58 protein-coding genes, 1 tRNA gene and 1 pseudogene are annotated in these 52,504 nt (G+C 64.5%); 17 read left to right on the top strand and 43 right to left on the bottom strand.

Going from position 1 to position 52,504, the window contains the following annotated elements; all coding sequences use genetic code 11:
• Positions 1 to 87 precede the first annotated feature (87 nt).
• Positions 88 to 366 (bottom strand): annotated as a pseudogene (locus tag RXV88_RS23725) (tyrosine-type recombinase/integrase); the annotation flags it as partial.
• 165 nt (positions 367 to 531) lie between these two features.
• On the opposite strand from RXV88_RS23725, the gene RXV88_RS16925 reads away from it, so the two are divergent.
• A complete protein-coding gene (locus RXV88_RS16925) occupies positions 532 to 1,134 on the top strand; it encodes a glutathione S-transferase family protein (RefSeq protein WP_316294676.1) in 603 nt (200 codons plus the stop codon).
• Between the two features lie 567 nt (positions 1,135 to 1,701).
• The gene (locus RXV88_RS16930) at positions 1,702 to 3,219 is read left to right on the top strand and encodes a Hint domain-containing protein (RefSeq protein WP_316294677.1); all 1,518 of its coding nucleotides are present in this window, start codon (positions 1,702 to 1,704) and stop codon (positions 3,217 to 3,219) included.
• Between the two features lie 341 nt (positions 3,220 to 3,560).
• Here the strand turns inward: RXV88_RS16930 and RXV88_RS16935 are convergent, their stop codons facing one another.
• The 3 genes from RXV88_RS16935 to RXV88_RS16945 form a co-directional block, all read right to left on the bottom strand.
• Positions 3,561 to 4,619: a site-specific integrase gene (locus RXV88_RS16935; protein ID WP_316294678.1), complete on the bottom strand. Its 1,059-nt coding sequence runs from the start codon at positions 4,617 to 4,619 to the stop codon at positions 3,561 to 3,563.
• A gap of 17 nt (positions 4,620 to 4,636) precedes the next feature.
• Entirely contained in the window at positions 4,637 to 6,334 is a 1,698-nt protein-coding gene (locus tag RXV88_RS16940; protein WP_316294679.1) for a site-specific integrase, read from the bottom strand.
• Between the two features lie 166 nt (positions 6,335 to 6,500).
• On the bottom strand, positions 6,501 to 6,740 hold the full coding sequence (locus RXV88_RS16945; protein ID WP_316294680.1) for a hypothetical protein: 240 nt from the start codon (positions 6,738 to 6,740) through the stop codon (positions 6,501 to 6,503).
• Between RXV88_RS16945 and RXV88_RS23730 the strand changes: the two genes are divergently transcribed.
• Positions 6,639 to 7,034, top strand: coding sequence for a GNAT family N-acetyltransferase (locus tag RXV88_RS23730; protein ID WP_410468834.1), 396 nt, complete (start codon positions 6,639 to 6,641; stop codon positions 7,032 to 7,034). The two genes, RXV88_RS16945 and RXV88_RS23730, sit on opposite strands and share 102 nt — an antisense overlap.
• Before the next feature lie 121 nt (positions 7,035 to 7,155).
• Here the strand turns inward: RXV88_RS23730 and RXV88_RS16950 are convergent, their stop codons facing one another.
• Complete coding sequence (locus RXV88_RS16950; protein ID WP_316294681.1) at positions 7,156 to 7,788, bottom strand: tyrosine-type recombinase/integrase; 633 nt, start codon at positions 7,786 to 7,788, stop codon at positions 7,156 to 7,158.
• A gap of 217 nt (positions 7,789 to 8,005) precedes the next feature.
• On the opposite strand from RXV88_RS16950, the gene RXV88_RS16955 reads away from it, so the two are divergent.
• A complete protein-coding gene (locus RXV88_RS16955; RefSeq protein WP_316294682.1) occupies positions 8,006 to 8,425 on the top strand; it encodes an ester cyclase in 420 nt (139 codons plus the stop codon).
• A gap of 156 nt (positions 8,426 to 8,581) precedes the next feature.
• On the opposite strand, the gene RXV88_RS16960 is transcribed toward RXV88_RS16955, so the two are convergent.
• Positions 8,582 to 10,102, bottom strand: coding sequence for a serine hydrolase domain-containing protein (locus tag RXV88_RS16960; protein WP_316294683.1), 1,521 nt, complete (start codon positions 10,100 to 10,102; stop codon positions 8,582 to 8,584).
• 10 nt (positions 10,103 to 10,112) lie between these two features.
• Positions 10,113 to 10,883: a CPBP family intramembrane glutamic endopeptidase gene (locus RXV88_RS16965; protein WP_316294684.1), complete on the bottom strand. Its 771-nt coding sequence runs from the start codon at positions 10,881 to 10,883 to the stop codon at positions 10,113 to 10,115.
• 115 nt (positions 10,884 to 10,998) lie between these two features.
• Here RXV88_RS16965 and RXV88_RS16970 point away from each other — a divergent pair, with 115 nt between their 5' ends.
• Both RXV88_RS16970 and RXV88_RS16975 read left to right on the top strand, forming a co-directional pair.
• Positions 10,999 to 11,598 (top strand): TetR/AcrR family transcriptional regulator, encoded by a 600-nt coding sequence (locus RXV88_RS16970; RefSeq protein ID WP_316294685.1) that lies wholly within the window; start codon positions 10,999 to 11,001, stop codon positions 11,596 to 11,598.
• A gap of 429 nt (positions 11,599 to 12,027) precedes the next feature.
• A complete protein-coding gene (locus RXV88_RS16975; protein WP_316294686.1) occupies positions 12,028 to 12,669 on the top strand; it encodes a glutathione S-transferase family protein in 642 nt (213 codons plus the stop codon).
• A 489-nt stretch (positions 12,670 to 13,158) separates the two neighbouring features.
• Here the strand turns inward: RXV88_RS16975 and RXV88_RS16980 are convergent, their stop codons facing one another.
• From RXV88_RS16980 to RXV88_RS17010, 7 genes are all read right to left on the bottom strand, one after another.
• On the bottom strand, positions 13,159 to 14,025 hold the full coding sequence (locus RXV88_RS16980) for a transglutaminase family protein (protein ID WP_316294687.1): 867 nt from the start codon (positions 14,023 to 14,025) through the stop codon (positions 13,159 to 13,161).
• A 221-nt stretch (positions 14,026 to 14,246) separates the two neighbouring features.
• Positions 14,247 to 14,555 carry a hypothetical protein gene (locus RXV88_RS16985; RefSeq protein ID WP_316294688.1) on the bottom strand — a complete coding sequence of 103 codons (309 nt, stop codon included), beginning with the start codon at positions 14,553 to 14,555 and terminating at the stop codon, positions 14,247 to 14,249.
• A 70-nt stretch (positions 14,556 to 14,625) separates the two neighbouring features.
• On the bottom strand, positions 14,626 to 15,117 hold the full coding sequence (locus tag RXV88_RS16990; RefSeq protein WP_316294689.1) for a hypothetical protein: 492 nt from the start codon (positions 15,115 to 15,117) through the stop codon (positions 14,626 to 14,628).
• Positions 15,118 to 15,221: 104 nt separating this feature from the next.
• A complete protein-coding gene (locus RXV88_RS16995; RefSeq protein WP_410468835.1) occupies positions 15,222 to 16,076 on the bottom strand; it encodes a transglutaminase-like domain-containing protein in 855 nt (284 codons plus the stop codon).
• 34 nt (positions 16,077 to 16,110) lie between these two features.
• Positions 16,111 to 16,923, bottom strand: a complete 813-nt coding sequence (locus tag RXV88_RS17000; RefSeq protein WP_316294691.1) for a hypothetical protein — start codon at positions 16,921 to 16,923, stop codon at positions 16,111 to 16,113.
• On the bottom strand, positions 16,920 to 17,306 hold the full coding sequence (locus RXV88_RS17005) for a hypothetical protein (protein WP_316294692.1): 387 nt from the start codon (positions 17,304 to 17,306) through the stop codon (positions 16,920 to 16,922). The genes RXV88_RS17000 and RXV88_RS17005 overlap by 4 nt, the downstream gene beginning before the upstream one ends.
• Positions 17,307 to 17,423: 117 nt before the next feature.
• Positions 17,424 to 18,629 (bottom strand): DEAD/DEAH box helicase, encoded by a 1,206-nt coding sequence (locus RXV88_RS17010; RefSeq protein WP_316294693.1) that lies wholly within the window; start codon positions 18,627 to 18,629, stop codon positions 17,424 to 17,426.
• 456 nt (positions 18,630 to 19,085) lie between these two features.
• Between RXV88_RS17010 and RXV88_RS17015 the strand changes: the two genes are divergently transcribed.
• The 3 genes from RXV88_RS17015 to RXV88_RS17025 are packed head-to-tail and all read left to right on the top strand — an operon-like array spanning position 19,086 to position 21,088.
• The gene (locus RXV88_RS17015; protein WP_043919421.1) at positions 19,086 to 19,292 is read left to right on the top strand and encodes a cold-shock protein; all 207 of its coding nucleotides are present in this window, start codon (positions 19,086 to 19,088) and stop codon (positions 19,290 to 19,292) included.
• Between the two features lie 40 nt (positions 19,293 to 19,332).
• The gene (locus RXV88_RS17020; protein WP_316294694.1) at positions 19,333 to 20,361 is read left to right on the top strand and encodes a fatty acid desaturase; all 1,029 of its coding nucleotides are present in this window, start codon (positions 19,333 to 19,335) and stop codon (positions 20,359 to 20,361) included.
• Between the two features lie 49 nt (positions 20,362 to 20,410).
• Positions 20,411 to 21,088, top strand: a complete 678-nt coding sequence (locus RXV88_RS17025; protein WP_316294695.1) for a hypothetical protein — start codon at positions 20,411 to 20,413, stop codon at positions 21,086 to 21,088.
• A 523-nt stretch (positions 21,089 to 21,611) separates the two neighbouring features.
• Here the strand turns inward: RXV88_RS17025 and RXV88_RS17030 are convergent.
• Positions 21,612 to 21,839, bottom strand: a complete 228-nt coding sequence (locus RXV88_RS17030; RefSeq protein ID WP_316294696.1) for a hypothetical protein — start codon at positions 21,837 to 21,839, stop codon at positions 21,612 to 21,614.
• A gap of 21 nt (positions 21,840 to 21,860) precedes the next feature.
• Positions 21,861 to 22,553, bottom strand: a complete 693-nt coding sequence (locus RXV88_RS17035; RefSeq protein WP_316294729.1) for an IS6 family transposase — start codon at positions 22,551 to 22,553, stop codon at positions 21,861 to 21,863.
• A 43-nt stretch (positions 22,554 to 22,596) separates the two neighbouring features.
• Between RXV88_RS17035 and RXV88_RS17040 the strand changes: the two genes are divergently transcribed.
• Positions 22,597 to 23,121 (top strand): hypothetical protein, encoded by a 525-nt coding sequence (locus RXV88_RS17040; RefSeq protein ID WP_316294697.1) that lies wholly within the window; start codon positions 22,597 to 22,599, stop codon positions 23,119 to 23,121.
• A 42-nt stretch (positions 23,122 to 23,163) separates the two neighbouring features.
• Here RXV88_RS17040 and RXV88_RS17045 read toward each other — a convergent pair whose 3' ends face one another.
• The 3 genes from RXV88_RS17045 to RXV88_RS17055 are packed head-to-tail and all read right to left on the bottom strand — an operon-like array spanning position 23,164 to position 25,186.
• Positions 23,164 to 23,955: a metal ABC transporter permease gene (locus RXV88_RS17045; RefSeq protein WP_316294698.1), complete on the bottom strand. Its 792-nt coding sequence runs from the start codon at positions 23,953 to 23,955 to the stop codon at positions 23,164 to 23,166.
• Positions 23,955 to 24,710 (bottom strand): metal ABC transporter ATP-binding protein, encoded by a 756-nt coding sequence (locus tag RXV88_RS17050; RefSeq protein ID WP_316294699.1) that lies wholly within the window; start codon positions 24,708 to 24,710, stop codon positions 23,955 to 23,957. Before RXV88_RS17050 ends, RXV88_RS17045 begins: the two co-directional genes overlap by 1 nt.
• Positions 24,707 to 25,186, bottom strand: a complete 480-nt coding sequence (locus tag RXV88_RS17055; protein WP_316294700.1) for a transcriptional repressor — start codon at positions 25,184 to 25,186, stop codon at positions 24,707 to 24,709. The genes RXV88_RS17050 and RXV88_RS17055 overlap by 4 nt, the downstream gene beginning before the upstream one ends.
• A 93-nt stretch (positions 25,187 to 25,279) precedes the next feature.
• On the opposite strand from RXV88_RS17055, the gene RXV88_RS17060 reads away from it, so the two are divergent.
• Together RXV88_RS17060 and RXV88_RS17065 are read left to right on the top strand one after the other, a co-directional pair.
• On the top strand, positions 25,280 to 26,242 hold the full coding sequence (locus tag RXV88_RS17060; protein ID WP_316294701.1) for a zinc ABC transporter substrate-binding protein: 963 nt from the start codon (positions 25,280 to 25,282) through the stop codon (positions 26,240 to 26,242).
• 60 nt (positions 26,243 to 26,302) lie between these two features.
• Entirely contained in the window at positions 26,303 to 27,547 is a 1,245-nt protein-coding gene (locus tag RXV88_RS17065) for a glycerate kinase (protein WP_316294702.1), read from the top strand.
• 6 nt (positions 27,548 to 27,553) lie between these two features.
• On the opposite strand, the gene RXV88_RS17070 is transcribed toward RXV88_RS17065, so the two are convergent.
• The 8 genes from RXV88_RS17070 to RXV88_RS17105 are packed head-to-tail and all read right to left on the bottom strand — an operon-like array spanning position 27,554 to position 35,148.
• Positions 27,554 to 28,339, bottom strand: a complete 786-nt coding sequence (locus RXV88_RS17070; protein WP_316294703.1) for a 5-oxoprolinase subunit PxpA — start codon at positions 28,337 to 28,339, stop codon at positions 27,554 to 27,556.
• Positions 28,336 to 29,361 (bottom strand): urea amidolyase, encoded by a 1,026-nt coding sequence (locus tag RXV88_RS17075; RefSeq protein ID WP_316294704.1) that lies wholly within the window; start codon positions 29,359 to 29,361, stop codon positions 28,336 to 28,338. Before RXV88_RS17075 ends, RXV88_RS17070 begins: the two co-directional genes overlap by 4 nt.
• Positions 29,358 to 30,101: a 5-oxoprolinase subunit B family protein gene (locus tag RXV88_RS17080; protein WP_316294705.1), complete on the bottom strand. Its 744-nt coding sequence runs from the start codon at positions 30,099 to 30,101 to the stop codon at positions 29,358 to 29,360. Before RXV88_RS17080 ends, RXV88_RS17075 begins: the two co-directional genes overlap by 4 nt.
• Entirely contained in the window at positions 30,082 to 30,990 is a 909-nt protein-coding gene (locus RXV88_RS17085) for a hypothetical protein (protein WP_316294706.1), read from the bottom strand. The genes RXV88_RS17080 and RXV88_RS17085 overlap by 20 nt, the downstream gene beginning before the upstream one ends.
• Positions 30,991 to 32,298 carry a TRAP transporter large permease subunit gene (locus RXV88_RS17090; protein WP_316294707.1) on the bottom strand — a complete coding sequence of 436 codons (1,308 nt, stop codon included), beginning with the start codon at positions 32,296 to 32,298 and terminating at the stop codon, positions 30,991 to 30,993.
• 1 nt (position 32,299) lies between these two features.
• Positions 32,300 to 32,833: a TRAP transporter small permease gene (locus RXV88_RS17095; RefSeq protein WP_410468833.1), complete on the bottom strand. Its 534-nt coding sequence runs from the start codon at positions 32,831 to 32,833 to the stop codon at positions 32,300 to 32,302.
• Positions 32,834 to 32,887: 54 nt separating this feature from the next.
• On the bottom strand, positions 32,888 to 33,862 hold the full coding sequence (locus RXV88_RS17100; RefSeq protein ID WP_316294708.1) for a TRAP transporter substrate-binding protein: 975 nt from the start codon (positions 33,860 to 33,862) through the stop codon (positions 32,888 to 32,890).
• Between the two features lie 29 nt (positions 33,863 to 33,891).
• Complete coding sequence (locus RXV88_RS17105; RefSeq protein ID WP_316294709.1) at positions 33,892 to 35,148, bottom strand: FAD-binding oxidoreductase; 1,257 nt, start codon at positions 35,146 to 35,148, stop codon at positions 33,892 to 33,894.
• A gap of 101 nt (positions 35,149 to 35,249) precedes the next feature.
• On the opposite strand from RXV88_RS17105, the gene RXV88_RS17110 reads away from it, so the two are divergent.
• Both RXV88_RS17110 and RXV88_RS17115 read left to right on the top strand, forming a co-directional pair.
• Positions 35,250 to 35,762 (top strand): winged helix DNA-binding protein, encoded by a 513-nt coding sequence (locus RXV88_RS17110; RefSeq protein WP_316294710.1) that lies wholly within the window; start codon positions 35,250 to 35,252, stop codon positions 35,760 to 35,762.
• Between the two features lie 11 nt (positions 35,763 to 35,773).
• Positions 35,774 to 36,463 carry an aspartate/glutamate racemase family protein gene (locus RXV88_RS17115; RefSeq protein ID WP_316294711.1) on the top strand — a complete coding sequence of 230 codons (690 nt, stop codon included), beginning with the start codon at positions 35,774 to 35,776 and terminating at the stop codon, positions 36,461 to 36,463.
• 48 nt (positions 36,464 to 36,511) lie between these two features.
• Here the strand turns inward: RXV88_RS17115 and RXV88_RS17120 are convergent, their stop codons facing one another.
• The 10 genes from RXV88_RS17120 to RXV88_RS17165 all read right to left on the bottom strand — a co-directional run bounded on the left by RXV88_RS17120 (position 36,512) and on the right by RXV88_RS17165 (position 42,800).
• Positions 36,512 to 37,759, bottom strand: a complete 1,248-nt coding sequence (locus tag RXV88_RS17120) for an aminotransferase class V-fold PLP-dependent enzyme (protein ID WP_316294712.1) — start codon at positions 37,757 to 37,759, stop codon at positions 36,512 to 36,514.
• Between the two features lie 24 nt (positions 37,760 to 37,783).
• Positions 37,784 to 37,975, bottom strand: a complete 192-nt coding sequence (locus RXV88_RS17125) for a DNA gyrase inhibitor YacG (protein ID WP_316294713.1) — start codon at positions 37,973 to 37,975, stop codon at positions 37,784 to 37,786.
• Positions 37,972 to 38,991 carry a ribonuclease E/G gene (locus tag RXV88_RS17130; RefSeq protein WP_316294714.1) on the bottom strand — a complete coding sequence of 340 codons (1,020 nt, stop codon included), beginning with the start codon at positions 38,989 to 38,991 and terminating at the stop codon, positions 37,972 to 37,974. Before RXV88_RS17130 ends, RXV88_RS17125 begins: the two co-directional genes overlap by 4 nt.
• Positions 38,988 to 39,584, bottom strand: a complete 597-nt coding sequence (locus tag RXV88_RS17135; protein ID WP_316294715.1) for a Maf family protein — start codon at positions 39,582 to 39,584, stop codon at positions 38,988 to 38,990. The genes RXV88_RS17130 and RXV88_RS17135 overlap by 4 nt, the downstream gene beginning before the upstream one ends.
• A gap of 1 nt (position 39,585) precedes the next feature.
• Positions 39,586 to 39,804: a translation initiation factor IF-1 gene (gene infA / locus RXV88_RS17140; RefSeq protein ID WP_005978431.1), complete on the bottom strand. Its 219-nt coding sequence runs from the start codon at positions 39,802 to 39,804 to the stop codon at positions 39,586 to 39,588.
• An 83-nt stretch (positions 39,805 to 39,887) separates the two neighbouring features.
• Positions 39,888 to 40,772, bottom strand: coding sequence for a carbon-nitrogen hydrolase family protein (locus RXV88_RS17145; RefSeq protein ID WP_316294716.1), 885 nt, complete (start codon positions 40,770 to 40,772; stop codon positions 39,888 to 39,890).
• 120 nt (positions 40,773 to 40,892) lie between these two features.
• Entirely contained in the window at positions 40,893 to 41,474 is a 582-nt protein-coding gene (locus RXV88_RS17150; RefSeq protein WP_316294717.1) for a GNAT family N-acetyltransferase, read from the bottom strand.
• On the bottom strand, positions 41,474 to 41,872 hold the full coding sequence (locus RXV88_RS17155) for a ketosteroid isomerase-related protein (RefSeq protein ID WP_316294718.1): 399 nt from the start codon (positions 41,870 to 41,872) through the stop codon (positions 41,474 to 41,476). Before RXV88_RS17155 ends, RXV88_RS17150 begins: the two co-directional genes overlap by 1 nt.
• Positions 41,869 to 42,318, bottom strand: coding sequence for a low molecular weight phosphatase family protein (locus tag RXV88_RS17160; RefSeq protein ID WP_316294719.1), 450 nt, complete (start codon positions 42,316 to 42,318; stop codon positions 41,869 to 41,871). Before RXV88_RS17160 ends, RXV88_RS17155 begins: the two co-directional genes overlap by 4 nt.
• Positions 42,319 to 42,320: 2 nt before the next feature.
• Complete coding sequence (locus RXV88_RS17165; RefSeq protein ID WP_316294720.1) at positions 42,321 to 42,800, bottom strand: UPF0262 family protein; 480 nt, start codon at positions 42,798 to 42,800, stop codon at positions 42,321 to 42,323.
• 161 nt (positions 42,801 to 42,961) lie between these two features.
• Here RXV88_RS17165 and RXV88_RS17170 point away from each other — a divergent pair, with 161 nt between their 5' ends.
• Positions 42,962 to 44,140, top strand: a complete 1,179-nt coding sequence (locus RXV88_RS17170) for an alpha/beta hydrolase (RefSeq protein ID WP_316294721.1) — start codon at positions 42,962 to 42,964, stop codon at positions 44,138 to 44,140.
• Between the two features lie 61 nt (positions 44,141 to 44,201).
• On the opposite strand, the gene hisD is transcribed toward RXV88_RS17170, so the two are convergent.
• On the bottom strand, positions 44,202 to 45,503 hold the full coding sequence (gene hisD / locus RXV88_RS17175) for a histidinol dehydrogenase (protein ID WP_316294722.1): 1,302 nt from the start codon (positions 45,501 to 45,503) through the stop codon (positions 44,202 to 44,204).
• Between the two features lie 117 nt (positions 45,504 to 45,620).
• Here hisD and RXV88_RS17180 point away from each other — a divergent pair, with 117 nt between their 5' ends.
• On the top strand, positions 45,621 to 48,827 hold the full coding sequence (locus RXV88_RS17180; RefSeq protein WP_316294723.1) for a 4Fe-4S double cluster binding domain-containing protein: 3,207 nt from the start codon (positions 45,621 to 45,623) through the stop codon (positions 48,825 to 48,827).
• Positions 48,828 to 48,906: 79 nt separating this feature from the next.
• Here the strand turns inward: RXV88_RS17180 and RXV88_RS17185 are convergent, their stop codons facing one another.
• From RXV88_RS17185 to RXV88_RS17205, 5 genes are all read right to left on the bottom strand, one after another.
• Positions 48,907 to 49,389: a hypothetical protein gene (locus tag RXV88_RS17185; protein ID WP_316294724.1), complete on the bottom strand. Its 483-nt coding sequence runs from the start codon at positions 49,387 to 49,389 to the stop codon at positions 48,907 to 48,909.
• On the bottom strand, positions 49,290 to 49,841 hold the full coding sequence (locus RXV88_RS17190; protein ID WP_316294725.1) for a hypothetical protein: 552 nt from the start codon (positions 49,839 to 49,841) through the stop codon (positions 49,290 to 49,292). Before RXV88_RS17190 ends, RXV88_RS17185 begins: the two co-directional genes overlap by 100 nt.
• 160 nt (positions 49,842 to 50,001) lie before the next feature.
• Positions 50,002 to 50,481, bottom strand: coding sequence for a DUF2948 family protein (locus tag RXV88_RS17195; RefSeq protein ID WP_316294726.1), 480 nt, complete (start codon positions 50,479 to 50,481; stop codon positions 50,002 to 50,004).
• The gene (gene murA / locus RXV88_RS17200) at positions 50,478 to 51,749 is read right to left on the bottom strand and encodes a UDP-N-acetylglucosamine 1-carboxyvinyltransferase (protein ID WP_316294727.1); all 1,272 of its coding nucleotides are present in this window, start codon (positions 51,747 to 51,749) and stop codon (positions 50,478 to 50,480) included. Before murA ends, RXV88_RS17195 begins: the two co-directional genes overlap by 4 nt.
• A complete protein-coding gene (locus RXV88_RS17205) occupies positions 51,750 to 51,914 on the bottom strand; it encodes a hypothetical protein (RefSeq protein ID WP_316294728.1) in 165 nt (54 codons plus the stop codon).
• A 99-nt stretch (positions 51,915 to 52,013) separates the two neighbouring features.
• Between RXV88_RS17205 and RXV88_RS17210 the strand changes: the two genes are divergently transcribed.
• Positions 52,014 to 52,088 (top strand) — tRNA-Thr (locus tag RXV88_RS17210).
• Positions 52,089 to 52,504: the final 416 nt, after the last annotated feature.

Consider the following 52,504-nt stretch of genomic DNA (forward strand, 5'->3'; position numbering starts at 1 on the left):
ATGTTCCGACGCTACGAGGCCGCCCTGCCCGTCTCAACCGGAATCCTTCTGACAAAACCATAACGACACAAGCCGCCCGACAATTCCTCAGATTTCGATCTTCTCGGCGATGCTCAGCGCGTCGTCGAGTTCGACGCCGAGGTACCTGACCGTGCTGTCCACCTTGGTATGACCGAGCAGGAGCTGGACCGCGCGCAGGTTGCCGGTCTTCCGGTAGATCAACGCGGCTTTTGTCCTCCGGAGGGAATGCGTCCCATAGGCATTTGGATCGAGACCGATCGCTGACACCCAGTCCCTCACGAGACGGGCGTGCTGTCGCGTCGAGAGATGGGGCGAAGCGTGGAACCTGCTCGGGAACCTGGCGCGACCGTCTTCGAGCTTGTCATCGGCGAACCCCGCCATCAGCGCGGCCAGTTCCGCCTCGATCGCTTGTTCAATCAGCTTGCGCGCGCCTTCCCGGATGACACCGGTCAAAGGGTCCGAGAAAAATCCGGATGGATCAGGCAGCGTGGCAATGGTAGTCTCTGGCATGTGGCATATCCCTTTCTCTGCAGAGAATTGACGGCGTCTGAACACCGCCATGATATGCCGCCCCTCAGGGCATCACCAACTTTCGCCCATTTCTCCGCCATGAACCCAAACGGTACCATCCCTGTGCTGAGGGACCCGAACCTCGGGCCGCTTTGGGAAACCGGCGCAATCTGTAGATATCTTGCAACAAGGTATGGCAGTGATAGCTTTTGGCCCGGTGATGTGGTCGCTCGGGCTGACGTTGATCGATGGGCAGAGTGGGCCAAGCTCAACGTTGCTATGGCCTTCACGGTACCGATCTTTTGGCGTGTCGTGAGAACTCCAAAGGCGCAACGCGATCAAAAGACTATTCAGACGGCAGTCGATGCTCTGGAACAAAAGCTGGCAATTGCCGATACTGCTCTTGCTACGCGTTCCTTTATCGTAGGCGACGAACTCACACTTGCTGACATACAGTTTGGTCACATTCTTTTTCGGTATTACGATATCGGGATACGCCGTGCCGACTTGCCGAATGTGCAAGCCTATTACAAACGTCTCGCCGAACGGCCCGCCTTCCGAGAACACGTAATGCTCTCCTACAACGAGTTGAAAGTCGATTAACTTCAAGCTTTGTGTGCTGTGCCTTCCAGTCGACGTCCGCTTCGAGCGGCGGTTTCAACGGGTCGACGCACCAATGACCGCAGTGCGGAAAACCGGTCGATCGCTGCGCACGCCTCGGATGTCTCAGATGCGGACTTTCCAGACCTTCACGCCAATCAGTCCAACTGGCGCTTTCGGCCCCAACCGGACGTTCGGCCGTTTCATCTGCTGCTGCGGCGCCACCGTCAAACCGGCCGTTCGCTGCAGGCGCAAGATCGGGCGGTAGGCTAACTAGCGGTCTGCGGTCGGAGCGGCCTTTCAAGACCTTTACCGTCGCAAGTCGTCGGGGCCCACGCAAACCTGAGTGGCAGCAGCGCAGACTGCCCTACCGGTAGCGCCGCCTGACCAAATGCCGCAAGCAGCGATGGTGACGATGTGGTCTTCGCGCGCAACTTAGCCAAAGTCATGTTTACGGCGCAATTTAGCAAAAACTTGCCATGAATTGCTCACGCTTCAGTCAGAAACACTGCGTATCGATTCCTGAAACAATGACCCTCACCGAGGTGTCGCAGGCATCGGGGAAACACAATGTGGACCTTCTGGGCCAGGATAGACAGTAACAGTGCAAACAATCCCGCGCTTAATCTTACGGGAGACCCGGCGGTCCAATTTTCATTAGTGGAGTCGGGCCCGAACGGCGACCTGACCCTCGACACCAATGGCGGCGCGCCCGATCCCGATACACAGGTCGATATCGGCGGCACGCTCTACGATTTTTCTTTCGAGCTGTCGGCCGAGCTTCCGACCCTGAATCGGGACGGCGCCGGTCAGGTTCCCGATCAGTTCGAAGGCTCGTCAATCTTCATCATCACGGTCCAGGATTACCCGTCAGCCGGTGATACGACCCGGCTGGCCTTCATGCCGGACGAGGCCGCAACCCAGACCGAAATGGATGCGTTTGGAAACGGGGCCATCGATTTGCAGGCCACCGGGACCGAACCCGCGCCTGACTACATCGTCGAAGGCACCAGCGGTGCCGACGTCATCGACGCAAGCTATGGCGGCGATCTCGAAGGTGACCTGATCGATAACAACGACGGAAACCCGTTGCAGCCGGGGACCGCCGGCGGCGACAACGACTCGGTTACTGCCGGCGCTGGCAACGACTATGTCGCCTCAGGGGCTGGCGACGACACCGTGTTGGGTGAGGATGGCGACGACACGTTGGACGGTGGTGTCGGCGCGGACTCTCTTGTCGGAGGTGCTGGCAACGACAGCATTCTGGTCGGGCAGAACGACACCGCCATCGGTGGCGCAGGCGACGATACGTTTACCCTGGTCGATCTGATGGAGGCAGACAGTGGGTCGATCACCATCGATGGTCTCGCGACCGGTGAAACCGGCGGCGATACGCTCGATCTCGGCGGTGTTGCCGACCGGACCACGCTTAATGTCACTTCGAACGTTGACGGCGAACAGAGTGGCACGATCCAGATGTTCGATGGAACGCTGGTGTCGTTCTCGAACATCGACAACATCATCTGCTTCACACCTGGAACGGCAATTCTGACCGAACAGGGCTACCGGCCAATCGAGACGCTGAAAGCTGGTGAGCGTGTGATCACGCGCGACAATGGTCCCCGGCCGATCCGCTGGATCGGGACCAGCACGGTCAATGGGCGGGGGAGATTCGCCCCGATCGCTGTAAATACCAAGGTGATGGACGGCGCACGGCGGCCGCTACTGGTTTCACCGCAACATCGGATTCTATTCACCGGCTACAAGGCTCAGTTGCTGTTCGGGGAAAGTGAAGTTGTGGTCGCAGCCAAATATCTGGTTGACGGTCGCGACGTCCGTGTCGTTGAGCAGGATCGCGTCACCTATGTGCACCTGATGCTAGACCAGCACGAAGTGATCTTTGCCGAAGAAGCTGCGACCGAAAGTTTTTTTGCAGGTGAAACCGGCATTGCTGCGATCACCGATGAATCCCGCGAGGAGATGTTTTCCATCTTCCCTGAACTGCGTTGGAATGCCGGTGCCTACGGAATGACCGCCCGTACGTGCCTGCGCAAACATGAAGCCCGTATGTTGCTCGCTCAGAACTGAGCCTTTTATTTCGCTCTTTTGGGCCCAATCCAAATGGGGCGATCAAACGATTTGACCGCTTTGTGCAGGAGAGCCGACTTGCGGCTTTGCAGCATCGGGCCGGGGATTCTCGACGTTTGAATGGCGGCTTCCGACTCAACAATCGAGCTGTCTCTCGGCAGCAGAGAAGGTCAGCTCTCCGCCCATCCCTAAGGATGCTGCGCGGGAGACCAAGGTCCGAGAAGGGCTCAAGACAGACATCTGAGTCTTTTCGTCGGATGACCGGTTCATTGCGAAGAGCGGACCTCCATAGGAAGAAATATGCGCCCGGGCTCTGCGCACAATCTGCTTCGCGCAGTGCCTCAGTTTTCGCCTCTGGTGTCCAGCGTTCCCTTCCGATCCTCGGGTCCATCCCTTATGCTCCGCAACGCCGCAGCAACGCTCTGCGACGCCTTAAGCTGACTGGCCTTGATGTAGAAGTTCTCGGTGGTGGCCGGTGAGCGGTGCCCAAGAAGCAGCCTTGCGTGGAGCGCGTCCTCTGGCGATGTCTCTGCCAAGAAGGTCGCGGCGATAGTTCGGAAGGCATGCGGGGACAAGGCTTCGCCGAACAGATGCTCTGACTGGCGACGCACCCGATCGTAGATCGAGTGCTGTGCCATCGGCTTTCCTTTGCTGGCAAGCCAGAGTCGGTCGGTCTCGCTGGCGTTTGGGAATACCGGGCGGACATGATGGATGTAACGCGCGATGTGTTGGCCCAGGTCGTCGTGAAGAACCAGGTGGATTGGCTGATCGGTCTTTGTCTCTGAAGCCAAGAAGCGCAGATGCCATTCGTGGCCGCAGAGCTGTAGATGCTGCCCGATACGGATCATCGCCAGGTTGCTAGACCTGACAGGCGCAGAGATCAGCAGGGCGACCAAAAGGGTATCGCGGTAGGCAATCCGATGCTTGCCCACGCTGAAGTCGCGGTCTGTCAGTCGATCGAGCTCGTAAAAGCAACGACCGAACATCTCCGCAGCCGAGAGAGCAGGCAGCGTCAGCGTGCGGCTGGGCTTGGCCCATTGCTTGAGGCGGTTCGACAGGTCCATGAGCCACCGCCAGTCTCGATCGGGTGACAGGGCTTTTGCCATCACCTTGAGGTCGCGCACGTAGCTCTCCACCGTCTTGGGCGCGACGCACGCCATCAACTCACGGGCATAGGCGGTAACCGCCTCAGGCGTGATACGGTCGGCCGGCGCTGCGTGGCGGTCGAGCATCCCAAGCGCGTCCAGCCACCCCAACCAGCCCGCATAATGCTTTTGGAGCGTGTGGCGTGTGGCTTCGCTCCAATGGGCACCTGGGCCGCGCCCTTCAAGAACATCTCCGTCACGGAGCAGCTCCTGCCACGCGGCACGGTCCTGCTTAGGCCAGGCCTCGAACGGCACGTTGGGCCAACCGCGTCTCAAGACTCATCCCCGCAGGAATCGTCTCGCAGCGCCTTGAGCAGCGTGTTGATACGGCGGCTGGCCGCAGGCCCTTCCGTGCCCAGGTAGGACTGGTACGTGGTGTTGAGCGACTTGTGGCCGAGGCGCCGACTGAGATCGAGCGCCAGCTCAGGTTGCCGCTCGACGACGATCTTGGCGATGGCGTGACGATAGAGATGCGGGGACATGCGGATACCCGCTTGCTTCCAGAGCGTCCGGCTCAGAGTGTCCCGCATGGCGGAGTATGATCGTGCGCCGCCGCCTTGACCGGGAAAGAGATATGGCCCCTGTGAGCCTGGCAGAAGCGGGCGATGATCTGCAACGAAGTGATCGAGCAGTTCGATGGTCTCCGGCGGCAACTCCAGGTCCAGCGCGCGGTGGCTCTTGGTCTCATCGTCAGACAAGTGCACGAAGACCCGCTTGCCGCGCCGTCGGAGCTGGGTGTCCAGGTTGAGCTCCCGCAGGTTCTTGACCCGTAATCCGGTGAAGATCGCCAGCGAGATTGCAAGGGCGCGTTCCACGCCTTTCGCACGTCGAAGCTTGCTGCGCTGTTTGAGCGCCCGCTCGAGCTCCTCTTCCGGGAAGCGCAACAGGCGCTGGACCACCTCTTCGTCGTCGAATTGCTTAAGGCGCGTCCGATTGCGCTCTCCCATCCCGCCTGGGGATTTCGGCTTGAGGCGCTGGACGATCGCATGGAACGGCGCCAGCTGAGCCTCATCGTAGCCAAGGTGATGTCGACCGACCGCGATCATCTGTGTGGCCATCTTGTGAGCGTAGCCTTCGGTCTTGACCGTTTCGCCTTTCAGGAAGGGACGCAGGGCCGCCTTGAAGTGATCCTCCACGAAGAACACTTCGAAGCCGGTGATCTGGTCGATGGACACGGTGCCGGATTTGACAAGGGCCGTGGCCAACCGCCGAAAGGTGTAGCGATATCCCTCGATCGTGGCAGGGCGGAACGCCCGGACAGGCGCACTCGGGTCCAGGGGATCGGGATTGCGCAGGCGCTCTTCCCAAGACGCGACGGCCTGCTGGAAGCCCGCTGGAAATGCCTCGAGGGGCAACATGTAGGGATCGGTCTTGAAGGGAGAACCGAGCCGCTCGCCGGGCCACCTCGGCACATCCCGCAACGAGCGGTTCCAGGCGTGGATCGTCCGCTTGAAGATCGCCTTCGGCGACTTGGACATTACCTCGTGGCTCAACGCTTGCCAGAAGCCGCCCAGCATCGCGGTCTGGACCGCGTCGGGCGGGATCTGCATCACGGTGCAGTAACAAGCGAGCCGGCTGAGCGCCCACTGGTCTTCCTGGCGCGCCACGCGATCAAGAAGCGCGCGCCACTCAGGAGAGCGTTCGATCTCCTGCGTGATCCATGTCCGACGTGGGCCATGAGACTTGATGGCCCGAGTGACGATTGAGCGGATGTTGGCCAGCCGCTTCTCGGAAGCGCCGAGCTCAACCGCGCGCTTGTCCTCAAAGAGATCGCGGACAGCCGCCGCGGTCGCGGGCGTTTCCGCCAGATCGAGTCCCGTCCGATCTTCCAGGAACCGGAATGCGGAGCGAAGGTCTCGAAGACGCGTGCCGGAGGCTTTCCCCATGGCCGCGTCGCGGACGTCGGCCAGCGTGATCCTCGGGATCGACGCAAAGACATCTTTCGGTTCAATCGGCGTGTGATCAGTCATGTCGGGACCTCCGGTTTGAGACACGCGTGGCCTCGGGAAGACTTGGGGGGACATTCCCCCGGATTCGGGAAACCGTAGCAGACAATCCTCCGCTCAGACTGAGCGTCACGGTTTCCCGAGACGCTTGGAAAGCTTTACTTATCAGGACTTTAAGGGACACCATCGGTCACATCCCCCGCCGTTGCTTGATGTACCGATCGAGGTCCATTGGATGCACACGGATCATCCGGCCATCACGGATCACAGGCAGTTCGCCTGGGAGGTGTTTCGCGATTACTCGCTCAGCGAGCGCGCCAAGCTGTCGATGGGGACGGACAATGTCGGCGATGCCTGGAGGAACTTCGCTTATTTTATCGGACATCAACAGCTCAGAGGCTTTGCCCCGCAGGCGATAGTCCTTCGACATGGGGAGGGCCGAGCGATAGGCGTAGCAGGGCCGCACTTTCCACCAGACTGGCCGGAACCAGAACTTGGCTGGCAGATTTGGGACGTCTCGTGTGAAGGGAAGGGCTATGCCTCCGAAGCAGTTCTCGCAGCCCGCAGATGGACAGCAGAGACTTTCGGCTGGCGGCGCATGCCCTCATACATCAAAGAAGAGAACGTGCGGTCCATTCGTCTTGCTGAACGGCTCGGATGTACGCTCGATGAAACCGCTAGGCGCCGATCGGATGGATCGCCTGTCTGGCGTCACCCAGAATGAAAATTTCTCGCCTCGTTTGCGCTTGAAAAACGTCGGCTTCGGGCTCTGAGCCGCCGCTCCGGCCAGAGGTGAACGCCGTCCGGTTTGAGATGGCGGGCGACCGCTGCCGCCCGACAATTCCTCAGATTTCGATCTTCTCGGCGATGCTCAGCGCGTCGTCGAGTTCGACGCCGAGGTACCTGACCGTGCTGTCCACCTTGGTATGACCGAGCAGGAGCTGGACCGCGCGCAGGTTGCCGGTCTTCCGGTAGATCAACGCGGCTTTTGTCCTCCGGAGGGAATGCGTCCCATAGGCATTTGGATCGAGACCGATCGCTGACACCCAGTCCCTCAGGATACGGGCGTACTGTCGCGTCGAGAGATGGGGCGAAGCGTGGAACCTGCTCGGGAACAGGAACCCGCAACCGATCATCGGGGGCGACTTGACCCATTCAAGAACCGAGCTTCGCGTATTCTCGGAGACTTCGAACTGAACGGGCCTGCCCGTCTTGCTCTGGATGACCGACACGCGGTCGCGGACTGAGCCGCCAACGACGAGGTCACTGACGCGCAGACGAACGAGGTCACACCCGCGGAGTTTGCTGTCGATCGCAAGGTGGAACAGCGCCAGGTCCCGAAGGTTATTGGCAAGTTCGAGCCTTGCTCGAATGGCCCAAACCTGTTTGGGCAGGAGTGGTCGCTTCTGGCCGATCAGTCGGCCCTTGTTCCATGCGGGACGTACCGGTCGCGTTGCTGGGAGCTGGATTCTGGACATGATGGGGTCTCCATCCAGCCCTCCCGCTCCTGGCGTCAGCACCGCGCCGACGCACACATCCTACTGTCTCCCTGCCAACGACCGCTTTGGGAACCAAGGGCGCGACCTACATTGCTGCGGCGCAGTAGTCCGCTCCGAGCCCGAAGCGGACTTTTCAATGGACGGATCGAGGCGGGTCGGTATTCTCAATACATGTCCTCGCGAAAGTGAATCGGTCATGCATCCCACAGAGAAGATTGTGCGGCAATTCCACGAATCCTGGGACTTGCGCGATCCCGAGCGCGGCGTCGCTGTGATTGCGGACGACTGTCAGTTTGAGGATGTCGCGAGAGGTGAGAGCCAGGTCGGTCCCAAGGGATACAGAATGGACTACGAGCGGTGGCGGCGAGCCTTTCCCGATGGAGAGGTGAAAGTCACAAACGTCGTAGTCGACGGCGATCGGGCAGTCGTAGAGTTCATCAACCGAGGCACTCACACCGGTCCTCTGGAATCATCGCTCGGAACTTTTGAACCGAGTGGTCGGTGGCAGGAGACACGCTACTGCAGTGTGATGCGGGTAAAGGATGGGAAGGTCGTCGAGGGTCGAGACTACTATGACGCTGCAACGGTTGCCCGTCAGCTAGGGCTGGTGCCGTAGGCCCTTTACTCGAGGCTCGCGCGCTATTCCCTCTTGGACGCGGCTCAATGTCCCCGACATGGAGCCGGGAAATCAACACGTCGACCACGAACCAACAGGGTCCGGCAGAGGGCGGGATGTCTACTCTGATCCCAAGGCGGCCATTTGGACGGATGATTACGAAGGGCCCGTTGGCCCCTGCGTCCTCGATTTGGGCGGTCGTGGTGTAGTTGGGAGAATGGCAACAAGAACGAGCGACATTCCCAAGACGGTCGCCCCCAGACTCACCCATACAAATGCAGTTGGCCAAAGCGTCGCCCTGACTGTGTAGAACGTGGGCGGAAACCCTTGCAGGCGAAGCGGAATGTCGGAGTACCAGTATGCCCACCAGGCGGCGACCATGAGGATTGGTAGGATTGCTGCCGTTCTGCGCCAAACCGAATATTTTCGAGGCGGGGCGCGGCGGCCTCTTCGCCAGCCCAATAGAACAGGCCCCACAACCGCCACGCCGACCATCGTTAACATTAGACCCAACGCCAAGTGCGCCTTGTGCAAAAGCCCGAGTTGAGAACACACATCCTGTAGAGGGTCATCCGGCAACGCACGGCTCCACGGGCAGGCTATGTCGGTGAAGAGGCCAGGGGCCGCACGGTCGCTGTTGGCCAGGATCACGAGACCGGAACCGGTATGGGGCATCAGGAAGACGACGGCCTTGTAACCGCGATGATCGCCGCTCTTGCGGGCGACTAGCGTCTCGCCGTCGAGGTGCAGGTTGTAGCCGAGGCCGATGTGGCTGGTGTCCTGGGTAAAGGGAAAAGGCTCAAAGGTGTCCCTGACGGAATCGGGCGTGATCACTCCACGGCCCGGTTCGGCTCCCTGGGCGTCCGCCATCGACGCCGCCAGGAACCGTGCGACATCGCTTGCAGTTGCCACGAGGCCACCCTGCGCCTTGGTCGCGTGTTCGTAGTGCGGCAAGGGATTTCCGTACCAGTCGTGCCCCCAGGCTGCGCGTGCCTCTAGCTCCGGCGTCCAGCCGAAGGCGCTGCTGTTCATGCCCAGAGGGCGAAGGATTTCCTTCGTGACATAGTCGCTGAACGGCTCGCCCGTGACCGCTTCGACCGCCAACTCAAGAAGGATGAAACCCTTCGACGAGTAGTGATAGGCCTCTCCGGGGGGCTGAGAGACACGAACGGGGCCAAACTCCATCGTCGCACCATCGGCTGCTTCCAGAAGCGACGGCGGTTCCTGTCCCGGATCGACGCCTGAATCGCCCCCTTTTGAAAGACCGGCACCGTGGGCGAGGATGGCACGCGCGGTTACTTGGGAATGCTCAAACTCAGAAGGCGGGAGGGTCCAGCCGGCGAGGTAGGTTTCGATCGGCGCGTCGAGGTTGATCTTGCCCTCTTCGGCGAGCTTCAGCATCGCCCATGCGGTCACCGGCTTGGTGACTGAGGCGATCTCGAAGACCGTGTCGACCGTCACCGGTTCTCCGGTTTCGACATTTGTCACCCCGAAACCGCCCGACCAGATCGGCTCACCGCCGAATACGATAGCGACACCCGCCCCGGGCGTACCTTGGCGTGCCAATGCGGCGGGGGCTGCTTGCTCTACGGCGGCGATCATCGAGCGGGTTTCGTCCTGCGCCCATGACGGATGCGTCAGGGTCAAACCGGCGGCGAGATACGGTACCAGGCGCATGATCAAATCTTCATGCGGGCGCGGCAGCGGGGCGTCCGATCCGTGGAATGTCCTCCTCGGTTACGCCCGTCATCAAATAGAGACCGACCAGTGTGTTTAACGCCGCGATGCCGAGGTGAATCCGGATGTCCAGCGGCTCTGCAATGAACGGACCGGCGGTGCCCGAGGTTACGTAGATGTAGTCCAGCAGCGTGTGGAGGAAGATCAAGGGCAAGAGACTGCCGGTCCGAAGAAAGAGCGCGCCATAGAGCACCGCGAAGCCGAATGTGTTGCCGAACTTGTCGATCCATTCCAGCAGGGAGAACTCCTCGAATGCAGCATTCGTGAGATGACCAGCACTGAAGATCGCCGCCGCGATCAGGACGGCACTCCACTTGCCGAACTTGAGCAACACCGGCAAGGCGATGCCGCGGGCGAAGCCTTCCTCGCTGACGCCGGTCGCCAGAACGGCCAGGAAATAGAACAGAACCCACCCAGCAGGGATCTCGACGGAGCCGTAGAGAAGGACTGGCACGAAGTGGATCAACGCTGGGTATATGAGGAGGTGCGTGTTGCGAACGGGGGCTGCCAATCCGCTGATCCGCCACCATCCGAGCGCCCAGATCAGCCAAAGGACGAACACGGACTGAACCGTCGGAATGATCAGGCGGAGCGGCGTGATCTCGGTTCCCAGCACCTTGGAGGCAACCAAGAAGGGCACCGCGATGATCGGTTGGAGAATGGCCACTGCGATGACAAACCAGAACGGATGTCTTTCAGCGAAGGCGTGAACAGCGTCCATCTGTCCAACTCCCGGTAACGGACTCACATTATTAAACGATGCGTTTCGTTTCTATCATTGTCAAGTTTCTCGAAATCCGCTTTACGAAAGACGCAGGTTCGGATGAGACGAGTGAATGAACGATAGCAAAGACAATGGTGCGGGCCGCGGCGGTGGTCGCCCAAGAAGCGAGCGATCCAAAACCGCCATCCTCACAGCGGTCAGAAAGCTGCTGCTCGACAATGGCTATTCGAACCTGACCATAGAGGCCGTCGCGCAGGAGGCCGCTGTCAGCAAGGCAACTATCTACCGCTGGTGGAAGACCAAGGGTGAGCTGGTCCTGGAAGCGGCAGAACAGGAGATCGCCATAGGGAAGGTCCCAGACACGGGAGACTCCAGGGCCGACATGGATGCCGCCATAGGTCAACTCATAGACACGTTCACGCGTCCCCTGGCGTCCACTGTAATCTTTGCAGCAATCACAACGGGCAGCAGCGATCCGAAAATGGCGCAGATATTCCGCGACCGGTTTGTGTATCCTTGGCGCGTCTCGGCATTTGAGGCACTGGAGCGTGCGCGAGGAAGAAACGAAATCTCCGCTGAGGACCTGCACTTCTTGCTGGATGTGATTGTCGGCACCGTCTTTCAGCGCACGCTGGTGATGAAGGAACCGATGATCGACGGGTTGAAAGAGAACTTGATCGGCGTGATTTTCGGCCGTGACAAATCAACCTGACCGCGCACTGCGGCGAGGCGAATGCACGGCGATTTTTCTACATGATCAACGTTACCCGGACGTCCGCTTCGTCCGCACTGCGGTCGCAGCGCGCGCAATCTTCGCTGCAGACCGCACTAATGTCCGGTTCTGCTGCTTCGCCTCAGCTGGCCTAGCGTCACCGCAAAATGCCGCAGACGCGAACTCTGCAGCGAGAGGGAGTCCGGAATGGGCTCTTCTGAGACATCTGAGAAGAATGATCAGATGACCGCTAGACGGCGGTAAGCAGCCGTCAGAGCCGACGGAACCGCAGAGACACGCTCGAACGACGGCTGTCACCGGCTCCAAACGTTCGCCGTAATCGAGGTTAGGTCGGCTTGCGGACGAACCGGTCCTTGAATTTGGGTGCGTGCCACGTCAAGCTCTTCAAAGTTTATGGGGTGACTTGGCATGTTGGAAGTATGGGGTCGGAAAACTTCATCGAATGTACAGGCCCTGATGTGGTGCATCGGAGAGTTGGGCTTGAAATACTTCCGTCATGATGTGGGAGGTATCTATGGCGGTACTGATAGTGACGACTTTCTCGCCATGAACCCAAACGGTACCATCCCTGTGCTGAGGGACCCGAACCTCGGGCCGCTTTGGGAAACCGGCGCAATCTGTAGATATCTCGCAACAAGGTATGGCAGTGATAGCTTTTGGCCCGGTGATGTGGTCGCTCGGGCTGACGTTGATCGATGGGCAGAGTGGGCCAAGCTCAACGTTGCTATGGCCTTCACGGTACCGATCTTTTGGCGTGTCGTGAGAACTCCAATGGCGCAACGCGATCAAAAGACTATTCAGACGGCAGTCGATGCTCTGGAACAAAAGCTGGCAATTGCCGATACTGCTCTTGCTACGCGTTCCTTTATCGTAGGCGACGAACTCACACTTGCTGACATACAGTTTGGTCACATTCTTTTTCGGTATTACGATATCGGGATACGCCGTGCCGACTTGCCAAATGTGCAAGCCTATTACAAACGTCTCGCCGAACGGCCCGCCTTCCGAGAACACGTAATGCTCTCCTACAACGAGTTGAAAGTAGATTAACTTCAAGCTTTGTGTGCTGTGCCTTCCAGTCGACGTCCGCTTCGAGCGGCGATTTCAACGGGTCGTCGCACCAATGACCGCAGTGCGGAAATCCGGTCGATCGCTGCGCTCGCCTCGGATGTCTCAGATGCGGACAAACCGGTCATGCGCCATGCAGCATGCAACGGCTCTGAACGGCCCATAGCGGTCGCTCGATCATGGTTCCGAATGCCGCGGTCGCAAACCGCATTGCCGACATTCGCTGCAGATGCGATTCCTCGGCGAACCGAACTCACCATTCGCCGACTGTCCCACGATTTAGCCGGCGGACGCGCATGTCTGCTTCTTTGCGACTCCACGTTTGATTGCGCACAAAATGCACACGCAAAGCGCTTAAAGTTCGAGAGACGCTAGCGGATGGGTCCGATCCTCCATGCCATGAAAGCTAAAATCCGCCCCGAAGATACATTACCAATCCTTCTTGCATCAGGACTTCCCGGGCAGAGGCTCTCAGGAATCCCTCACATCCACCCTAACCTCCATTGCCAACTCGTCGGCGGTTCTTCCATGGAAGCTTCCGGACACCGGGGCAACCTGCTCGATCCTGCGCGCCACGGCGACAGGAATGAGATTGGTGGAGCCAACCGATCTGTTGGTCGGGTCGAACGATATCCAGCCTGCCCCGGGAACAAACACCTCGACCCAGGCATGTGTCGAGCCGGCGTCCGCGGAGCCAAGTTCGTCTCCGGACGGATTGAAGAGGTATCCCGAAACGATCCTCGCGCCGAAGCCAAGCGTTCGGACGGCCTCGGCGAACAGCACCGCGAAGTCCCGGCAGGATCCCCATCCTCTGTCGAGGGTCTCCAGCGGTCCCTGCGTGCCCTCCGTCTCGCGGGTCTGGTAGGAAATCCTTGCAGTGATGCCGTTGCTGATGTCCTTCAGCAGGGAAAGCGTGTCCGTCGGCCGCGCCCTGACAAACCCCTTGGCCCACCCGCGCAGCCGCCGCGTGTCATCCGCATATTGCGGCATGGCCAAGGCGCCGAGATCGGTCCAGTCGTCGGCTGCATAAACGAAAGGATACGAAGCCGCAGCGGCTGCGATGGGGAAGACTGGCCAGACCGGCGCGCGCAGGTCCACCTGCGCACGCGACCGGATCGAAAGCGCGTCAGTCATCGTGTCGAACTGCGCCGTTGCGACGGCATTGCCGGCAACTTCGTGAGACCAGTCGATGCGGGCTTCGGGACTGATCTCGAGGTCGAAGGAGGTCAGGCGGAGATCCCGGGTCTCCCGTGGACGCAGCATCAGCCGGTGCGGACCGACTGAAACGGGAGTGCGATACCAATACCTGGTCGTGTGCGTGATGGTGACGGATGGCATCGGCGAGACCTACGACAGTCGACCGCTGAAACGCCGGCGCCCATGTCCGCCACCTTCGGAGATTGCCGCGCGCCAGATGGCGGATCCCTTGCAGAGCGAACATATCCGCTCGCCGAACCCCTCGCTCCAGAAGGGCGACCGGCACTTCAGGCAGACACGCTCGGCAGCAATGTCGGTCGCTGCCCTCACATTCTGGATTTCCGCGTCTGCTGATTTCATTATCACTTGCGCTCCTTGCGCTTCCGCAGCCGCTCCATGTCTTCGATGGCCCGCCTGATCAGTTTCTGAATGCGTTCATCGTGGGCCGCCGGTGTTGCCGAATATCGTTCGAGAAGGAACCGCCACTTCTCCATCACCTCTACCCATGTTCGCGCCGGTTCCGCCAACATCTGGTTTTCGAGACTACCGAGGTGAAGTTGCGCCGAGGGCACCAAAGACGGGGCGTCGTTCGCAGGTCGCCGTCGCATTTCCGTCTCATATCGCCCGGCCTCTGTCCTGCGACCGTCAAGATCAATCGGGTCATCCGTCACTGCAATGCTCCCAAAGCCCCACCATGGCCCACTTGCGGTCGGACGCGGTGCCGTATTGCGGACCCGCAAGTCATTCTCCGATGCCTGGGCGCCCGCTTCCAGCGCGCGGTCCGGTATCGTCCGTCTCGGTCCCTTTGCGTGGCGGGGCGGCGCTGCGTGTTTCGCCTGCGCTTTCCTCGCTGGCTCGGGGCCGAGCCGAATAGAGGTCACGGAGCTCGGACTCGCCCACCCCGTCTGCCTGCATGATAAGGCGGATCATCGGGTCGGCCAGCATCTCCTCGAGGAAGTAGTCCGTCAGAGCTTTGCCGGTGAGCTTGTCTTTGGCCACTGCATTCTCCAGTTCGGCGAGCGGCACGGTGAGCGTTCGGCCGAGCCCGGGGTGCGAGGCGCGCGGATGGAGGCGCACGAGAATGGACGACGTCCAGGTGCCCGGTTCGATCCGGTGCACTGGCTCAAGCAGCTGGGTCTCGATCTGGTATTCGCCGGGCGGCAGGGTCTCGTTGAAACTCGGCAGCTGGAACGGTCGAAGAAATACGGCGGTCGTCTTGATCGAGGCGGTCATCACAATTTTCCCGGATGGTTTCAATCTGCGAAGTCCCCGCCAGACAGTCGGATCAACCGTCCCGCCTGCGGGCCAATTTAGGGCGGACCGACGCAACTGCGTTTTCAGGCCCCTGCCTGATTTCGAGAACCGGACGATGCCTCGGCGGGGTCGTCCTCGGCATCCCATGTCCAGACGTCGAATTGTGTCAGTGTATTCGGCCCGAATGTCTGGGTCAGAGGCACATCGGCAGCGTCCCGACCGCGCGCGATCAAAATCCTTCCCATGCGCGGGCTGTTGTTTCGTGGATCGAAGACCCACCAGCGGCCGCCCAGAAAGACCTCCATCCAGGCCGCGAAATCGTCAGGCAGATGAGGCTTCGGTTGACCGAATTCGCTCAGGTAGCCGGTGCAGTAGCGCGCCGGGATGTTCATGCAGCGGCAGAGAGCGATGGCGAGATGGGCGAAATCCCGGCAGACCCCCTGTCCCCCCGCCATCGTCTGGGACGCGGTGCGTGTCGCGTTCGCCTGCATGTAGTCGAACGAAACCGAGGAATGCACGAAATCGCAGATCGCCTGGACACGCGCCCAGCCCGGCGGCGTGGTCTCAAAAAGGCGCCAGGTTTCTTCCGACAAAAGATCGGTATCGCAGTAACGACTGCCGAGAAGATAGACCAAAGTTTCGAAAGGCAGGTCCTGAATGGCGTGTTGCGTGGCCTCGGGCACTGTCGAATCCGGATGTCCGGTGTCGCGGAAAATCCCGTCGGTGGACAGGGTGAAGTCCCCCGCCGGGGCCACCATCCGCGTACACCAGTTGCCGAACCCGTCGCGATAGCTTTCCAGCGGCACGCTCGGCTGAGTCACGAGATAGTCGGCACGCTCCAGATCGCCGAAGCGCGAATAGTGCACGTTCAGCATGGCAATGATGGGTGTCGGCTGGGTCAGCTGGTAGCGCAGGCGACAGCCGATCCGCATTCGTATGCCGGCCGTCTCGGCCGGGCGCGATCTGGGGGCATTATCGTCCAAGAACGCACTCCCCGTCAGAAAGCTGAAAGCTGCGATCGCAACGCCAGCGGCTTCCGGATCGATCGAGGTGGGCATTTGCGGGCAGGTCGATCGCGACGCAGGTGTCGTCCTCCGCCTCAAAGCTCCGTTCGCAACGCCATCCCGGACCGTAGGAATCCTGGTCCAGAAAGGCGTTCGCCGGAAGCGCCACGGGATTACAGTAGCCATCGATCTCGAAGAAGCCCCTCTCGCAGGCCCATTCGGCACCATAGTCCGCATTGGTGAGATAGCCATTCTCAGGAACCGCAATCGGAACACAGGAGTCGGTCAAGGCCGTGAAGCCGCGTTCGCATTCCCAGCCGGAACTGGACGGATCATTGGTAAGATAGGCGTTTTCCGGAAGGTCGATCGGCACGCAGGTCTCTCGATCCTGCCGATATCCGCGATCACATTGCCAGTCATAGCCCGATGATTGAAGGAAGGCATTCTCAGGCACAGGGATCGCGTCGCAGGACGCCCCCCCACCCACTTCTTCATAGCCACGTTTGCACTCCCAGCCCGAGCCGTAAGACCGCCCCGTCGCATAGGCGTTTTCAGGGATGTCGATAGTCACGCAATCCGCGCCGTCCACACGGAAACCGAGCGTACAGTTCCAGCCTCCGCCATAGCTCCGCGCCTCAGCATTTTCTGGCATGGGTCCGGTACCGTCCTGCGCGAGAACCGGAAACGCCAGAAAGGCAATCATCCCGGCCATCGCGAGTACGGCCTGTCCATGGCCGCGGCGCTGGGTTCTTGGACCTATCTTCGACATGAGGTCGCTCATCCGCCGTCCGCCGCGGTTTTCGGGCGCTCGGGTATGGCATCGACATCGAGCGATGCCAGACAGGCCTGCGCGATGTCGCGGTCTGCCGCCTCGGCGCCGGGCACTGTCGCCCAGCCGGCTTCCATCAGGGCATCCCGGCGCTGGAACGTCGACGCGCCCCGGATCGTCACAAGCTTCGCGGCGCGGTCGGGATCGGTCCGGGCCATGTCGAGGCAGACCGGCACCATGGCCGCAACGACATCGTCATGGGCCATCGCCATCGCCCTCTCATGCGCCGTTCCGCCCGTCACCCAGCCGCCCCAGGTGAAGCCGACGATTCCGACAACGGCGGCGCCAATTACGGCCCCGTTGATGCCGGGTTTGATCCATTCGGGAGTGTTCATGAAATTTCCTCCTGCGGAGAAAGCGCCGCCTCGCTTTGAAAGCATTTCCGGTTCCCAGTCAGCTGCCGGTCCAGCGCCTTCTTCCGCGTTAGGCCCGAAGTCGCCTGGGGATTGCCATCAAGCGGCCATCCGTTCCGGGCGCCGCGAAGACCGCTGGCGCGGTCGCCGCCCTTTCGTCGCTTTCGGAGCGTCTCCGAATCCTTCCCAGGCGCGGCCTCCGGCGACTTCGACGCGCATGCCGAGCACCTTCTCGATGGCCTTGAGTTCCGACACTTCGTCGGCAGCGCAGAACGCGACCGCGCGTCCGTGACGTCCGGCACGGGCGGCGCGCCCGATCCGGTGCACGTAGTTCTCCGGCACATTCGGCAGATCGAAATTATAGACATGGCCCACGCCGGGGATGTCGATCCCGCGTGCCGCGACATCCGTCGCAACGAGGACGCGCACCGAACCGTCCTTGAAGGCAGCGATGGCCCGGTCGCGCTGACCCTGGCTCTTGTTGCCGTGGATTGAGGTGGCCGCGAAACCGGCCCGGTCGAGGTGCTTCATGAGCCGCTCGGCTCCATGCTTGGTGCGCGAGAAGACCAGCGCGCGGTCGTCCCGGTGCCCGTCCAACAACTCGATCAAAAGATCCTGCTTCTGGTCCTCCGGGACGAAATGCACGCTGTGGGAAACCTTGTCGGCAACCTTGCCCGGCGGTGACACCTCGACACGGATCGGCTTGTCGAGGTAGTGCCCGGACAACTCTGCCATTGCCTTCGGCATCGTGGCCGAGAACATCATGGTTTGGCCGTTCTTGCCCAACATCGGCGCGATGCGGCGCAATGCGTGGACGAAGCCGATGTCGAGCATCTGGTCCGCCTCGTCGAGGACGAGAAACCCTGTCTTGCTGAGATCGACGGCCCGGCGATCCATCAGGTCGATCAGCCGGCCCGGCGTGGCGACGAGGATGTCGGTACCACGGGCGAGCTTTTGGGCCTGCGCGTTGATCGACTTTCCGCCCACGACGAGCGTGATGCGGAGATCGGCCGTCAGCCCTTCAAGGCTCTGAACGATCTGATTGGCCAGTTCACGCGTCGGCGCAAGAATGAGCCCGCGCGCCAATTTCGGCGCGGCCTTTTCCTGAGCTTTGGAAAGCGCCACGACCAGCGGAATGCCGAAGGCAACGGTCTTGCCGGTCCCAGTCTGGGCGATGCCCAGAATGTCTCGGCCTTGCAGCGCCCGTGGGATCGCCTGTTCCTGGATAGGGGTCGGTTGAGTCAGTCCCAGGGCGTCGAGCCGCGAGACCATGCGAGCATTGAGCCCGAGTTCATTGAAAGTCATGTCATTCCTTGGCCGAACCTTGCGTCCGGCGTCACCGCCGAATTCAAACGCGCGCGGTCGGTCGGGGTGCACCTAGGGCGAACACTCCGGCACCGCATTGTGCCCGGAGCCGCCTTGGGCGGCGTCCCCCCTTCGTGATGTGGGAAAACGGTGCGTCACGGCCGGGGGCGGAAGTGAACCCGCCTGCTCACGCGGCAGAGCGATAACACCAGACATACATGGGAAACCGTCGATGGCTTTTCAATGCCGTCCCATCAGCGGTCATCGCCTGTTAAGCAATTTCGCGACATCGCAAGACAACCCTTGTAAGTCGCTTCGGTAAGGCGCATGTCAGTCGGGCGAGCGATTTTCTCTGCGACCTCCTGCTTCCGTTCATCCGGCTTCAGTTGATCTCTCAGTCTGACTTTGCCGGGCTGCCGCATCCTGGGGGCAGCGTATGAACAGGAGACCACGGACATGGCCAATGGCACCGTGAAATTTTTCAATACCCAAAAAGGCTTCGGCTTCATCGAGACGGATACGGGCGGTAAGGACGTTTTCGTCCACATCTCCGCCGTCGAACGCGCCGGCCTGACCGGCCTTTCGGACGCTCAGAAGGTGACGTTCGAGGTCGAGACCGGCCGCGATGGCCGCGAAAGCGCGACCAATCTCGCGCTCGCCTGACCGCGACGCCCGGACGCTCCCCACTGAGCGCCCGATCACCATGAGCGATCCCCGTTCCAATGCCGCACATCCGGTCAATGCCCGAGATTGGTCGCGGGTCCTTACCCGGTACCGTGCGCCCGACCCCGCGCGCAGCGTCCTGGAATTGATCGTTACGCTTGCGCCGTTCCTGGCGACATGGGCCGTCGCCTGGTGGTTGCTCTCCTACAGCACAGCCCTCGCGATGTTGCTTGCGCTGGGCGATGCGGCGTTCCTCGTGCGCCTGTTCATGATCCAGCATGATTGCGGCCACGGATCGTTCTTCCGCAGCAAGCGGCTGTGCAACTGGCTTGGTCGCGCGATTGGCGTGGTGACACTGACGCCATACGACGTCTGGCGCGAAACGCATGCCATTCACCATTCCTCCACCGGCAATCTCGACCGGCGCGGCGTCGGCGACCTGCCGACCCTGACGGTCGCCGAGTTTCGCGCGAAGGACCGGGTCGGGCGCGGCCTTTATCGCCTTGTCCGTCATCCGCTGTTCTTGTTTGGGGTCGTACCCTTCTACACCTTGTTCCTTCAGAACCGGCTTCCGGTCGGTCTGATGCAGTCGGGATGGAGATACTGGCTCAGCGCCATGGCGACGAACGCCGCAATCGCCACAATCCTGACCGCGCTGGTCTGGTTCGGCGGATGGAACGTGGTGCTCTTCATCTTCTTTCCGACGATGCTTCTAGCGGCAAGCACGGGGATGTGGTTCTTTTTCGTCCAGCACCAGTTCGAGCACACCAACTGGAAAAGCGAAGCGGACTGGGACGTCCAAGACGCGGCGCTGGAGGGCAGTTCCCACTACGATCTTCCGTCGGTTCTGCGCTGGATCACCGGCAACATCGGCGTCCACCACGTCCACCACCTGGCAAGCCGGATCCCGTTCTATCGCCTGCCCGAAGTGCTTCGTGACCATGACGCGCTCGCAGATTCCAACCGGGTCACCTTGCGGGACAGCCTTGGCTGCGCGCGCCTCGCTCTATGGGATGAATCCGCGGGGCGACTAGTGAAATTCGCCGAGGCGCGGGGGCTGCCGAAATGACCAGGAGTCGCACCCATCTAGCCAATCATCATTCTCGGAGTACACCACCATGACACGTTTCAGCACGGAAGCTCGTACGGCCACAGGTCGCGACCTCTTCAAGGACAAGAAGAAAAAGAAGGTTTCCGAGCGCTCGTCGGATACACCGTCCGCGATCCAGCTGGGCGAACACGGCCGGTACCAGATCAAGTCCGGGCGGCTTTCAGGTGAATACGTGGCCAGGGCCTTTCCGAAACCGCCGACAAACGCGCGCGGGATGATTGCCGAAGCCAGAGGCGCGACGGAAGAGGCCGCTATCGCCGCCTTGCACGACGTCATCGATGCGAGGGAAGTTCGCAGAGCAGACGATCGACGGGCCGATCCGGCAACGGGTCTTGCCGTTCCGAGTACCGAGGAATTCGTCGAAGCAATTGTGCAGGTTGCCCTTTCGCGCCCGCAACGCGCCATGCTGACTGCCCTCGCTTTGGCCGAAGACGAAGGCTTGTCCGAGCTGAATGTCGCGAGCGCAGCCGGTTACAAATCGAACGCTTCGGCCAATCGCGCGCTCGTGTCGGCCGGGCTGTTGATTGCCAGCTACCTCTCCCTGGAAGCACCTGTTGACACCGGGACCGGCGAACACGACGGAACGGTGTTTCTGGGCTACCGAGGCCCGCAAAGAAAAGATGACAAACCGGGAAACTGGGTCCTTCACGCCGAGCTGCGCGAAGCAGTTAGGTCTGCCGGATAAACGACATCGCCCGAACGCCCGTTTCGATGCCTGAAGGGCACGCGACGAGGCCCGAATATGGAGGATGTGCGCCCTGATGCGTCAGCCGGGTTGGCCTGTTCCAAGGTTCAGGCGCACCGTACCACCGAAAACGGCCGCATGCAGCGCGAAATCGCGCGATCGAAACATGAACATAAGCTGCACATGAAGCCGTGCAAGTCACTGAAATAAAGCCAAAATCGCCTCCATCCATCACGGGGCAGATTTGCTCTTGCCGTCCAATGGCAGGTCTTCGCCCGAGTTCCGACGTGGCAGCTGAAGCAGAGATCGTCTGTTTCGGGCTCGACGCAGCCATCTGAGTATTTCCCTGAGATGACGGCTAACTGCCTTCGAGCAGTCGTTCGGTCACGGAAAGCCGAGCTTTCAGCTCTCAATGACCGCTTCGACCAGGACCTGACGCTGGCTACAAGTCGAAGAATGACTGGCTCGCGGACAAAGTGAGCTTTCGTTGACAATTCAGCAATGTCTGCTCTCGTTGAATCGCTCATTCCGAAAGTCCCGCGTTTGCCAGCAGCGCGGTCAATCGGTTCAGGGTCTCGGCGTCACGATACGGTTCATGTCGGCGAAACACCCCAAGATTGAACCGGGGATGCTTTTGTCGCAGAGCGGCAACAGTCTCTGCAGCCGCGGTCGCCTGACCCGCCATCGCTTGGGCAATCGCCAACAACGTAAAACCCCAAACGGCATTGTCACAGTAAATCGCTGTTGCCACGAGTGCCTTCCGAGCGCGGCCTCAGGCCGCCACGATTTCATGCCAGTCGGCTGAGGCCCGGGCGCGGAGGGTTTTCAGCGTGCGGCGGGAAATCAGATGACGTTGTACATTGAAATGGTTGGCGATGGCGGCGTGGGTCGACAAAAAGCGTTGCGCCGATCCGGGCGACTTGAACCGAATTTGTTGTCGCTCCCGGCGCCGGGTCGGCTGATGCGAAACCTCTGCCCGATTGTTCGACCGTCCTCCGGTGACGTGGCGATCAGTCATGCCCAACTCGCGCAGAGCGGCGCCGTAGGACCGGAGCCGGTCCGTCACGACTGCAATTGGCACGTAGCCCTGCCGCTTCAGCAATTTCCGCAGCAATTTCAATGCCGCTTTCCGGTCTCGCTTCGATTGGACCAGTATGTCGAGGACCTCTCCCTCGTCGTCGACAGCGCGCCAGAGATAGACGATCTTGCCGCCGATCTTGAGGAAGACTTCATCCAGGTGCCAGCGATCGGAGGGCCGTGGTCGGCGACGGCGGACCTTCTCGGCGTAGAGGCGGCCAAACTTCAGCGTCCACCGCCGAACGGTCTCGTAGGACACGTCGATGCCCCGTTCAGCGAGCATTTCCTCGACATCGCGATAGCTCAGCGCGAACCGGAAGTAGAGCCAGACGGCATGTTGAATGATCGCCGGTGGGAACCGGTGGCGTGAGTAGGAGACTTGGCGCATGACGAGTACTACCGTCAGATCATCAAGATGGCCAAGCGTTAATGTGACGGCGCCCATCGAGGCGTCGATAGATCACGTCCTGCAAGGCCACGCCCCTTATCCGGCGATGTCCATCGACCGGATCTGGAACCTGCTCAAGGCCAACGCGCCCGCGCAGAGGTTCTTTGCCCTGGCCGGGGCGCGGGGCGACCCCAACCTTATGCGCGAGATGCTGTCCCCCGGCCCCCTGCGCGACACCATCGTGAATTGGGAGGAGACCGCCCGCTCGTTGCTGCGGCTGCTGGAACTGGAGGTTGCCCGCCGCCCTCACGACACCGAGGCCATCGCGCTTCACGCCGAGCTGCTTGCGCTGGACGGGGTGCAGGCGTTGATGAGCACGCCCCGAAGCGGGCTGAATGCCCCGGTTCTCGCGATCAGGATCCGGATCGGGGAAGAGGTGCTCGAGCTGTTCTCGCTGATCGCGACCATCGGCATGAGCGCCGACGCGACCTTTGACGACCTGCGGATCGAGACGCTCTTGCCCGCCAACGACGAAACGCGCGCCTGGTTTGCACTGAATTTCGCCTAGGCCAAGCGTTGCGTTCGATGCGCCCAGGCCGGTCTTACCGTCCTATCGGCGGAACAGACCCCGCAGGCTTTGCACCGCGACAAAGATCAGCGCCGCCGCGCAGACGATGGTCGGCCCGGCGGGCGTGTCGAGCCAGAATGCCCCTTGCATCCCGCCCAGCGCCGACAGCACGCCGAACCCGGCGGCGATCAGCGCCATGCGCTCGGGCGTGTCCGACAGCGGACGCGCGGCGGCGGCGGGGATCAGCAGCAGCGCCCCGATCAGCAGTGCGCCCACCACCTTGATCGCGACCGCCACCACCAGCGCCAGCGCCACCGTCAGCGCCATCTGTTCGCGGCGCGCGTGGATGCCCCCGGCCGCCGCCAGATCCGGCGAAAGCGTCGCGGTCAAAAGCGCGTTCCAGCGCCAGGCCAGCAGCGCCAAAACCAGCGCCGCGCCGCCCCAGATGATCGCCAGATCGCCCCGCGTCACCGCCAGAATGTCGCCGAAAAGATAGGCCGCCAGGTCAAGCCGCGCGCCATCCACAAAGGTGATCGCCACCAGCCCGAAGGCCAGCGCCGAATGCGCGATCACCCCCAGCGCGGTGTCGATCGCCACCTCGCGCCCCGACCAGTAGACCACCGCCAGCGCCATCACCAGCGCCACCGCCAGCGCGCCGGTGAAGACCGGCAGGCTCAGCGCCAGCGACAGCGCCACGCCCAGGATCGCCGCATGGGCTGTGGCGTCGCCGAAATAGGCCATGCGCCGCCAGACCACGAAACAGCCCAGCGGCGCCGCCGCCAGCGCCACGCCCATGCCCGCCAGCGCGGCGCGGATCAGGAAATCGTCCAGCATCAATGGGTGTGCTCGTGGCTGTGGGAATGCTCGTGGCCATGGGGATGGTCATGGCTGTGCGAATGTTCGTGCCGGTAAAGCGCCAGCGCCCCCTGCGTGCCGCTGCCGAAGAGCGCGCGGTATTCCGCGGCCTGGGCCACGACCTCGGGGTGGCCTTCGCAGCAGACATGGCCGTTGAGACAGATCACCCGGTCCGAGGCGCTCATCACCACGTGCAATTCGTGGCTCACCATCAGCACCGCGCAGCCGAGCGACGTGCGGATATCCTCGATCAGGCGGTAGAACGCCGCCGAGCCCGGCTGGTCCAACCCCTGCGTCGGCTCGTCCAGGATCAGCAGTTCGGGCCGGTTGAGCAGCGCCCGCGCCAGAAGGGCGCGCTGAAACTGTCCGCCCGACAGGTCGGACATCTGCCGGTCGGCAAGGCTCGTGGCCCCGGCCTGCGCCAGCGCCGCCGCTTGGGTCGCCGCATCGCTGCGATGCGGCAGGTTCAGAAACCGCGTGACCGTCATCGGCAAGGTCGGGTCGATGGCCAGCTTTTGCGGCACATAGCCCAGCCGCAGCCCCGGCTTGCGGGTCACCCGCCCCCGCGACAAGGGCACGGACCCGACCAAAGCCCGCACGAGCGTCGATTTGCCCGATCCGTTCGGGCCCACAAGGGTGACGATCTCGCCCGGGGTGATCGTCAGATCGACCCCCTGCAAAACCGTGCCGCCGCCATAGGCCACCGACAGGTCCTTGGCTGCGATCAGGCTCATGCGGCGTCCCCGGTGCAGCGCGGGCAGAGCCCCTCGGCCTCGATCACCATCCGCTCGACCTTGAACCCCAGCTCGGCCCCGGCGTGGCGAATGGCGCGGGCCGCGGGGCGGGCGGGCGCCTCGGCGACGCTGTTGCAGGCCCGGCAGATCAGGAAGGCCGGCGCGTGCCGGGTGCCGGGATGGGCGCAGGCGATAAAGGCGTTCAGACGCTCGATCTTGTGGGCAAAGCCGTGGCCGACGAGGAATTCCAGCGCCCGGTAGGCCACCGGCGGCTGCGAGCCCAGCCCCTCGTCGCGCAAGACGTCGAGCACGTCATAGGCCCCCATGGCCCGGTGCTCCTGCAGCAGGATCTCGATCACGCGGCGGCGCACGGGCGTCAGTTGCAGCCCCTGCTCGCCGCAGGTTTCCTCGACCGAGCGCAAGGCCTCGGCGATACAGCTTTGGTGATCGTGGCGTTCGAATCCGAGCGCGGACATGTCGGCTCCTCTTTGCGGCCTCGGGGGGTTGATATGTTATAATATACAGGTTAGCAAGCGCGTCATGTTATATCATAACACTCAGAGGACGACATGATTCTCCGTAGCCTGACCGCCGCGCTCTTGACGACCACCGCCGCCTGGGCCGAGGCCCCGCGCGTCGCGACCGATATCCTGCCCGTACACGGGCTGGCGTCCATGGTGATGGGCGATCTGGGCGCGCCGTCGCTGATCCTGCCGCCCGGCGCGTCGCCCCACGATTACGCCCTGCGCCCGTCCGAGGCGCGTGCCCTGAGCGAGGCCGACATCGTGTTCCGCATCGGCGCGGCGCTGGCCCCCGGGCTCGACCGGCCGCTCGACGCGCTGGCGGGCGGGGCGCAAGTGGTAACGCTGACCGAGGTGTCGGGGACGGTGCTGCTCGACTACCGCCAAGAGGCGACGTTTGCGCCGGACGATCACGACGATCACGGGCACAAGCACGACGACGATCACGGGCACGGGCACGATGATCACGACGACGACCACGGGCACGACCACGGCGGCGAGCATGATCCCCATGCCTGGCTCGCCCCGGACAACGCCGCGCTCTGGCTCGACCATATGGCCGCGGTTCTGGCCGAGGCCGACCCCAAGAACGCCGACCGCTACCGCGCCAATGCCGCCGCCGCCCGGGCCGAGATCGACGCCGCGGTCGCCGACGCAAAGGCCGCGCTGGCCACGGCAGAGGGACCCTATGTCGTCTTCCACGACGCCTATCACTACTTCGAAGAGGCGTTCGACCTGCCCGTGCTGGGCGCAATCTCGGCCAGCGACGCCCAGGGGCCCAGCCCGTCGCGGCTGGCCACCCTGCGCGATGCGCTTGAGACCAGCGACGTGACCTGCCTCTTCTCCGAACCCCAGTTCGATCCGCGCCTCATCGCCGCCGTGTCCGAGGGCACCGAGCTGCCGGTGGCGGTGCTGGATCCTCTGGGCACCGATCTGCCGCCCGGGGCCGGGCATTATCCGGCGCTGCTGCGCGACATGGCGCAGCGGATCGCGGGCTGCGCCGGGCAATGACCGCTTGACAGCGCGGGGCGGTCGGCCTCACCTCGGCGCGATCCCCGAAAGGAGCCGACCATGCCCGATCTGCGCCAGCTGGCCCGCACGCTCTTTGACGCCGCCGTGGCGGCCGCCGATCCGGCGCTGGCGCTGCGCCGCGCGTTTGCCGATCATCCGCCGCCGCAGGCGACGGGGCGGACAATCCTGATCGCGGTCGGCAAGGCCGCGCCTGCCATGCTGGCCGAGGCCATGGCGCTTTGCCCCGGCGCCGACACCGCCATCGCGGTGACGCATCACGAAAACCCGGCGGAGGTTCCCGGTGCGCAGGTGCTGCGCGCGGGCCACCCGGTGCCCGACGAGGCCGGCGCAGCGGCGGCCCGCGCGGTGATCGAGGCCCTGAAGGCCTGCGGCCCCGGCGACCGGGTGATCGCGCTGATTTCGGGCGGGGGATCGGCGCTCTTGCCCGCGCCCGCGCCGGGGCTCACGCTGGCGGACAAGGCGGCGGTGAACCGGGCGCTGCTGGCGGCGGGGCTCGACATCGTGCAGATGAACCTGGTGCGCCAGCAGCTTTCGCAGCTCAAGGGCGGCGGGATGCTGCGGCTGGCGGCCCCGGCCACGGTGACCGCCTATATCCTGTCGGACGTGATCGGCGACGATCTGCGCGCCATCGCTTCGGGCCCCACGGTCGGCCCCATCGGCACACGGGCCGAGGCGCGCGCCTTGCTGCGGGACGCGGGTCTTTGGGACGACCTGCCGCTTAAAGTCCGCGCGCATCTGTCCGACGACACGCCCGCCGCGCCGGTGCCCGAGGCTGTGAACCACCTCATCGGCTCGAACCGCCAATCGCTCGAGGCGATGGCGCGCGCCGCAGCCCAGGCCGGGCTGGCCACGCGCATCGTCAGCGACCGGCTGACCGGCGATGTTGCGGATGCCGCCCGCGTCGTGCTGGCCGAGCTTGCGCCGGTAGCGGAACCGACCGCGCTGCTCTTCGGGGGCGAAACGACCGTCAACCTGACCGGCACTGGCATGGGGGGGCGCAATCAGGAACTGGCCTTGCGCGTGGCGCTGGACGCGCCCGGGATCGGCAACGACTGGGTCTTTCTGTCGGGCGGCACCGACGGGCGCGACGGGCCGACCGAGGCCGCGGGCGGGCTGGTCGATGGCGCAACCGCCGAACGGATCGCCGCAGCGGGCCAGGACGCAAAGGCTCTGCTGGCCGACAACGACAGCCACGCCGCCCTTGACGCCGCGGGGGATTTGCTGATCACCGGGGCCACCGGCACCAATGTGGCCGACGTGCAGGCGCTGCTGATCCGGCCCTGAGGCCGCTCAGCCCGCGCTGACCGGCCCCTGCCGCCCTTCGAACTGCCGCAAACCGATGCCCGCATCGGCCAGCGCCCCGCGCACCTTGCGGGCAATGTCGAGCGCGGTCTTGCCGTCGCCGTGCAGGCAGATCGTGTCGACCGCCGCCGGGATGTGTTTGCCCGATTCGGTGATGATCGCGCCGGCCTGAACCATCGCGACCATGCGCGCGCCCGCCACCTCGGGGTCGTGGATCACCGCGCCGGGCAGGCTGCGGTCGACCAGCGTGGCGTCGTCGTTATAGGCGCGGTCGGCGAAGATTTCCCCGGCCCAGCGGCAGCCCAGTTTCTCGACGGCGGTTTGCTGTCGGGTGGCGGCCAGCACCATGACGATGATGTCCGGGTCGATATCCAGCGCGCCCTGATAGCAGGCCCGCGCCATCGCGGCGTCCTCGGCCGCCATGTTGGCCAGCGCGCCGTGCAGTTTCAGATGCCGCACCGTGCCGCCCGCCGCCTGCGCCATCGCCCGCGCCGCGCCCAGCTGATAGCGCACGAGGTTGCGCAGGCTGGCGGGCGGCAGCGACATGCGGCGGCGGCCAAAGCCCTGCAGGTCGGGAAATCCCGGATGCGCGCCGATGCCGGTGCCGTTCTTGACCGCCTCGGCCATGGTGGCGGCCATCACGTCCCAATCGCCCGCGTGAAAACCGCAGGCGATGTTTGCCGAGGTGATGACCTTGAGCAATTCGGCGTCCTGGCCCATCACCCAGGGCCCAAAGCTTTCGCCCATATCGGCGTTCAGATCGACGGATGTCATGTCAGCTCCCTTTCCAGATCGTCCCCGGCGGTGACCCCGCTGATCAGCGTGTAGGACAGAAGATCGGCGATATCGGCCGGATCGCGAACCAGCGGCTCGGCCTTGCGCAAGAGCGCGGCGACATCCTTGCGCAGACGCGCCTCGACCTCGGTGGCCTCTTCGTGGGTGATGAAGCGGAACGTCAGCCGCGCCCCCGCCGGGGCCTGCGCCGCGCGCGGCATGTCCGCCGGGATCACCGTAGCGATGCGCGGATACCCCCCGGTCGTCTGGCATTCGGCGGACAGGATAAAGGGCGTACCGTCGCCGGTCACCTGAATGTCGCCCGGCACGATGATTTCCGACACCACGTTGAGCCCGCCCTCGACATGGAAGCCCCGCCCGTCCGAGGTCAGCCGCACCCCCATCCGGTTGGCGCGGGCGTCGCGGGTAAAGACAGTCTGGCCGAACCGCTCCATATCGGCATCGGGGAAAAAGCCGGTCTGCAAACTGGGCACCACGCGCAGGGCGCCGCCGTCGAAACGGCCATCGGCGGGCAGTTTCATACCGACCCGCGTGCCCTTATCCGGGCCGATGGGCAGGACCTGCCCGGTCTCCAGCGCCGCGCCCAGCCCCGCGGTCAGATGCGCCGACCGCGCGCCCAGCAGCTCGGGCAGGGCCACGCCGCCGCCAACGCTCAGATAGCCATAAGCCCCGGACGTGACTGGCCCGATCTCAAGCCGGCTGCCTGCGGGCAGAAGGTGGCTGGCGTTCCAGACCAGCGCCGCGCCATCAAGCGAGGCGCGCATCGGCGCGCCGGTGAGCGCGATGCGCATGTCCTCGGAGGCCTCGAACACGCCGCCCATGCCCGGCAGTTCCACCGCCGCCAGATCGGCCCCCTGCCCCAGCAGCGCCGCCGCCTCGTAAAGCGCCAGCCGGTCCGCCGCGCCGCCGCGCGACAGGCCGAAGGCCAGATAGCCCGGCCGCCCCAGATCCTGCACCGTGGCGCCTGGCCCGATGCGGTGAATGGTCAGGCTGCGGGTCATCGGATCGGCTCCGTCACGGCGCCACCATCGGGGTCGGCCTGCATGTTGTTCAGCTTTTCGGGATCGGTCGGCACGAATTGCACCTCGTCGCCGGGGCGCAGCACGAAAGGCGTCTGGCTGTCGGGGCGGAAAAGCTGAAACGCGGTCTGCCCGATATGCCGCCAGCCGGTGGGCGTGCTGTTGGAAAAGAGCACCAGCTGCCGGATCGCCACCACCAGCGCGCCGCGCGGCACGGTGGGCGTCAGGTTCTGCTGGCGCGGAATGTCCCAGCATTCCGGCAACTCGCCCAGATAGGGCTGGCCGGGGGCAAAGCCGATGGTCGTCACGCGCACGCGGGTTTCCGAGATCGAGCGGATCGCCTTGGCCTCGCTCAGCCCGGCGGCGGCGGCGGCCTCGGCCAGCTGCGGGCCCATGTCGGTGCCGTAAACCGTCGGGATGCGGAAGAACCGCCGCCCCTCAGGCAGGTCGGCCTGCAGCCAGTCGGCGCCGCCCAGCCGCTCTTTCAGCTGCGCGGTCAGCTGCGCCGGGTCGGCGTGGACCGGATCGAACCTCAGATAGGCAGAGACGAGCGAGGTCGAGGTCTCTTCGACCCCGTCCCAGCCGGCATCCTCGATCGCCGCGCGAAAGGCCAGCGCGGCGCGGTTGGCGGGCTCGGTCAGCTTATCGCCGAAGCTGACCAGCAGGCCATCGGTGCCCACATGGCGGATCAGCGGAAAGGTGTCAGGTCTGTGCAAGATCATGAAGCGGCTTCAGCAAAAGAGGGGTCAGGTACATCGGCACCTGGTAACAGCCGATGAAGATCAGCAACGGGTCGGTTGTGGCGGCGGGCAACGCCACGAGAAAGAGCGCGATGTTGCGGTTGCCTGCGATCATCGACAGCGGCACCGCCCAGCGCGTCGCGCGGCGCAAAAGCAGCGCAAACGTCGCAAGTTGCAGGCCGAAGTTCATGCAGATCACCGCCACCAGCCAGCTTGCCAGCCGCCACGGATCGTCGCGCAGCAATGGCCCGATGGCCGACATCAGCCCCACCACCAGCACACCCAGTAAAAGCGCCGTCGCCCCGTCGATGCCGCGAATGCCGTCTGCGCTCAGCTCTCCGGCAAGGTGCCGGGCCAGCAGCCCCGCCCCCACCGCGCCCAGGATGACCGCGATCAGCCGCGCCCCCGCGGCCAGCGCGCCGACCTCGATCGGCAGCAGCCAAATCACCGGGATCACCGTCAGCGGAAAAAGCGCCGTGCCCAGCACCAGCACCCGCATCGCCAGCGCCGGGTCGTGGCCCGTCATGATGGCGAAATTCGGCGTGCCGGTGATCGAGGGCGCCGACAGCATCAGCACCACCGCCAGCGCGAAGGGAGATGTGGCGAGCCCGAAGGCCAGCAGCGCCAGCAGCACCACCAGTGGCAACACCAGCTGCAACACCAGCACTGCGCTCAGCGACGGCCAGCCCGCCCCGGCCGCCAGCACCGCCCGCGGGCCAAGCCGAAAGGCCGTCAGGAAGAGCAGCGCCGACACCATATGCGGCAGCCAGGGCCGCAGCGTAGCCGCCACGCCGGGCAAGGCCAGCCCGGCCAACAGCCCAAGTATCAAGCACCAGCGCGCGTGCCGGGCCGCAAAGTGCAAAAGCGGCATTCATCGGACCTGTCGTATGGTCTCGGGCAGCCACAGCGCCAGATCGGGCACCCAGATCAGGATGAAGCACATCAGCACCATGATCAGGAACATCGGCAGCGCCGCACGGGTGATGTATCCCATTTCGTGCTGGGTCATGCCTTGCAACACAAAGAGGTTGAACCCGATGGGCGGCGTGATCTGCGCCATCTCGACGACGACCACGACAAAGATGCCGAACCAGATCAGGTCGATCCCCGCCTCGCGCACCATCGGCTCGACCACCGCCATGGTCAGCACCACCGAGCTGATCCCGTCGAGGAACATGCCCAGCACGATGTAGAAGACCAGAAGCGCCATCAGCAGCTGAAAGCGCGACAGCTCCATCACGGCGATCATGTCGGCCAGGGCGCGCGGCAGGCCGGTAAAGCCCATGGCGAGCTTCAGAAAGGCCGCCCCGGCAAGGATCAGCGCGATCATCGCGCTGGTGCGGGTGGCGCCCATCAGCGATTCCGTGAAGGTCGACCAGTTGAGCGACCCTTGCCCCGCCGCCAGGATCAGCCCGCCGATGACGCCGAAGGCCGCCGCCTCGGTCGCGGTGGCGATGCCCAGATACATCGACCCGATCACCACGATGATCAGCGCAAAGACCGGCAGCAGGAATTTCGAATTCTCCAGCTTTTCGCGGAAGGACATGCCGGTTTCCTGGTGCGGTTTCCATGTCTTGGACAGCATCGCGTAGATCGCCACGTAGCCCATGAACATGCCCGCCAGCACCAGCCCCGGCAGTACGCCCGCAAAGAAAAGCTGCGTGATGGATTCGTTGACCGTCACGCCATAGACGATCAGCGCAAGGCTCGGCGGGATCATCAGCCCCAGCGTCGCCGCCCCCGCCAGCGTGCCGATCACCAGCCGCTCGGGGTAATCGCGCGCCCTCAGCTCGGGGATCGACATCTTACCCACCGTGGTCAGCGTCGCCGCCGACGACCCCGAAACCGCCGCAAAGACCGTGCAGCCGACGATATTGGTGTGCACCAGCCCCCCCGGCAGCCGCGCGAGCCAGGGCGAGAGGCCCTTGAACATGTCCTCGGAAAGCCTTGTGCGGTAAAGGATTTCGCCCATCCAGATGAAGAGCGGCAGCGCCGTCAGGGTCCAGCTTGACGACGAGGCCCAGATCGTCGTGATCATCGTGTCGCCCACGGGCCGCGAGGTGAACAGCTCCATCCCGACCCAGGCCACGCCCATCAGCGCAAGGCCGACCCAGACGCCGGTGCCCAGAAGCAGGAAGAGGACGAAGAGGAACAGCGTGATGGCATAAATCTCGGTCATGTCACTCTCCGAAGCTCTGATCGACAAGGTCGCGTTGGATGCGGTGATCGCCGTGCAGGATGACGTGGATCAGGTGATCGGTCAGGGCGATGGCCAGAATGCCGCCGCCGATCACCATCACCGATTGCGGGATCCACAGGGCCGTCGCGTCCTGGCTTTGCGAGACTTCGTTGAACTTCCACGACCAGTAGGTGAACCAATAGGCGTAATAGGTGAAATACCACGCGATGGCCGCGCCAAGGCCGAAGCACCAGACCTCGAGCAGCCGCCGAAAGGCCTTGGGCACCGCGTTGAGCAGGATCGACACCCGGATATGCGCGCCGCGGTTCAGCGCATTGGCGAAGGCCAGAAAAGACGCCGCCCCCATCGCATAACCGGCATAGGCCGAGGCCCCCGGAAAGGTCATCCCGGTCCACCGCGCCACCATCTGCGCCACGATCAGGCACAGGATCGCGATCAGGCAAATCGCGGCCAGCACGCCCGCCGCAAGATAGAGCGCGTCCAGCCCGCGCCGCAGGAGTCTCAGTCCGCCCATGGCATCCCCCGTTCGGAAAAGAAGGGGGCGGGCCCGCGCCCGCCCCGCCCCGGATTATTGGGCCTTGAAGGCATCGACGATGGCCTGGCCCTTTTCGCCCGTGGCCTCGAGCCATTCGGCGGTCATGGTCTCGCCGATCTCCCTGAGATCCGACACCAGCTGCTCGCCCGCGGGCCCGACGGTCATGCCGCCCGCCGCCAGACCGGCCAGCGTAAAGCCGGTGTATTCCTTGGCGCGCCAGGTGCCGGCATATTCCGCCAGCTTGGCGCAGGCGTTGACGACGTTCTTGTTGGCGTCCGACACATCGGCCCAGATGTCGGCGTTCACCATCACGTAGTTGCGCGGCAGCCAGGCGTCGACCTCGTAGAAATGCGACAGCGATTCCCAGACCTTGCGGTCATAGCCGGTCGAGCCCGAGCTGATCATCGACTCGGCCACGCCGGTGGCGAAAGCCTGGCTGATCTCGGCCGCCTCGATGGTGACGGGCGCCATGCCGGTCAGTTCGGCCAGACGCGCGGTCGCGTTGTTGTAGGAGCGGAACTTGATCCCCTCCATATCCGCGACCGAGTTGACCTCCTTATTGAAGTACAGCCCCTGCGGCGGCCACGGCACCGAATAGATCAGGTGCAGGTTCTGTTCGTTCAGCACCTCTTCGATGGTGGGCTGGGCAATGTCCCAAAGCTTGGCGTGCTCGTCGAAGGACGACACCAGGAAGGGCACCGAATCCCAGCCGAAGAGCGCGTTTTCGTTCTGGTGGCCCGACAGCAGACGCTCGCCGATCGGCACCTGGCCGGTCTGGATCGCGCGCTTGATGTCCGCGCCGGCAAAGAGCGATCCCGACGGATGGGTCTTGATCTCGATCTCGCCGCCGGTGCCGGTGGTCACGCACTCGGCGAATTCCGCCCCGGTCGCCGAATGATAGTTCGACGCCGAATAGGCCATCGGCATGTCCCATGTGTCGGCCAGCGCGGGGGCTGTCAGGGCGGTGGCGCAGGCCAGTCCGGCCAGGGTGTTCTTTAGTATTTTCATGGTCTTCTCCCAGTTGGTTAGTGGTGTTTTCAGGCAAAGCGCCCCGGTTGGTACGGGGTCATGTCGGTATTGGACGGGCGGTCCGTCATCATCTGCGCCAGCAGGCGGCCGGTCTTGGGACCGCCGGTCAGGCCGATGTGGTGATGCCCGAAGGCCGTGAAGACGCCGGTGTCGCGCACCTCGCCGATCAGCGGCAGGCTGTCGGTCGTGGCCGGGCGGTGGCCCATCCATTCGACTTCCTCGGTCGCGTCGAGCTGCGGGAAGGCGCGTTTCACATGACGGCGCAACAGGTCAAAAGGCGCGCGCGAGGGCGCGGCCTCCAGCCCGCCGAACTCGACGATGCCGGCGCAGCGCAGCCCGTCGGCCATCGGCGTGGCCACGAACTTGCCTTCGCGCAGCATGAACGGCACCCGCGGCCCGCCGGTCGCGCCGCGAAAGACGATGTGATAGCCGCGCTCGGTCTCCAGCGGCACCTTGAGGCCCAGCTTTTGCATCAGCGGTTTCGACCAGACGCCGGTGGCGATCACTGCGCGGTCGCACTCCAGCGGCCCCTGATCGGTGACGACCTTTGAGATGCGCCCGCCCTCGATGGTCAGATCCCGCACCTCGGCGCGCAGGACGCGGCCGCCCATGGCCTCGAGATCCTGCGCCAGTGCTGCGACATAGCCGCCGGGGTCGAGCACGTGACCGTGGTCGTGCAGCACCGCGAGGCATCCGATATCGTCCCCAAGTGCGGGCTCGTAGTCGCGCGCCTCTTCGCCTTCCAGCACGTCCGGCACAAAGCCGTGCTCGACGCGGAAGGCCCAGGAATAGGCCTCGGCATCAAAGGCGGCGCGGTCAGGGTAAGCGTAGACGTAATCGCCTAGGCTAATGAAGCGGCGCGAGGACAGGCCGTCGGTCAGGGCGACGTGCTGTTCGGGGCTGTCGGTGACGATCGGCGCCAGACCGGCGGCGATGCGGCGGGTGTCGGCGTCGTTGGCATGGGACAGATAGCGCGCGAGCCACGGCAAGAGCCGCGGCAAGTAGGCCCATTTCAGAAACAGCGGATAATCGCGGTCGAAAAGCATCCCCGGCGCCTGCGTCACAAGCCCCGGCCCGGTGACGGGCAACATGCCGCAAGCGGCCAGCACGCCGCCGTTGCCAAAGCTTGTGCCCTCGCCCGGGCCGGCCTTGTCGACCAGCGTGACGTCGCAGCCGAACCGCCGCAGCCAGATCGCGGTCGACACGCCAACGATCCCCGCACCGATGACGACGACGTGATCCGATCTGTCCCTCTGCACGGTCAATGCGGCCCCCCCGAGGCTGATTCGTCCCTTATCTTCGCGGCACGCGCCCCCACACGTCAACAATTTGTTGACAAATTGTCGGAATGGGGCAGGATTTGCACATGACACAGGATCTTGGACCCGTCGTATCCTCGGCGCATCTGGCCAGCGGCGCTTTCCCCGAAATCTCGGAATTCGAGTTCGGGCTGACGCTGGCCAACAACGCCTTTCAACGCTGGGTGGTGCGCGCCATGGCCACCGCTGGCTATCCGGGACTGACCGCGCTCGAGGTGCTGGTGCTGCATTCGGTGCATCACCGCAACCGGCCCAAAAGGCTGGCGGATCTGTGCCTCGTGCTCAATATCGAGGACACGCATCTGGTGAATTACGCGATCAAGAAGCTGGCCAAGGCCGGGCTGGTCGAGGAAGGCCGCAGCGGCAAGGAAAAGACCGTTTCGGCCACCGCCGAAGGGGCAGCCGCCTGCACCCGCTACGCCGAGATCCGCGAATCGCTGCTGTTGCGCGCCATTGGCGAGCTGGGCTTCGAGCCCGAGCAGGTCAGCCGGCTGTCGACGCTGCTGCGGTTGATGTCGGGGCAATACGACCAGGCGGCGCGCGCCGCGACCACCTATTGAGCGGACGGGTTGTGGCTGAGGAACAGAGCGCGCGGCTGGGGATCCTGATGCTCGACACGGCCTTCCCGCGGCCCTTGGGCGATATCGGGCATCCTGAAAGCTTTGCCTTTCCCGTGGCTTATGCCCGGGTGCCGAAGGCCAGCGCGCGCGCGGCGCTGAGCCGGGAGGCCGGCGCGTTGCTGGCGCCCTTCGTGGCCGAGGGGCGCAGGCTGGTGGCGCAAGGCTGCACAGGGATCGGGACAAGCTGCGGCTTTCTTGGCCCGTTGCAGGCCGACCTCGCGCGCGAGCTGGGGGTGCCAGTTGCCGCCTCGGCGCTGTCGCTGGTGCCCGTGGTGGCGCGGATGCTGCCCGCCGGGCAGGTGCCCGGCATCGTGACCATCAGCGCAGAACATCTGACCGGGGCGCATCTGGCCGCCGCCGGGATCGCCGAGGCGCCGCCCATCGCGGGATGCGACCCCGCAGGCGTCTTTGCGCGCACCATCCTCGAGGACCGCGCCGACTGGGACGCGGCGCGCGCGCGAAGCGACGTGATCGACGCGGCGGAGCAGCTGGTCGCGGCGCATCCCCATGTGGGCGGCATCGTGCTGGAATGCACGAACATGGGGCCCTATGCCGCTGAGATCGCTTCGAAAACAGGGCGGCCGGTCTGGTCGGTGATCGACCTGCTGACCTGGTTTCACGCCGGTCTGGTTCGGTTCTAGCGCACCAAGAGGCCCCGGACCCGATCCGGGGCTGTGATGCGCGTCGTGTCAGGCGGCAAGAATGCGCTGCATCGCCGCCAGGAACGTCCGCACCTCGGCCATGGAATTGTAGTGGCAGAGCGACACGCGCACCGCATCCGCCTGCCCCAGCGGGCCAAGGATATTGCCGGAGTAATGGTCGTTCTTGCGGATGTGCACCCGGATGCCCTCGTCGCGCAGGGCAGCGACCAGATCGGCGGACGCGCGGCCCTCGGCCCAGAAACAAACCAACCCTTCGCGCGCGGCATTGTCCACGCCGCCCACGATGTGCACCCCCGGCAACTCGTCCAGACCGGGCAGATTGCCGGTGCCATGCAGCATCGCGCTGACCAGCGCCGCCTCGTGGGCGTGGATCGCCGCCCCCGCCGCCTCGATCCGGGCGCGGCGGTCTTCGGCTTCGCTGAACTGCCTGCCCAGCCAGTCGAAATAGCCCACCACATCGGACATGGTGGCATAGCTGCCGGTGTCGCGGGTGCCCAGTTCCCAGGCATGTTCCGGCCCGCCCACCAGGTTGTCATGCGGCAGCGCGGTCAGCCGGTCCGAGGCCCAGGCCACGCCGTAGCCGTGCCGCGAGAACACCTTGTAGGGCGAGATGACATAGCCGTCGATGCCATAACCCGCGATGTCGATCCGGCCGTGGCTGGCGTGCTGGATGCCGTCGACGATGATGATCGCGTCCGGGGCCTTGGCCCGGATCGCGGCGGCGATGCCGGCCACGTCCATCGCCATGCCGGTGACGGGCGAGGTGTGCAGGATCGTCGCCACGCGCACATCGGGCGTGACGTGTCGGGCATAGGCCTCGGCGGTGACCAGCCCGCGCGCGTCGTCATGCGGGACCTGGACATAGTCCATTCCCGCGACCGCCGCCCAGCGCGTGCAGGCGCTGCGCGAGGCGGGATGTTCGACGGTCGACCCCAGCACCACCCCCGGCGCGCTGGCCAGGCAGGCGTCGGCAATCAGACGGAAGAGCAGCTCGGTGCCGCTTTCGCCGACAAAGATCTGACCCTCGGGCGCGTTGAAGAAATCGCGCATGCCGGCGCGGGCCTGGTCGATGATCCCGACCAACGCCTGGGCGGCCGGGTTGTCGCGGCCCTGGTTGTCGGGGATTGCGGCGAATTTGGCCGAGGTCGCCACCACCGAATTCAACGTCAGCGCCCCGCCCGCGTTCTCGAAGAAGACGCGCGGCCCGGTGAAAGGGCAGCTTTCCACATGGGCGAAACGCGCGCGGATATGCTCCAGCAGATCGGGGGCGAACATGGGCCGGGTCCTTTAAGTGCGGGGTCAGTGCGGTTTTTGCGGAGTGTCGAGGGCGCGCATCGCGGCGTCGGCGGCCTCTTCCATGTCCTCGGGATCGTCGGAGGGAATGGCATAGCCGCCGGTCATCCACTTCGCCAGATCGATGTCGGCGCAGCGTTTGGAACAGAAGGGGCGGTATTTCGGGTCGCCGTCGCGGGCGCAGATCGGGCAGCTCATGTCAGGATCCTCCGGATCGGCACGCGGTCACGCTTGCGCTGAATCTCCAGCAGGCCGAGCTGGGTCCAGCCCGCGACGATGGTTTCGGTGGCGTCCTTTTTCAGCGCCGCGCGCAGGGTCTGCTCGATCTGGCGGCGGTCTTTTTTCGGGCAGGGGGCGGGATCGACGACGATCTGCCCGCCCAGGCCCCGCAGCCGCAGCTGACGCGGCAGATCGCGAAACGCGGCAAGATTGGCCTTGAGCCCCGCCGCGGGCGAGGTGTCGCCGCCTGTGTTGATATCGACCGCCACCAGCGCCGAGGTCGGTTCGATCACCATCGTACCGCTTGGTCCCAGCGGCACGGCGGCGCGGCGCAGCCCGTCGAGCATGCCATCGATGCCGTGGCGGGCGAAGCTGCCGGGCTCGGCGTCCACATCGGCCGGATCCGTCCATTCGCGCCAGGCCAGCGCATGGGGGCCGTCGCCTTCGACCAGCGTCTCGGCGGCGCCCTCGGTATCGGCCATGACCTGCCCGCAGAGCCCCGCCATGGCGCGGATGTCGTCGGCAATGTCGTCCGGGTCTGCCCCGTCGCAGGAGGAGCGCAGGATCAGCCCGGCGTCGCCGGTCATCTCGGAATGGGCCACCTCAAGCAGCGCGTCGCGCAAATCGTCGTCCTTGATCCGGCGCGAGATGTTCAGCCCCGGCGCGCCGGGGGTCACGATGGCGTAGCGCGACTTGAAAAGGATGCGGGTGGTGACCGGAATGGCCTTGCCCGGCTCGGCATAGCCGGTGACCTGCACCAGGATCGGCTGGCCCGGGGCCAGACCCTTGACCTGACGCAGAAAGGCCTTGCCGTCGGGAGTGGTCAGGAACATGCCGCCCTGGCCCTTTACGGGGCGGTCGGCGATGCCGCGGTAGATCGTGCCGGGGCGCGGCAGATCGGTGTCGATCAGCACGTCCTGAAGCACGCCGTCAACGACCAGCGCCGCCGCTTCGGCGCCGTTCAGATGATCCAATGCGATGGTCGAGCCCTTCATGCGGCGGGCTTGTAAAGCGGATAGCCGGCGGCGCAAAGCAGATTCGCCGTCTCGGCCAGCGGCAGACCCACCACCGCGGTATAAGAGCCGCTGATCCAGGGGATGAAGGCCCCCGCCATGCCCTGAATGCCGTAACCGCCCGCCTTGCCGCGCCAGTCCTCGCTGGCCAGATAGGCGTTGAGCTCTTCGTTGCCGAGCGGCTTCATCTTGACCGCGCTGACCACGTCGCGCTGCCAGAGCCTGTCGCCCCGCCGCACGGCGATGGCGGTGATCACCCGGTGGCGGCGGCCCGAAAGGCGGGTCAGGAATTCCGCCGCCTCGCCCGCGTCGCGCGGTTTGCCCAGGATGCGGCGGCCCATGGCGACGGTGGTGTCGGCGGACAGCACGATTTCATCGGGCCCTGCCGTCACGGCCAAAGCCTTTTCCCGGGCCAGCCGCGCGCAATAGAGCCGCGGCAATTCGTTTTTCAGGGGGTCTTCGTCGATGTCGGGCGGACGCACGTCATCGGCCGTGATACCAAGCTGCGCCAGCAGTTCGGCACGGCGCGGGCTGCCCGATCCGAGGATCAGGCGCGGGCGGTCGGGGCCGGCCACCTCACTTGAAGCGATAGTTGATCCGACCCTTCGTCAGGTCGTACGGCGTCATTTCCACCTGAACCTTGTCGCCAGCCAGAACGCGGATGCGGTTCTTGCGCATCTTGCCTGCCGTGTGTGCGATGATCTCATGGCCATTCTCAAGCTCGACCCGAAACGTCGCATTGGGCAGGAGTTCCTTCACGACACCGGGAAATTCGAGCGTATCTTCCTTGGCCATGGTCTCTCCTTCGTCAAAAGCCCTGCCAGGATGCAGGACGCGCAAGCATATGGGGCCATTTTCGCCATTTTTCAAGGGCCAAATCAGCGCAGCATCTCGGTGCGGATGGCGCCGATGCGGTCGGTCTGCTCGGTCCAGTGGCTGCGGTTGAGAACGACGCCGTCGCGGCGGACATGGGCGATCCTTGCCGGATCGACATCGGCATAGGTCCAGCCGGGCCGGTTCAGAACGCCCTCGGCCAGGATGCCGGTGGGCGGAAAGCCGATGTCGGGCGGGCCGAAGACGCCGCCCATCCCGGTGTTCTGATCCACCGCCTCGGACCAGTCGCAGGGCCCCACGGTCGAGGCCATGACCGTAACGCATTGATTTTCAAGCGCCCGGGCCATGGCGCCGATGCGCACGCGGCTGTAGCCGGTCAGCGCCTCGGTGCAGGAGGGGACAAGGATGATATCCGCTTGGGCCAGCGCGCGGCCCAACAGCGGGAATTCGGAATCATAGCAGATCAGGATGCCGATCCGGCCCAGCGACGTGTCGAAGATCTGCAGCGGGCCGCCGGGGACAACATGCCAGGTTTCGCGCTCGAACCGGGTCATGATCTGCTTGTCCTGAATTCCGCATGCGCCCGTCGGCGTGAAGAGCCGCGCGCGGTTGACCGGGCGCGGGCCGAGCGCGTCGTCGAAGACCGGGCCAGAGGCGGCGAGGATGTGCACACCGTGGCGCGTGGCCAGATCGGAATGCAGCGCGTCGGCCTCGTCGATGCGCGCGCTGACGGCGTGGAGCGAGCCTTCGAGGTCGAGCGCCACGTCGCGCCCCGCAAGTGTGGCCAGCTCCATCGCGCCGTATTCGGGGAAGACCAGCAGCTCGGCCCCCTGCCCCGCCGCCTCGCCGACCCAGCGGCCGAGCTTGTCGGCATAGGCCTGCCAATTGTCGAGAAAGTCCATTGCGTAGGCGGCGGTTGCGATTTTCATGGGTCAGGTCCTGTGGCGGATGTCGGAGTGGGCGCCAGCCCCCACACGCGGGTTCAAGTGGGGGCCAGCCCCCACACCCCCGGGATATTTATGGATCAATGAAGACGGAGGCGGTTTTTCTTAGAGGCGGCGTGTCCAGAATTGAAGATCGTGGTCGGTCTCGGTGGGTTGGTCGCGGTCTTTCCAGCGAAAGCGCGCGGTGACGCCCGGCAGAGGGGCATAGCCGCGTTTTTGCCAGAACGGGTCGAGCGGGGCGTATCCGGCGGGACGCAAGGGGTGGTCGTCGGGGCGGATGACGGCGCAGAAGGCGCTGTACCGTCGGCCCAGCGCGCGGGCGTGGGTTTCGCGCAGGTCGAAGAAACGGTGACCGATGCCCCGGCCGCGATAGTCGGGCAGAAGCACGGATTCCGCGCAGTAGAAGATGTCGTTCAGCGCAAGATCCGTCGTGGCGAAGGCGCTGGCGAAATCGTCGGCGTGATCCTCCATCGGGGTGCCGGTCGCTGCCCCGACGAGGCGTGCGCCGTCGAAGGCGCCGACCAGCACCGCATCGGCGCTGTCGCGATAGGTTTGCAGATAGCGGCGTTCGTAGTCCAGATCGCCGTCGTAGAGATAAGGCCAGTCGGCGAAGACCGTGAGCCGCAGCCGCGCCACATCGTCCAGGGCGGCGTCGAGGGCCGGGCCAGTCAGCACGTCGACCCGCATCAGCGCACCTGCCGGATCCAGTCGGCGAGGTTGTAATAGGTCACCACGCGAGTGATCTTGCCGCCGTCGACGGAAAAGAACGACCCGGCCGGCAGGCGGTAGCTCTGGCCGCGCGCTTCGGGCAGGCCCTCGTCGGTGGAAAGGTAGGCGCCGTTGACCATGTATTCCGCCGCGGCGCGGGCGCCGTCTTCGGCCTCGAAGAGCACCAGCTCGGTCAGCGTCTCGTCATAGCAGCGGTCCATGTGGTCGCAGAATTCGGCGAAGGCGGCCTTGCCCAGCCGCACCCGGCCTTCGTTGACGTGATGGGCCACGTCCTCGGACAGGCAGTCGAGCATCCCCGCCCGGTCCTTGCGGTTGAAAGCGTCGAAATAGCGCGCGATGAGCGATCCGGTGGTCATTGGGAGGCCCCCCATTTGCCGCGCAGACGAGCGACCAGCTGGTCGCGGGTCTGGCGGTAGGCGTTGAGTTTCTGTTCGCGCGTCTCGCCGATCCCGGTCGGGTCCATGATCGGCCAGTATTCCACGGTGAGGTGATAAAAGCGGGTGAGTTCGAGTGCGGCGCGCTGCGAGGCGGGCGACAGGGCGACGATCAGATCGAAGCCCGACAGCGCCTCGCCCATCTGTTCAAGCTCTTCGAAGCTGCGTGCGCGGTGGCGCGACAGCTCGATCCCGATCTCGGCGCAGACGGCGATGGCGAAGCCGTCGATCTCGAGATCGTTCACGACGCCCACGGATTGCACATAGGTGTCGAAGCCGTAGAGCTGTTTCATGATTCCTTCGGCCATGGGCGAGCGGACGGCGTTGTGATCGCAGCAGAAAAGGACCGACTGAGGCAGGTCAGCCACGCTCAGCCCCCGAAATGCAGCACGCAGATCAGCGTGAAGAGCCGGCGCGCGGTGGCGTCGTCGACCTCGGCCTTGCCGTCGAGCCGTTCCTGCAGGATGCGCGCGCCCTCGTTGTGGATGCCGCGCCGGGCCATGTCGATGGTTTCGATCTGGCTGGGCGGCAGCGTCTTGACCGCTTCGAAATAGGATTTGCAGATCTGGAAGTAATCCTTGACCACCTGGCGGAAGGGCGACAGCGACAGGTGGAATTCCGCCGCCTTTTCGTCCTGCGCGGTGGTGATATCGAAGACCAGCCGCTTTTCCCGGATCGACAGGGCGACGTTGTAGGGCCCCTCGGGCACCGGGCGGTCGGGCTTGGCAGGAAGGACGAAGGTGTTGTCCTCCATCAGGTCGAACATCGCCACACGGCGTTCCTGTTCGATCTCGGGCGTGGGCGGCGGCAGATTGGCGTCGTCCAGTTCGATATGGGCAATTCTGGTCATGGGCGTCGATCCGCGGGCGGTTTCCCTAGGCGTACTGCAACTGCGCACCCGCCACAATCGGGCTTTCGTCCTGCACAGGTAGCACAACCATTGGGCGTTCAATCTTTACGGTATCCGTGATACGGTCGATCTCGTTAGATATGCATTTCAAGGGGAATTTCATGACCCGCCGCGCCATTCTTCTCGTCCCGAGCTTAACCCGCCGCGAACAGCTGGCCGCGCGCGATCAGTTGGTCCAGTCGCTGCTGCATTACACCGATGGATGGGAAAGTTCGGCCGCGGATTCCGACGACAGCAGCGGGATGAACGTGACCACCGTGACCGCGAAAGGGCGGCAGGGGGAAGGTGAGGTGGTGCTCGATCTTTACGAGGCATACTGGGCCGACCTGGTGCCGGACCGAAGCGGGGAATCGCCCTGGCAGCGCTTTAGCCGTGGTTTCACATTGGTGACCTACTGGATGACGGGCGGGCTGATGAAGGCGCTCTTGCGCGGCGAATTCCCGGTCCGCACCATGGTGGCGATGATCATCGCCGGTCTGTCGCTGATCATCTGGTACGCCATTGTCGTGGTGGTGCTGCTGAAATCCGTCGCCGCGGGCGACGCCGAGTTGCCGAAGGCGATCACGAACCTGACCGACCTTCTGGGGATCACCGGACCCTTCACGGAGTGGGCAAAGCAGATCAACGACTGGCCGGTGAGCGTGTTTCTGGCCGGGCTTCTGACTCTGGGGCGGTTCGAGGGGATTTCCAACATATCGGCCTTCACCAAGGCCTATCTGCGCGACGACCCGATGGGCGAGGACCAGATGGGGGTGCGCGCGAAAGCCCGAAAAAGGGTGCTGGCGCTGCTCGATCACGTGCATGGACGGAGCGGCGATGTGGCCTATGACGAGGTCTACGTCGTGGCGCACTCGCTCGGCGGCGCGATTGCGATCGACGCTCTTGCGGAATACGGCCAGCGTCTGGCGGGGACGACGCTGATCACCTGGGGGACGGCCATAGGGACGCTCGCCCAGCGCGAGCCGCTGATCGAAGCCGAAATCCGCAAGTTCTATACCGCGCCCACCCGGATCCGGAACTGGGTGGACGTGGTGTTTCCGAACGATTTCATGGGCTCCAAGGTCCCCATTCCGATCGAGGAACGTCACGGGCTGATCGAACGGCCGCGGCTGAAACGGATCTTTCCCGACACCGTGTCCCCGCGCATTCCGCGCGGGTTGCTCTTCCGTCTGAGCGAGGTTCACAACGGGTATTACCGCAGCGAAGAAGCCATTCTGATGCTGGTCAAACCCGCGGCGGACTTGCCACAGCCGGTCACCGACGCACCGGCGGACGGGTGAGGCCGTTTTCTTGCAAAGAAAACGGACCGGAAATTTGGTTAAATTTCCGGGCGCAGGGGGGTCAGCCGTTCAGCTTGTCCAGCCGCGCGGTGACGCTCAGCCCATGCGCCTCGAGGCTTTCGGAACGGGCCAGCGTTTCGGCGGCGGGGCCGATGGCGCGCAAGGCTTGGGGCGTCATGCGCGCGAGCGTGGTGCGTTTCAGGAAGTCCAGCACCGAGAGGCCCGAGGAAAACCGCGCCGACCGCGCGGTGGGCAACACGTGGTTGGGCCCCCCGACATAGTCGCCGATGGCCTCGGGCGTCCATTGGCCCAGAAAGATCGCGCCCGCATGTGTGATCTTTTCCGATAGCGCGCCTGGGTCGGCGACGCAGAGCTCCAGGTGCTCCGGCGCGATGCGGTCGGTGAGTGCCGCCGCCTGATCCAGGTCACCCACGGTGACGATTGCGCCGAAGTCGCGCCAGCTGGCCCCGGCGATCTTGCGCCGTTCCAGCGTCTCCAGCCGCTTGTCGACCGCCTGCGCGACCTTTGCGCCGAATTCGGCATCGGTCGTGATCAGGATCGATTGCGCGCTTTCGTCGTGTTCGGCCTGGCTCAAAAGGTCGAGCGCGATCCAGTCGGGATCGTTGTCGCCATCGGCGATCACCAGGATCTCGGACGGCCCGGCGATCATGTCGATGCCCACCTTGCCGAAGACCCGGCGTTTGGCTGCCGCCACGAATGCGTTGCCCGGCCCGGTGATCTTGTCCACCGGCGCGACGGTTTCGGTGCCGTAGGCCAGCGCCGCCACCGCCTGCGCGCCGCCGATGCGATAGATCTCGTCCACCCCTGCAATCTGCGCCGCCAGCAGGACCAGCGGGTTGACGACGCCGTCGGGCGTCGGAACCGTGATCGCCAGACGGGGCACCCCGGCCACCTTGGCCGGCACCGCGTTCATCAGAACGCTGGAGGGGTAGCTCGCCAGCCCGCCGGGCACGTAAAGGCCCGCCGCCGAGACCGGCGTCCAGCGCCAGCCCAGCGTCGCGCCGTCGGGGTCGGTCCATTCGGCGTCGTCGGGCATCTGGCGCACGTGATAGGCGCGGATGCGTTGGGCGGCCTGTTCCAGCGCCTGACGCTCGGCCTCGGGCACACGCGCCACCTCGGCCGCGATCTCGTCGGGGGTAAAGCGCAGCCGGTCGGCGGTCAGCGTCAGCCGGTCGAACCGCGCTGTCAGCTCCAGCACGGCGGCGTCGCCGCGCGCGCGCACATCCGCGATGATGCCCGCCACGACGTCGTCCACATCCGTGCTTTCCTCGCGCTTGGCCGACAGCAGCACGGCGAAGGCGGTCTCGAAACCGGGGTCGGCGGCATTCAGGAAGACAGGCATCGGCAGAATCCTTGCAGCGTTTCGCCCGCCTCTTATCGCGCGGGCGCGCCGGTCTCAAGCCAAGGCCGCTTGCCCCCGCCCCGCGCATCCCGCATGGTTTCGGTAAAAGGACAGGACATGACGCTGCGCTTCTTCTCGGACCGGAACCGGCCGGTGCATCTGGGCCCCTATGCGCTTGAGCGGCTGCGGCGCGGGCCGATGCCCGACCTGGGCGCGGTGCCGCCGTTCCGGCCGCTGAGCTTCGAGCGCCCCGACCACCCGGAAAGCATCGTCAACGCCATGGCCGGCCATCAGGCGATGATGGATGCGATCCGCGACGGGCTGGTGAACAAGGGGCGGTCGGACATCCCGGACGACCATCAGGAGCGCGCCAACCACCTGAAATCCTTCGTCTATTTCTCGGACGCCTCTATGGCGGGCTGCGGCCCCCTGCCCGGCGCGTCGCGGCTGGCGGCGCCGGTGCTCAATCCCGGGATCGACGCGCTGGCGCGTGATCTGAGGACCCGGCAGACCAAGACGCTGGCCTCGGGGATCGACATGATCATGGCCGATCTGAGAGAGTCGATGGAGGCCCCGCCCTCGTCCATCGCCACCCATGCGCATGTCATCGTGTTTCTTTACGAATATCCGCGCGATCCCGACCTGTCCGAGCCCGGCTATGACTGGATCCGCGACGCCCAGGCCGAGCGCGCGGCGCTGCGCGCCACCGAGACCGCCGTCGTCATCGCCAATTACATCCGCCTGCTGGGCTGGGACGCCAAGGCGCATTCGGCCAGTTCCAGCGATCTCGACCTCAACCAACTGGCGGTCGCGGCGGGGCTGGCGACGGTCGAGGACGGCGCGTTGATCGCACCCTGGGTCGGGCCGCGCTTTGGGGTGGCGGCGGTGTCGACCCCGCTCGAGATGGCCCACGACCGCCCGCTGCGCCCGATGGCCGAACAGCCGTGGTCGCCGCTGCGCGGCCCGTCGTGGTGGCTGGGCACCGCGTCGGCCAAATCCGCCCGCACGCAAGACCCCTTTGCCAAGCGCCGCTTTGCCGACGGTCCGCATCCATTCGAGACGCTGAAACGGGTCGAGCGGCCCACCACCTTCATCGACGAGCCCAACGTGCCGCGCGTGCCCAAGCGCACGGACATGTTCGCGCGCGCACAGTTCGGCGACATGGGCAAGGCGCTGCAGGAGGGCGCGAAGGGCGGGCATTACGCGCGCAAGGCCGCGCCGTCGATGGCGCAGCGCCGGGCGCTCGGGGCGTTCGTGCTGTTGCAGGACGGGGACGGTGCGCCAAAGGCGCACCCTACGGATGCCGCCAGCGCCGCCGCGAACATCAAGGCGGCAAGCTATTTCCTCGGCGTCGACGCGGTGGGGATCAGCCGTTGCCCGGACTGGACCTGGTACAGCCACGACGCCACCGGCGCAGCCATAGACCCGCCCCACGACCAGGCGATCAGCATGATCGTCGACCAGGGGTTCGAGACGATGGAAGGCGCGTCGGGCGACGACTGGATCAGCGTCGCGCAATCCATGCGCGCCTACCTGCGGTTTTCGCTCTTGGGCGGGGTGATCGCGGCGCAGATCCGCGCAATGGGCTATTCGGCCAAGGCGCATAGCGTGATGGATGGCGAGGTGCTGCAACCGCCTTTGCTGCTGCTCAGCGGGCTGGGCGAGGTCAGCCGCATCGGCGAGGTCATCCTGAACCCCTTCCTGGGACCGCGGCTGAAATCCGGCGTCGTGACCACCGACATGCCGCTGGCGCATGACCGGCCCATCGACTTTGGCCTGCAGGCCTTTTGCGAGGCCTGCAACAAATGCGCCCGCGAATGCCCTTCGGGGGCGATCACCGCCGGGCCCAAGCTGATGTTCAACGGCTACGAGATCTGGAAATCCGACAGCCAGAAATGCGCCACCTACCGCATCACCACCGAAGGCGGGGCGATGTGCGGGCGCTGTATGAAGACCTGCCCGTGGAACCTGGAAGGCGTGTTCGCCGAGGCCCCGTTCCGATGGGCGGCGATGCACATGCCCGGCGCCGCGCCGCTGCTGGCGCGGCTCGACGACGCGGCGAACCGGGGCAGCCTGAACCCGGTCAAAAAATGGTGGTGGGATCTGGAGCTGCAGGAGGACGGGGCCTATCGCCCGACCGACAAGCCCGTGAACGCGCGCGGGCTGCAAAAGGACCTCGACCTGCGCTACGAGGATCAGACCCTTGCCGTCTACCCCGCCCCGCTGGCCCCGCATCCGCATCCCTACCCCTATCCGATGGACCGCGAGGCGGGGATCGAGGCCTATCAGGCGCTGGTCACCGCCGAGGAATACCAGCGTCGGCTGGCGGCCGGCGACACGTCTGTCCTGCACCGCTACACCAACGACGCCGACAGCCCGGTGATCCGGCTCGAGGTGACCAAGGCCGAAGCCATGGCCGAGGGCGTCACGAAATACGAATTCCGCGCGCCGGATGGCGGCGATCTGCCGGAATGGCAGGCGGGTGCGCATCTCGACATCGTGGTCGCGCCGGAGTTTCTGCGGCAGTATTCCATGTCGGGCGATCCCGCCGACCGCTCGACCTATCAGATTGCCGTGCTGCGCGAGGACATGGGGCGCGGCGGATCGAAGCTTTTGCATCGGATTTTCACGCCGGGACGCAAGGTCTTCGTCTCGAAACCCATCAACCAATTCCCGCTGATCGAGGACGCGGCGTTCAGCCTGCTGATGGGCGGGGGCATCGGCATCACGCCGATGATCGCCATGGCGCACCGGCTGCACGCGCTGAACCGGCCCTTTGCGCTGCGTTATTCGGTGCCGAACCGCGCCAGGGCCGGGTTTCTGGACGATCTGGCCGCAATGCCCTGGGCCGACAACGTGCATCTGCACGTGTCGGACGAAGGCACGCGCTGCGATCTGGCCGCCGTCATGGCCGGGCATCGCGACGGATGGCATGTCTACACCTGCGGGCCGGACCGCTACATGCAGGCGGTGATCGAGGCCGCCGAAGCCGCGGGCTTCCCCGACGACGCCCGGCATCTGGAATATTTCTCGGTGCCCGAGGTGCCGGAATATGAAAACCACCCCTTCACGCTGCGGCTGAAGGACGGGCGCGAGATCGCGGTCGGGGCGGATGAGACCGCCACCGATGCGCTGGCGCGCGCCGGGGTTCATGTGGATGTGAAATGCAGCGACGGCATCTGCGGGGTCTGCCAGTGCGGGCTGATCTCGGGCGAGGCCGAGCACCGCGATTTCGTGCTCTCGCGCCGCCAGCGCGAGAGCCGCATCATCCTCTGCCAATCCCGCGCCGCGGAACCGGGGGGTGTGCTGGAGATCGACCTCTAGAGCGCCCCAGCCCTGCCGGTCAGCCCAGCAGGCTGATGTGATGCTTTTTCAGGAATTCCCAAAGCTTCTCCATCTCATATTACACGATGTTCTCGCCCGCGTCGAACGGAGAGCCGTCGAAATGCCGCGGATCGGTGCCGGGGCCGTCGGGGCTGCCGTGGTCGGTGTCGATGGAGTGACGCCAATATTCCGCGTGGTTGCGCCATTCCTCACCGTCCACGACCTGCGGCGCGGTGAACCAGACGTTCCATGACAAGAGATTGCCCTGCCGCAGGATGTTGCCCTTGGCCAGGTTGAAGATATCCATGATCATCGCGTTGAAATCGTTCACGATCTCGCTGTCGTGCGGAATGATCCCGCCGATCTCGACCTCGACATTGGCGACGTCCCAGGCCACGTCGTAATGCAGCGCGAAATCCGGGTTCTTGAAGAGATCCGACACCCCGGACCGCACCGGAAAGATCAGCTGATCCGGTTCGCCCCGATGATGGGTCTGGATGGCGATGGCGTTGGCCTTGCAATCGGGAAAGGGCAGCCCCGTGGCGTCGAGCGCCTTCCACAAAAGCTTGACCAGTCCTTTTCCTTGGCGCTGGGGCTGAACCAGACCTTGCCCTGAACGGACATGTCCGCCGCCATGGTCTTGGTGTTCTCGTCCACCCAGCCGCGCTGGCCGGTGACCGTGACCTCGACGTTCAGCACCCCGAAACTGGGCGAATAAGCCCCCTGCTGCGGGCAGATGATGGAATAGACGCGGCCCTCGTTCGTATAACCGATGCGCGAGATATCGGGCGCGAACATCTGATAACAGCGCGTGTCTTCGTCGCCCGGCACCGTCTGCCAGCTGAATTCCGGCCAGAGCACATCCTGGCACCGGTCGAGCTTGTCGATATTGGCCATGTTGTCCAGCATCGGCAGCGAGGACAGGTCCGGGTCGGGATAGGCGAAGGCCGGGTTCGACTGGGCAAAGCCGCCCACCCATCCGGGCGCGGGCGTTGTGTTGGGAGCTGAGGTCATTAGATTTCCTTGTGCAATCAAAGAATTGAAAAAAAAGGCAAAAATCGTAACTTCACGCAAATTCCGCTTGCCGTGCGGCATGGCGCGGGCAAGCGGATCCGCAGGGTAGCACAGGAACCTCAGTCTCTCTATACGTGTTTTTTACGAGCGGCGCTCAATCCTAATCCGGATGCCGAGGGGCCTTGCCCGACACCGCTGCATAGGGCCGCGTCACATCGCGCAAAGCGACCTCGAGCGCCTCGACCTGGGCGCGGATTGCCCCGTCGCCCGCCAGCGTCAGCACCACATAGCCTTCGGCATCCTCGCCCGGCTCGAAGGTCAGGCTGAGCACCGAAAGGATCGTGTCCTTGTCGGAGCGGTCCACCCCCTGGCTGGCCACGCCCAGCACGTTCTCGATCACCAGGAGCGATTGCACCCGCTCGGGCCTGCGCCCCCGCGCTTCGGCGTTGGGCGCATCTTCCCAGCGCATACGATTCACCAGGAACCCCAGCCGCCGTTTGCGCGCGGACCAGGTCATTTCGGTGATCGGAAAGACCGCGTCCTGCACCAGCGCCGAGAGCACCGACAGATCGTCCGGGTCCATCGCCACCAGCTGCAAGGGCCGCTCGGCCCCGTCCTCGAACCGCGCGTCCTGGGTCATGATCCGCTCACCCGTTCGATCTGCGCGCCCACGCCGGACAGCTTGCGCACCACATGCTCATAGCCCCGGTCGAGGTGATAGACCCGGCTGACCACGGTCTCACCCTCGGCCGCGAGCCCGGCAAGGATCAGCGACACCGAGGCCCGCAGATCGGTCGCCATCACCGGCGCGCCTTTCAGCTTGTCGACCCCTGACACCGTGGCCGTGCCGCCATGCACGTCGATCTGCGCCCCCATGCGCATCAGTTCCGGCGCATGCATGAAGCGGTTCTCGAATATCTTCTCTTCCAGCACCGACTTGCCCTCGGCGGTGCACAAAAGCGCCATCATCTGCGCCTGCAGATCGGTGGGAAAGCCGGGGAAGGGTTCGGTCGTGACGTCGACGGCCTTTACGCGGCCGTTCCTGCGCGCCACTTTCAGCCCGTCGTCGGTCTCTTCCACCGAGATCCCCGCCTCGTCCAGCTTTTCGCAAAAGGCCTCCAGCAACCGGATCTCGCCGCCCAGGCATTCGACCTCGCCGCCGCAGATGGCCGGGGCCAGCATGTAGGTGCCCAGCTCGATCCGGTCGGTCACGACCCGGTGTGTCGCGCCACCCAGCCGGTCGACACCCTCAACCGTGATGGTCGGGGTCCCGTCGCCCTCGATCTGCGCGCCCATCTTGCGCAGGCACTCGGCCAGATCGACGATCTCGGGCTCGCGCGCGGCGTTGTTGATGACGGTCGTGCCTTTGGCGAGCGTCGCCGCCATCAGCGCGTTTTCCGTGGCACCCACCGACACCAGCGGGAAATCCACCGTGCCGCCGCGCAGCCCGCCCGACGGGGCCTTGGCATGCACATAGCCGTCACGCAGATCGAGCTCGGCCCCCATCGCCTCGAGCGCGCGCAGATGCAGATCGACCGGCCGCGCCCCGATGGCGCAGCCCCCAGGCAGCGACACCACCGCATGCCCGTCACGCGCCAAGAGCGGGCCGAGCACCAGGATCGACGCCCGCATCTTGCGCACGATGTCGTAATCGGCGGTGTGGTTGTCGAGGGCATGGCTCGACATGGCCAGCACCTGCCCCTCCTGCAGCCCCTGCACCTCGGCCCCCAGCGATTGCAGCAGGGTCGTCATGGTGCGGATGTCCGACAGCCGCGGCGCATTGGTCAGCGTCAGCGGCTCTTCACTAAGCAGCGTGGCCGGCATCAGCGTCAGGCAGGCGTTCTTGGCCCCCGCGATCGGGATCCGGCCCTTCAGGGCGTTGCCGCCGGTGACTACGATCGAATCCATTCAGTTCTGGTCCTTGTCCTGCTCTTGCGCCTCGTCCCGCGGCCCGGTCTCGGCCCGCGCGCGCGCCTGCGCCTTGCGCCGCGCCAGATTGGCCTTCAGCGCCGCCTTGAGACGCGCGTCCCGATCCGCGCCGGGCTTTTTGTCGGGGGATGTCTTGCGCTCCATGACCTCTCTCTAACGCAGGGGCAAAAAAGGGTCCAGATTGCGCTTGCACGAGTCGCCGATTGCGTCTAATCAGCCGCCCACACCGCAAAGGTGCCCGGCGCTGCTGTAGCTCAGAGGTAGAGCACTCCCTTGGTAAGGGAGAGGTCGAGAGTTCAATTCTCTCCAGCAGCACCATCTTTTTTATAAATTCATTTATTTATCTAATACATAGCTTGAATTCGGCATAGTCAGACCACCCGTCAGTCCCCCTTTGGAATACGGCCACTGTTCTGTCGCGGCTTTGCCGAGAGACGCTGGCTGGCGGGTCAGCGATGGCCGTGTCGAACGGCTGTGGAAACGGGAGGGGCTGACCGAAGCCGATATTCGCCACCGACAGACTGCCGAGCTATTTTTAAGGAACCGCAGTGTGGAGATGCTGTTGAAAAACTCGGCTCGAGGATTGGTCTCGGATAAGCGCTGAGCTCGGTCCGTGGTTCTTTTACGCGGCGATTGTTCTCAGCTTGAGGTGCCCCTGATTTCCTAGACACCTGCCTCGTTCAGTTTTTGCTGTCTGATCTCATAGTCAATGGGCGACAGCATGCCGTTGTTCG

It is taken from the genome of Aestuariicoccus sp. MJ-SS9 (genome assembly GCF_032586235.1).
Taxonomy (GTDB): Bacteria; Pseudomonadota; Alphaproteobacteria; order Rhodobacterales; family Rhodobacteraceae; genus Aestuariicoccus.

What these genes read in the sequence shown, in the direction of transcription:
- RXV88_RS16930 (WP_316294677.1), top strand. Translation starts at nt 1,702, where the DNA reads ATGTGGACCTTCTGGGCCAGGATAGACAGTAACAGTGCAAACAATCCC.
- RXV88_RS16940 (WP_316294679.1), bottom strand. Translation starts at nt 6,334, where the DNA reads ATGACTGATCACACGCCGATTGAACCGAAAGATGTCTTTGCGTCGATC.
- RXV88_RS23730 (WP_410468834.1), top strand. Translation starts at nt 6,639, where the DNA reads ATGGGGACGGACAATGTCGGCGATGCCTGGAGGAACTTCGCTTATTTT.
- RXV88_RS16945 (WP_316294680.1), bottom strand. Translation starts at nt 6,740, where the DNA reads ATGTCGAAGGACTATCGCCTGCGGGGCAAAGCCTCTGAGCTGTTGATG.
- RXV88_RS16950 (WP_316294681.1), bottom strand. Translation starts at nt 7,788, where the DNA reads ATGTCCAGAATCCAGCTCCCAGCAACGCGACCGGTACGTCCCGCATGG.
- RXV88_RS16955 (WP_316294682.1), top strand. Translation starts at nt 8,006, where the DNA reads ATGCATCCCACAGAGAAGATTGTGCGGCAATTCCACGAATCCTGGGAC.
- RXV88_RS16960 (WP_316294683.1), bottom strand. Translation starts at nt 10,102, where the DNA reads ATGCGCCTGGTACCGTATCTCGCCGCCGGTTTGACCCTGACGCATCCG.
- RXV88_RS16965 (WP_316294684.1), bottom strand. Translation starts at nt 10,883, where the DNA reads ATGGACGCTGTTCACGCCTTCGCTGAAAGACATCCGTTCTGGTTTGTC.
- RXV88_RS16970 (WP_316294685.1), top strand. Translation starts at nt 10,999, where the DNA reads ATGAACGATAGCAAAGACAATGGTGCGGGCCGCGGCGGTGGTCGCCCA.
- RXV88_RS16975 (WP_316294686.1), top strand. Translation starts at nt 12,028, where the DNA reads ATGTTGGAAGTATGGGGTCGGAAAACTTCATCGAATGTACAGGCCCTG.
- RXV88_RS16980 (WP_316294687.1), bottom strand. Translation starts at nt 14,025, where the DNA reads ATGCCATCCGTCACCATCACGCACACGACCAGGTATTGGTATCGCACT.
- RXV88_RS16990 (WP_316294689.1), bottom strand. Translation starts at nt 15,117, where the DNA reads ATGACCGCCTCGATCAAGACGACCGCCGTATTTCTTCGACCGTTCCAG.
- RXV88_RS17000 (WP_316294691.1), bottom strand. Translation starts at nt 16,923, where the DNA reads ATGAGCGACCTCATGTCGAAGATAGGTCCAAGAACCCAGCGCCGCGGC.
- RXV88_RS17005 (WP_316294692.1), bottom strand. Translation starts at nt 17,306, where the DNA reads ATGAACACTCCCGAATGGATCAAACCCGGCATCAACGGGGCCGTAATT.
- RXV88_RS17010 (WP_316294693.1), bottom strand. Translation starts at nt 18,629, where the DNA reads ATGACTTTCAATGAACTCGGGCTCAATGCTCGCATGGTCTCGCGGCTC.
- RXV88_RS17015 (WP_043919421.1), top strand. Translation starts at nt 19,086, where the DNA reads ATGGCCAATGGCACCGTGAAATTTTTCAATACCCAAAAAGGCTTCGGC.
- RXV88_RS17020 (WP_316294694.1), top strand. Translation starts at nt 19,333, where the DNA reads ATGAGCGATCCCCGTTCCAATGCCGCACATCCGGTCAATGCCCGAGAT.
- RXV88_RS17025 (WP_316294695.1), top strand. Translation starts at nt 20,411, where the DNA reads ATGACACGTTTCAGCACGGAAGCTCGTACGGCCACAGGTCGCGACCTC.
- RXV88_RS17035 (WP_316294729.1), bottom strand. Translation starts at nt 22,553, where the DNA reads ATGCGCCAAGTCTCCTACTCACGCCACCGGTTCCCACCGGCGATCATT.
- RXV88_RS17045 (WP_316294698.1), bottom strand. Translation starts at nt 23,955, where the DNA reads ATGCTGGACGATTTCCTGATCCGCGCCGCGCTGGCGGGCATGGGCGTG.
- RXV88_RS17050 (WP_316294699.1), bottom strand. Translation starts at nt 24,710, where the DNA reads ATGAGCCTGATCGCAGCCAAGGACCTGTCGGTGGCCTATGGCGGCGGC.
- RXV88_RS17055 (WP_316294700.1), bottom strand. Translation starts at nt 25,186, where the DNA reads ATGTCCGCGCTCGGATTCGAACGCCACGATCACCAAAGCTGTATCGCC.
- RXV88_RS17060 (WP_316294701.1), top strand. Translation starts at nt 25,280, where the DNA reads ATGATTCTCCGTAGCCTGACCGCCGCGCTCTTGACGACCACCGCCGCC.
- RXV88_RS17065 (WP_316294702.1), top strand. Translation starts at nt 26,303, where the DNA reads ATGCCCGATCTGCGCCAGCTGGCCCGCACGCTCTTTGACGCCGCCGTG.
- RXV88_RS17070 (WP_316294703.1), bottom strand. Translation starts at nt 28,339, where the DNA reads ATGACATCCGTCGATCTGAACGCCGATATGGGCGAAAGCTTTGGGCCC.
- RXV88_RS17075 (WP_316294704.1), bottom strand. Translation starts at nt 29,361, where the DNA reads ATGACCCGCAGCCTGACCATTCACCGCATCGGGCCAGGCGCCACGGTG.
- RXV88_RS17080 (WP_316294705.1), bottom strand. Translation starts at nt 30,101, where the DNA reads ATGATCTTGCACAGACCTGACACCTTTCCGCTGATCCGCCATGTGGGC.
- RXV88_RS17085 (WP_316294706.1), bottom strand. Translation starts at nt 30,990, where the DNA reads ATGCCGCTTTTGCACTTTGCGGCCCGGCACGCGCGCTGGTGCTTGATA.
- RXV88_RS17090 (WP_316294707.1), bottom strand. Translation starts at nt 32,298, where the DNA reads ATGACCGAGATTTATGCCATCACGCTGTTCCTCTTCGTCCTCTTCCTG.
- RXV88_RS17095 (WP_410468833.1), bottom strand. Translation starts at nt 32,833, where the DNA reads ATGGGCGGACTGAGACTCCTGCGGCGCGGGCTGGACGCGCTCTATCTT.
- RXV88_RS17100 (WP_316294708.1), bottom strand. Translation starts at nt 33,862, where the DNA reads ATGAAAATACTAAAGAACACCCTGGCCGGACTGGCCTGCGCCACCGCC.
- RXV88_RS17110 (WP_316294710.1), top strand. Translation starts at nt 35,250, where the DNA reads ATGACACAGGATCTTGGACCCGTCGTATCCTCGGCGCATCTGGCCAGC.
- RXV88_RS17120 (WP_316294712.1), bottom strand. Translation starts at nt 37,759, where the DNA reads ATGTTCGCCCCCGATCTGCTGGAGCATATCCGCGCGCGTTTCGCCCAT.
- RXV88_RS17125 (WP_316294713.1), bottom strand. Translation starts at nt 37,975, where the DNA reads ATGAGCTGCCCGATCTGCGCCCGCGACGGCGACCCGAAATACCGCCCC.
- RXV88_RS17130 (WP_316294714.1), bottom strand. Translation starts at nt 38,991, where the DNA reads ATGAAGGGCTCGACCATCGCATTGGATCATCTGAACGGCGCCGAAGCG.
- infA (WP_005978431.1), bottom strand. Translation starts at nt 39,804, where the DNA reads ATGGCCAAGGAAGATACGCTCGAATTTCCCGGTGTCGTGAAGGAACTC.
- RXV88_RS17145 (WP_316294716.1), bottom strand. Translation starts at nt 40,772, where the DNA reads ATGAAAATCGCAACCGCCGCCTACGCAATGGACTTTCTCGACAATTGG.
- RXV88_RS17150 (WP_316294717.1), bottom strand. Translation starts at nt 41,474, where the DNA reads ATGCGGGTCGACGTGCTGACTGGCCCGGCCCTCGACGCCGCCCTGGAC.
- RXV88_RS17155 (WP_316294718.1), bottom strand. Translation starts at nt 41,872, where the DNA reads ATGACCACCGGATCGCTCATCGCGCGCTATTTCGACGCTTTCAACCGC.
- RXV88_RS17165 (WP_316294720.1), bottom strand. Translation starts at nt 42,800, where the DNA reads ATGACCAGAATTGCCCATATCGAACTGGACGACGCCAATCTGCCGCCG.
- RXV88_RS17170 (WP_316294721.1), top strand. Translation starts at nt 42,962, where the DNA reads ATGACCCGCCGCGCCATTCTTCTCGTCCCGAGCTTAACCCGCCGCGAA.
- hisD (WP_316294722.1), bottom strand. Translation starts at nt 45,503, where the DNA reads ATGCCTGTCTTCCTGAATGCCGCCGACCCCGGTTTCGAGACCGCCTTC.
- RXV88_RS17180 (WP_316294723.1), top strand. Translation starts at nt 45,621, where the DNA reads ATGACGCTGCGCTTCTTCTCGGACCGGAACCGGCCGGTGCATCTGGGC.
- RXV88_RS17190 (WP_316294725.1), bottom strand. Translation starts at nt 49,841, where the DNA reads ATGACCTCAGCTCCCAACACAACGCCCGCGCCCGGATGGGTGGGCGGC.
- RXV88_RS17195 (WP_316294726.1), bottom strand. Translation starts at nt 50,481, where the DNA reads ATGACCCAGGACGCGCGGTTCGAGGACGGGGCCGAGCGGCCCTTGCAG.
- murA (WP_316294727.1), bottom strand. Translation starts at nt 51,749, where the DNA reads ATGGATTCGATCGTAGTCACCGGCGGCAACGCCCTGAAGGGCCGGATC.
- RXV88_RS17205 (WP_316294728.1), bottom strand. Translation starts at nt 51,914, where the DNA reads ATGGAGCGCAAGACATCCCCCGACAAAAAGCCCGGCGCGGATCGGGAC.